The sequence below is a fragment of the Nonomuraea deserti genome (assembly GCF_004348685.1).
Taxonomy (GTDB): Bacteria; Actinomycetota; Actinomycetes; order Streptosporangiales; family Streptosporangiaceae; genus Nonomuraea; species Nonomuraea deserti.
Genome location: NZ_SMKO01000071.1, coordinates 1 through 43567 on the forward strand (window position 1 = coordinate 1; position 43567 = coordinate 43567).

Below are 43567 nucleotides of genomic sequence, written 5' to 3' on the forward strand. Positions count from 1 at the left end.
GGGCGGGTGTACGTCGGGGAGAGGTGGCCGAGGCGGGCGCCGATCGTACGGGCCACCCGCTCGATGGTCTGGACGCCGGCGCCGTGGCCGGGCTGGTGGTCGGTCTGGACCGCCAGCAGCAGGTCGCGGCCCGGGCCCTTGATGCGGCCGTAGCTGGTGACGGCCCACGTGTTGTGGATGAACGGGCGCGGGGTCCAGCCGTTCTTCAGTGCCACCCGGTCTCCGGGGCGGGCCGCGGCGCTGACGCCCCACGCCTGCTCCTTGCGTACCCGTCCCATCAGCCCCAGCAGCAGCCGCCGGTCGGAGGCGCGCAGCCCCTTGCCGCCGTTGACCAGCACGTCCAGCAGGCGTAGGCGGTCGGCGGGGCTGGTGGTGGTGCCGCCCCAGTAGATGCCCGGCCCGGGTGCGGTCTCCCGCATCCCCATTCTCCGGTAGAAGGCGCTCATGGTGCCGCCCCCGCCGACCCGCGACCAGAGCGCGTCCGCCGCCTTGTTGTCACTCTCCGTGATCATGCGTTCCGCCAGGTCGCGGTCCCCCGCGCTGAGGCCGCTCGCGTGGCGGCGCTGGAGCAGCGCGGCGAGGACGTCCACCTTGGCGCCGCTGGCGGTGATGAGGTCGTGCCGGTGCTCCCCCTGGCCGAGGGTGACCCCGCTGACCAGGTCGCGCGCGCCGTACACGATGCGGCCAGGGCGGGTGCGCAGGTAGCGGGAGAGGTCGTGTTCGAGGCGCAGGCGGGCCGCGCGCGCGGCTCCTTTGTCAGGAAATCTCATGACACATCGCGCCACCTTGACCGGCACCTTGGCGGAGGCCCGCACGGCGACGGGCCCGGTCGGCGCCCGCTCGGCGCCGCACGCCGCCACGAGCGCCAGGCCCACCCAGGCCGCCCAGTTTGTACGCATGCGCAACCCCCGTCGAGTTTGCGGGGGTTGCGGGGGTCATGCCCGGCTCGGCGCTCTGACCTTCACATACGGTACTTTCCTGGACAGACCTTCAGCACATCCTTGCCGAGCGGTCAGAGACGCGTCTCCAGGAAGGCGGCTGTCGCGTCCACGGCCCGGGTGACGTACGGCTCCCGGTCATAGAGGTCGGTGTGCTGCTTGGCGTCCACCCAGACGAGCTCCTTCGGCTCGTCGAGCCGCTTGTACACCTCCTCTGCGCCCTCCGGCGAGCAGAACCGGTCGACGATCCCGTGCACGATCAGCGCCGGTTTCGGGGACAGGAAGTCGGCCCCCATCATGTGGTCCGTCGTGATCAGCTCGCGCACGCTCGCCCTGGTCACCTCGTTCGCCCAGTGGGGCGAGGCACCGCGCTCGGAGCCGTAGTAGGCGTACGGCTCGTCGCCCGGCATCGCGGCCTCGGCCCCCTCGGCGACGGCGGGCATGTACGCGACGGCCCCGCCCCGGTCCTGCCGCTCCAGCACCTCCGTGAGCGAGCCCAGCACGGCCTGGTAGTCCATGCCCGTCCGCATGGCGTAGGGGTTGTGGTACGCCCCGGCGATGCCGACAAAAACCCGTACTCGGGGATCAAAAGCAGCAAATTTCAGGGCATATCCGGCGCCCAGGCAGATCCCCACCACCCCGATCCGCTCCCGGTCCACCTCCGGCCGCGCCCGCAGCATCGACACCGCCGCCCGCAGGTCGTACAGCTTGCCCTGCGGGTCCTCGTGCCGGCGCGGCTCCCCGCCCGACTCGCCCCAGTTGCGGTGGTCGAAGGAGAGCGTGACGTAGCCCCGCTCCGCCAGCCGGGCCGCGTACAGCCCGGTGACCTGGTCGCGCACCCCGGTGAACGGCCCCGTGAACACCAGCCCGGGACGCGGCCCCGCGCCGTCCGGCACCCGCAGGTCACCGACCAGCGTGCGGCCGTCCACGACGAACTCTGCTCTCATACGCCCAAGTCTGCGCTATGAGTCGAACCCCAGCCCCATCCGGTCGAGCGCGCGCAGCCACAGGTTGCGCCTGCCCTGCTGCTGGTCGGCCCGCGCGATCGACCACCGGGTGAACTGGATCACGCCCGACCGCACCGGCTCGGGCGGGAACGGGATCGGCTTCTCCTTCACCATCCGCAGCTCGGTGCGCTCGGTGCGCTCGCCCGACAGCAGGTCGAGCATGACGTTCGCGCCGAACCTGGTGGCGCCGACCCCCATGCCGGTGAAGCCGGCCGCGTAGGCCAGCCGGCCGCCGTGCGCCCGCCCGTAGAAGGCGCTGAACCGGCTGCAGGTGTCGATCACACCGCCCCACCGGTGGCTGAACCGCACGTTCGCGAGCTGCGGGAAGGTGGCGTAGAAGTGTTCGGCGAGCTTGACGAACGTCGCGTCGCGCTGGTCGTACTCCTGCTTGACCAGGCCGCCGTTGTAGTAGACGGCGTCGTAGCCGCCCCACAGGATGCGGTTGTCGTCGGTCAGCCGGTAGTAGTGGAACTGGTTGCCCGAGTCGCCGACCCCCTGCCGGTTGCTCCAGCCCACCGCGGCCAGCTGGGCCGCTGTCAGCGGCTCGGTCGTCAGCACGTAGTCGTAGACCGGGACCACGAAGTGCCGCAGCCGCCGCAGCAGCGGCGGGAACACGCCGGTGCCCAGGGCCACGTGGCGCGCGGCGGCCGTGCCGTACGGCGTGCGCAGGGTGATCGTGGTGCCGTCGTCGTGCAGCGTGCGCACCGGGCTGCGCTCGTGGACGCGTACGCCGAGCCGCAGGCACGCGTCCCGCAACCCCCACGCCAGCCGCGCGGGGTCGACCATCGCGCAGCCGCTGCGCTCCCACAGCCCGCCCAGGTAGGTCGGCGAGTCGAGCTCGGCCCGCACCTGATCCCGGTCGAGCGGCACGTAGTCGAGGCCCAGCTCCGAGATCAGTTCGAGGTGCTCGTTCAGCCCGTCGAGCTGCCACGGCTCGGTGGCCACGTGCAGCTCGCCGGTGCGCTCGAACGAGCAGTCGATGCGGTAGCGCCACAGCGTGCGCTCGATCTCGTCGAGGTTGGCCACGCCCATGCGCTCCAGCCGGTCGATCTCCTCCGGCCACCGTTCCAGCCCGTTGGCCAGGCCGTGGGTGAGCGTGGCCATGCAGAACCCGCCGTTGCGGCCTGTGGCCGCCCAGCCGATCCTGCGCCCTTCGAGCAGGACGACGTCCAGCGACGGGTCGCGTTCCTTGGCCAACAGGGCCGTCCACAGGCCGGAGAAGCCGCCGCCGACGACGACCAGGTCGGCGGCGGTGTGGCCGGCGAGCCGCGGGGCCGGCTCGGGCCGGGCCGGGCTGTCCAGCCAGTACGGTCCGCGCTCCGCGTCAGCCAGCGCCTTCAGCGGATCCACACTCCCACATCCCTACGATTCAGCTGTGAGGTCGCAGCACGGCGGTCAGGCGCGCCGCCGGGCCACCACCGCGTTGGCGACGGCGATCAGCACCCCTACGCAGAAGATCAGCGTACCCATGACGTTGACCTGCGGCGGGATGCCGGTTTTCACCGCGCCGACGATCCACAGCGGGAAGGTGACGGTCGAGCCGTTGACGAAGCTGGTCACCACGTAGTCGTCGATCGACAGCGCGAACGACAACATCGCGCCCGCCATCACCGCGGGCATGATCGACGGCAGCGTCACCTGCCGGAACGTCCCCCAGGCCGTGGCGCCCAGGTCTCTGGCGGCCTCCTCCAGCGACGGGTCGAGCGTGACGATCCGCGCCCGCACGGTCACCACCACGAAGGACAGCGAGAACAGCACGTGGGAGACGATGATCGTGTTCGCGTCGCGCGGCACGTTGCCCGAGACGAACAACGACAGCAGCGACGCCCCCATGACCAGCTCGGGCGTGGAGATGGCGGCGAAGACCAGGAAGTTCGTGACGCCCTTGCCGCGGAAACGGTGGCGGCCGAGCGAGAGCCCGAGCATGGTGCCGAGCACGACCGTGATGACGGTGCTGACCAGGGCGATGACCAGGGAGTTGCGCAGCGCCACGGTCAGGTCGGAGATCTCGAACAGCTCGGCGTACCACCTGAGCGTGAAGCCCTGCCAGCTGGTGTTGGACTTGCTCTGCTTGTCGTTGAACCCGAACAGGATCATCACGGCGATCGGCGCCGACAACCACACGATGACCAGCCACGTGTAGGCGTGCAGCAGCCGGTCCCCGAGCCTGCCCCTCTCGCCGCTCGTCATCGTGCCGCCGCCTCCAGCACGTTCTCCGTACCGAGCGCCCTGGCGTAGGCGAAGATCCCCACCAGCAGGACCGCCATCAGCGTGAACGACAGCGCGGAGGCGGTCGGGTAGTTCAGGTTCACCAGGTATTCGGTCTGGATGTTGTTGCCGATCATGGTGTTGCCCGTGCCGCCCAGGATCTGCGCGTTGATCGGGTCGGCCGTGGCCGGCACGAACGTCATGAGCACCCCGGCGAACACCCCGGGCAACGACAGCGGCAGCACCACCCGGCGGAAGGCTCCCGCCCGCGTCGCGTACAGGTCCTGGGCCGCCTCCACCACCCGCGGGTCCACCCGCTCCAGCGCCACGTAGACGGGCAGGATCATGAACGGCAGGAAGTTGTACGTCAGCCCGCCCACCACGGCGAGGGTGGTCGCGAGCACGTGGAAGCTCTCGGGGAGCAGCCCCCAGCCCTTCAGCGTGCCGAAGAGGATGCCGTTGTCGGCCAGCAGGAAGTTCCACGAGATCGTACGCAGCACGAACGACACGAAGAACGGCAACAACAGCAGGAACAGGTACATGGACTTGCGGTCGCCGCCCCTGAAGGCGATCCAGTAGGCCACCGGGTAGCCGATCAGCAGCATGGCCACGGTCGCGAGCCCGCCGTACAGCAGCGAGCGGAGCAGCTGGGTGCTGTACCTGCCGAGCGCCTCCCCGTAGTTGGAGAAGCTGAAGGTCATGGCGTAGCCGTCGTAGGCGTTGCCGGTCTGCAGTGACACCGACGCCATCGCGACCATGGGCACGACGAGGAAGATCGCCAGCCACATCCAGCTCGGCAGCGCGAGGAGGTAGGGGGTGAGCCGCCGCATCGTCACGGTCTCCCGGGTCCGGCGGCGCGCGGCAGGTGACGGGTCATCGCGCCTATGCCTGGGTGATCGACTGGAAGATCGGGTTGAACACCTGCTCCTGCTGGGTGGTCAGGGTGGTGTACGTGCGCAGCTTGGCGTAGTCGGCTTCGCTCGGGAACATGAGCGGGCTGTCGATCATGTCGTTGAGCGCCTTCTTGTCCTTGTCCCCGGCCGTCTTGGCCCGCTCCCTGAACAGGTCCTGGACGGCCGGGACGGGCGTGACGAACTGGATGAACTCATCCAGTTCGGCGGCCACGGCGGGCTGGTAGAGGTAGTCCATCAGCATTAGCGCGTCGAGGGGGTTGGCCGCGCCCTTGGGGATGAGCATGTTGTCGGTCCAGATCGTGCCGCCCTCCTCGGGCACCACGAACGCGACGGGCTCGCCGGCGAGCTGGCGCTGGAAGACGTCGCCCGACCAGGCCATGGTCACCCAGACATCGCCCTTCGCCACGGCATCGATATACCCTTGATCATAATATTTCCGCACGAGTCCGGCATCGCGCTGCGCCTTGAGCTTCTCCCCGGCCTTCTTCCAGTCCGCCTCCGTCGACGTCTCCGGGTCGACGCCCACCGCGAACATGCCGAAGTTGCCGATCTCCTGGGCGTCGTTCATCATGCCGACCCGCCCCTTGTACCGGGGATCGAACAACGCCTCGATGCTGGTGATCTCCTCTTCGACATGGTCGGTGTTGTACGCGATCCCGGTCACGCCCGACGCGTACGGGATCGTGTACTTGTTGCCCGGGTCGTAGGAGCGCTCCTTGAACTTCTGGCCCGCGTTGGCCTGGAAGTTCGGCAGCCGCGTGTGGTCGAGCGGCACCGCGTAGCCGAGCTGGAGCATGTGCTGGAGCTGGACGCCGTTGGTCATGACGACGATGTCGTAGCCCAGCGACTGCCCGGCGCGCAGCACGGGGTCGGCCTTGCCGAAGAAGTCGGCGTTCTCCTGGATGACCTCCTTGTACTCGTACGCGATGCCGGTGTCCTTCTTGAACCGCTCGAGCGGGCCCTTGTCCTCCGGCATGTACTCCGGCCAGTTGGCGAAGACGACCTTGCCGTTCTTGGTCTGCTTCGCCCAGAAGTCCTGGACGGCGTCCGCCTTGGGCGGTGCGACCTTCTGCCCCTGCACGCCGCAGGCGGCGAGGGCGAGCCCGGCGGCCGAGTAGCCGGCGAGCCGGAAGACGTCACGTCTGGTGCGGCCTGTCAGGGGTCCGCGCAGTGGGGGGTTCATGAGGCGCTGTCAACTTCCAATCACGTACGAGTGCTGCGCCTGCCACGACAGCCAGACGGAGTCTCCCCGCTCCGCCGTCGCCACCGAGTCATGCGCGTTCTGCTGGAAAACGGTGATGTCCGTCCCGTCCGCGAGGCTCACGGAATAGCTGGTGTAGGTGCCCAGGTAGACGACCTCGGCGACGGTCCCGCGCACACCGCTCACCTCCGGACCCGGGTCCTCCGCCCCGATGGTGATCTTCTCGGGGCGTACGGTCACCGTCACCTCGCCCTCGCGCCCGGGCACCAGCACCCGGCCGCCGCCGACCTTCACCTCGCCGCCGGTCGCGGTGCCCGCGAGCAGGTTGGAGGTGCCGATGAAGCCCGCGACGAACGCGGTCGAGGGCCGCTCGTAGATCTCGCGCGGCCTGGCGAGCTGCTCGACCAGGCCGTCGTTCATGACCGCGATCCGGTCGCTCATGGTCAGCGCCTCGTTCTGGTCGTGCGTCACGTACACGAACGTGATGCCGACCTCGCGCTGGATGCGCTTGAGCTCGATCTGCATGGCCTGGCGCAGCTTGAGGTCGAGCGCGCCGAGCGGCTCGTCGAGCAGCAGCGCCCGCGGCCGGTTGACCAGGGCCCTGGCCAGCGCCACGCGCTGCTGCTGGCCACCGGACATCTCGCGCGGCCGGCGTTTCTCCCTGCCGGCCAGGTCGACGATCTCCAGCATCTCGCCGACCCGCCGCCTGATCTCCTCCTGCGGCGTCCTGCGCTGTTTCAGGCCGAACGCCACGTTGTCCCAGACGCTCATGTGCGGGAAGAGCGCGTAGGACTGGAAGACCATGTTGACGTCGCGCTTGTTCGGCGGGACGTCCGTGACGTCCTTGCCGTGCAGCTTCACCAGGCCCTTCGTGGGCGCCTCGAACCCGGCGACCATCCTCATGGTCGTGGTCTTGCCGCAACCGGACGGGCCGAGGAGGGAGAAGAACTCCCCCTCGGCGATGTCCAGCGTCACGCCTTTGACCGCCTGGACGACCTCGCCATGCGAGAGGTACTCCTTGACGACGTCCTCTAGCTCGATTGCCGATAGCCCGGTCATGTCCAGGTTTCGCCCCTGCCGCTATTCGCCGATGTAGTGCATGACGTGCTTGACCCTGGTGTAGTCGTGCAGGCCGAACACCGACAGATCCTTGCCGTATCCGGAATGCTTGAAGCCGCCGTGCGGCATCTCCGAGATGAACGGGATGTGCGTGTTCACCCAGACCGTGCCGAAGTCCAGCCGGTTGGACATCCGCATGGCACGGCCGTGGTCGGACGTCCAGACCGAGCCGCTCAGGCCATATTTGACGTCGTTGGCCTTGGCCAGCGCGTCGGCCTCGTCGGTGAACGTCTGCACGGTGATCACGGGGCCGAAGACCTCATTCTGCACGATCTCGTCGTCCTGCCTGAGCCCGTCGACGACCGTGGGGGCGAAGAAGTAACCCTTGTCGCCGACACGCTTGCCGCCGGTGAGGATCGTGGCGTGCGCCGGGAGCCTGTCGATGAAGCCCTGCACCCTGGCCAGCTGGTTCTCGTTGTTGAGCGGCCCGTACAGCGCGTCCTCGGTGTCCAGGCCGCCGGTCACGGTGCCGGCGGCGGCCTCGCTCAGCGCGGCCACGAACTCGTCGTGCACGCTCTCCTGCACCAGCACCCGGCAGGCGGCGGTGCAGTCCTGGCCGGCGTTGTAGAGGCCGGCCTCGGCGATGCCGGCGGCGGCCGTACGCAGGTCCTTCACGTCCTCGAAGACCACGACCGGCGCCTTGCCGCCGAGCTCCAGATGGACCCGCTTGAGGTCGTCCGCGGCGCTCCTGGCCACCGACATGCCCGCGCCGACCGAGCCGGTGATGGCCACCATCGAGGCGGTCGGATGGCTCACCACGAGGGCGCCCGTCTCGCGGTCGCCGGTGACGACGTTGAAGACGCCGGCGGGCAGCACCGAGCCGAGGATCTCGGCGAGCTTGAGCGTGGCGACCGGGGTGGTGTCGGACGGCTTGAGCACGACCGTGTTGCCGGCCGCGATCGCGGGGGCGATCTTCCAGACCGCCATCATGACCGGGTAGTTCCACGGCGTGACCTGGCCGACCACGCCGATCGGCTCGTGCCTGATGATGCTGGTGTGCTCGGCGAGGAACTCCCCCGCCGTGGGGCCCTCCAGCGTGCGGGCCGCGCCCGCGAAGAACCGGAAGTGGTCGGCGGCGACCGGGGTCTCGTCCTCTGCCATGCGGGCGCGCGGCTTGCCGGTGTCGCGGCACTCGGCCTCGTTGATCTCGTCGGCCCGCGCCTCGATCGCGTCGGCGACCTTCAGCAGCAGGTTGGCCCGGTCACCCGGGGTGGTCCTGCCCCATGACTCGAACGCGGCGGCCGCGGCGGCGAAGGCCGCGTCGACGTCCTCCGGCCCGGAGACCGGGGCCTGGACGTAGGCCTCGCCCGTGCACGGGTCGATGATGTCGGAGAACCGGCCGCTCTTCGCGTCCACGAGCTCGCCGTTGACATAGTTCTGCAGACGGGTCGTCATGCGCCCTCCTTCGTCGGTCGCCTGACCCAGGTGCTCTGTCTATGGGTGACCTCGGCAAGCTCGGTCATGAATGACCTCCTCGTGAGGTGGCTGAGATGCCCGCGACTCTTACAGAGCGGTCGCAGCGAAACAAGGGATTTCGTGGTGAATATATCAAATTGCTACGAATTCGCTTGACAGTCGCCCGGGAACTGACACCATGTCGCACCAGGACGGCATCCCAGCGGGAACGCCCCCGCCATGCCGGACCGCTAGGAGGAACCACATCCGATGACCACGCCGCCGCGCGTACGCCGCTCCGCTTCCCGTTCAGGGCCCGTGGTGCTCGACGACCTGTCCAAGCAGATCATCGAGCAGCTGCAGGCCGACGGGCGCATGCCGTACGCGGCGATCGGGAAGGCGGTCGGGCTCTCGGAGGCCGCGGTACGCCAGCGCGTCCAGCGGCTGCAGGACGCCGGCGTCATGCAGATCGTCGCCGTCACCGACCCCCTCACCCTGGGCTTCCCCCGCCAGGCGATGATCGGCGTCACCTGCGAGGGTGACCTGGAATCGGTGGCCGACGAGCTGGCGGCGATCGAGGAGATCGACTACGTGGTGCTCACGGCCGGTTCCTTCGACGTGATCGTGGAGGTCGTGTGCGAGGGGGACGGGCACCTGCTGGAGATCCTCAGCAAGATCCGCGCCATCCCCGCCGTCCGCGCCACCGAGTCGTTCGTCTACCTCAAACTACGCAAGCAGACCTACTCCTGGGGCACCCGCTGACCGGCTCGGCAGCGGGCAACACCAAGCTTCGTCCAGCTTCAGCAGCAGCTTCGCCTCGCCCTCGGCCGGCAGGCTCTCAGCGAACTCCCCTTGGTACGGACGAGTCCGCACAGCCATGCCGAATCACTCGGAGCCGGTGAGCTGGATCGTCGCGATCTCCCAGGGTTTCATGGGCAGGCGGAGGGTGCCGTCCGTGACCGGTAGTTCGGCACCGGGGCGGCCGCGCAGGTCGGCGTGCCTGGCCCGGGTGAAGGCGCCCTCGACGACCGCCTCCGTGTCGCCGGGGGTGAGGGCGACCACGCGGAGTTCGTGCCGGCCGTCGCGGTCGCGTAGCGAGGTCATCGTCACACCGTTGCCGGTCACCGACAGGCCCGCCGCCGGAGCGGGCATGGGGAGGTCCTGCGCGCCCTGACCGGGCACCGCCAGCAGGTCGTGGCGGAAGGCCTCCGCGTGGGGCACGACCTCTTCCCACGACTCCTGGTACGGCATCAGCGCCAGGCTCACCTTGCGCACCCCGCGCGACTGCGCCGCGGGGGTCGGGAGCTGCGGTCCCGCCGGTTCGGGGCGGAGCGGGTTGCGGTTGCGGGACAGGTAGCCGACCGAGCGCAGCAGGGTGAGGGCCAGCTCGGCGCCGTCCACCACTTCGTACTCCGTCACGTGCTCCAGCAGCGCAGCCACGCCCCCCGCCGCCACCCAGGAGGAGGCGGGGAAGGTGGGCAGCGGGGTCTCGCCGCAGCCGCCCTCCGAGGTCAGCCCGCGGGTCGTCACCGCGAACTGCCCCTCGGCGTACGACTGCGTGGCCCCGTCGGGCAGCGGCACGTGCAGGCGCACCCGGTGGTCGGCGCAGCGGTTGTCGAACTCGACGTCGAGCCGGACGAAGGGCTCGCCCGCGCGCAGCTCGACGCGGGTGGTGACGACGACGTTCTCGGTCGTGGGCGTCCGGGCGATGGCGGGGAGTTCCGGGGCGCCCTCGATGTCGCCGCCGGCGGCCGGCCACCGGTACGTGCGGCGCACGTCCACCATGGCCACCAGAGGGCCTGAGGCGATCAGCTCGGTCTCGACCGACACAGGCTCGTCCACGATCAGGTCGGCCGGCGGGGGCGCGTAATTGTAGGTGTCGCCGACGTCCCCGCCGTCCACGATGCGGCCGGCGCCCGTGACGGTCGTGCCGTCCTGGCCGACCAGCGTGAGCGTGCCGTCGCGGGCGATCGTGACGCGCAGCAGGCCGTTGTCCAGCACCTCCTCGTCGCCGCGCACCGGCAGGGTGGCCGAGTCGGAGCTGAGCCAGCAGGACGGGTCGTGCTCGGAGGGCAGGCTGGTCTCCCGCTCGGGCGGGCCGTACACCTGCTCGTGCGGCGCGGGCCGGACGCTCGTGTGGCCCAGCGGCGGGACCTCGACGAGGGCCGCGACCGTGCGCCGGGGCTCGGCGACGATGCGGACCCGGGTCACGCCGTCCAGTTGGCCGCGCAGGTCGTCGACGTCGAAGACCACCTGCGTCTCGTGGGCCACCGTGAACGTCAGCGTGCCGTCCTCGACCGACCAGGACGTGATGTGCTGGCCGTACAGCTCGGTGCCGTGGACGAAGCTCAGCGCGGTGGCCGGGTCCATCTCGTCGTCCAGCAGCAGCGTGGCCGCGTATTCCAGCGGCTGGATGGGCACGGGCGCACCCGAGGCGTCCACCAGCGGGTGGTGGCCGGCCACCTCCACGACGACCACGCCGCGCCTGGGGGCGGGCGTCGGGTTGACGACGAGCACGCCGTCGGACGGCACCGCGCCGGCCAGCCGGGCGGTCACCATGTCGCGCACGGCCTGCCCGAGGTGCTCGGCCTCGGCGATGCGCGCGGCGACCTGCTGGGCGGTGTCGTCGACGCCGCAACCGGTCACCGAGTCGTGGCCGCTCGCGTCCACCAGCCGCCACCAGGCCATGTCGAGGAAACGTCCGGGCCACTCGTCGCCCCAGAGCGTGGCCAGCGGCTCGGCGTAGCGCTCCACCATGCGCTCGGCGCGGCCCATGGCCTGCTTGACGTGGGCGCGGACGGAGATGACGCCGGGAAGGATGTTGGCGCGCGCGTGGGAGCGGAGCTCGCCGCGGACCTCGGGCAGGCCGTCTACCTCGCCCGAATAGGCCCCGATATATCCGGACAAGGTGTCCATGCGGGCGCCGATCTCCGCCACCATCTCCGGCAATCCTCGTACGGGCGCCGAGTGGTCGGTGCCGTACATCGCCAGCAACGAGCCCTCGGGCCCGTGCCACTCGCGCATCGTCCTGGTGAACGCGTCCGCCCGTTCCTTCAGCCCTGCCGAGTCGTGGAACAGATGGGCCCCGTTGCCGTAGCCGCCGGCGGGCAGGTACTGCGTGCGCAGCGCCGTGCCGTCGGGCGCGACCCAGGCGAAGGCGTCGGTGGTCACCGAGGACGGCACTCCTCGGTAGACGCAGGCGTGCAGCAGCCCCGCCCGGCGCAGGATCTGCGGCATCTGCGCCGCGTGCCCGAACATGTCGGGCAGGTAGCCGACCGGCATGGCCCCGCCGAGCTTGTCGGCCCTGGCCATGCCGAGTTCGAGGTTGCGGACGATGTTCTCACCCGAGCAGAGGAACTCGTCGAGCAGGATCTGCCACGGCCCCACCGCCAGGCGCCCCGACTCGACCAGCGCGGCCACCCGGTCGCGGTTCTCCGGCCGCACCTCCAGGTAGTCGTCCACGCAGGCGAGCTGCCCGTCGAGGGTGAAGTGGTAGGCGGGCTCGCGCTCCATCGTGTCGAGCACCTCGTCGAGCAGCGCCACGAGGCGCAGCCTGAAGCGCTGGAACGGTTCGTACCACTCCCGGTCCCAGTGCGTGTGCGGTACGACCACGATCTCCGTGCTCACGCTGCTTCCCCTCCCACGGGCAGTCCATGTTGTACGGCGTAACGGGCGGCGATCCGCTGGGCCGTCACGATGTCTTCGAGCCCCCCGCCCGCGTCGGTGAGCGGCGGCTCGCCATCGTTCACGAAAGCATGGAAGGCGGCCAGTTGTACTTCGAACGCCTCGGTCACATCGCGCCGATGCGTGCGGCTCTCGCCGCCCTCGCCGCTCACGTCGCCGGAGACGACGGTGAGCGTGGTGGGGGCGTTCATCAGGTAGGGCGCGGGGAAGACCAGTTCCAGCGAGCCCTTGTCGTGGTGGATGGCCACGGTCTCGCGGTAGGCGGGGTAGTCCTCCAGGTAGTGCCAGCGGATCCCGAACCGGCCGCGGACGGGCAGCGGCCCGGAGATCTCGATGGACCCGGGCGCGGGCCCCCACGTCTCGACGTGTGCAATTTCGGCTGGCGACCCGGTGAAGCGTCTCAAGAGCGACAAGTCGTGGCATATGGAGCCGAGCGCCACTCCGTACAGGTTCCGCACCGGATCCGGCGCCGACTCGCCCAGCGCCCGCGAGACGAGCTCGCGCTCGGCGGCCCGCAGCGAGGCGAGCAGCCCGGGATCCACGTCACGGGCCTGCGTCAGGTTGGCGAACGCGAGCTGCGACTCCCCGCTCGGATGCAGCACGACCACCTCGACCGACCTGATCGCCTCGGGCCCGCCCAGCTCCGCCAGCAGCTTCTCGGCCCTGCGCACCGCCGGGTCGTACTGCTTCATGTAGCCGACCATCAGCCGCCCCTCGGGCAGCGCCGCCACCTCGGCCCTGGTCAGGGCGAGCGGCTTCTCGCACAACACCGCGTAACCGGCGCTCAGCGCCTGCCGCACGGCCTCGCCGTGCGAGCCGGAGGCCAGCATGACGACGGCGTCGAAGCCGCCGTCGGCCAGCATCTCCTCCAGCGCGGTGTACCGCCTGGCGGCACCCAGCCGGTCGCCGACCGCGTCGGCCAGCGTCCGTGACAGGTCGCAGACGGCGCTCACCTCGAACAGGTCACGCCGCCTCGACAACAACGGCACGTAGACCGCCTGGGTGACGGCCCCGCACCCCACCAGGGCGATTCTCACCTGTGTCAAAGTCCCAGTTCCCTCAGTCGCTCGCGGTTGGCGGCCTGGTCGGCGATGTTCTGGGCGACCGAGCGGCGGCCCGGCAGCGTGTCCTGCTCGACGATGACCCAGCCCTCGTAGCCGATCTCGTCGAGCGCCGCCACCACGCCGGGCAGGTCAAGCTCGCCCTCGCCGAGGGAGGCGAACCCGCCGCGGCCCATGAGCTCGCGCAGGTCGACGCCGTCATCCAGGGCCTGGGCGAGGATCTTGGTGTCGCCGTCCTTGATGTGCACGTGGCCGACCCGGCCGGCCCACTCGCGCAGCTTCGTCACCGGGTCTCCCCCGCCCAGCAGCAGGTGGCCGGTGTCGAGGCAGAGCTCGACGTCGGTCAGCTCCAGCAGCCGCTCCACGTCGTCGGGGGTCTCGACGTAGGTCCCGAGGTGCGGGTGGAAGGCGGGCTCGAAGCCACGCTCGCGGCACCGTCCGACCGCCTCCTGCACGCGGGCGGCGTACCCGGGCCATTCGGAAGGCGCCAGCCCTGGAACGCTCCCACCCGGGCGGGCGAACCTCTCCGGCGAGCCGGAGCAGCCCAGCGTGGGCCGCGGCGCCAGATGCTCGGGCGCGGGCGGCGCGGCGGCGAACACGTCGAGCGTCTTCTCCAGCACGATCAGGCTCCTGCGGAACGCCTCGGCGTCGTTGTAACGCAGGTCGGCCCAGCCGCCGGCGAGCAGCATGCCGTCGAGCCGTTCCGCCAGGTCTCGGGTGGTGCCCAGGTAGCCGACCGGGCCCAGGTCGATGCCCTCGTAGCCGGCCTCGGACAGCGCGCCGACCATCTCGTCGGCGCCCAGCGGCGGCGGCGCGTCGCTCAGCTCGAACACACCGAAGCTCACCGGCGCGTTGGCGACCTTCCGCACTCGCGTGCTCATGACCTCACTCCGTTCGTCGGCACGTTCACTCGCATAGAGCGATCACCTCGTTCTCGTACGTTTCCAGCCGGTGGCGGCCGCCGGACGCGGGCAGGAGCGTACGGTCGCCGCGGACGACCCGCCGCCGTCCGTCGGGGGCCACCAGCACCAGGCCGTCGGCGTCCAGCGCGAGCAACTCGTCGCCCAGCCTGAGCAGCAGCGGCCCGTCGGGATCCGCGGAGACGGCGGTGCGCCCGGCGCGCACGCCGTCGAGCACCGTGCTCGTGTCCTCGGCCAGCACCCACGTCGTCGGCGCGCCGGGCAGGCCGTCGGAGCCGTGGCGGTGGAAGTCGCTGCCGCCGATCACGGTCAGGTCGTCGCGCCAGGCGTCGGCCCAGGCCAGCGGCGCGCCCCAGCGGCGGTCCCACCAGCCGGAGTGCCACACTTCGGCGATCGCGGGCCGGCGCTCGATCGGCAACAACCAGGCGCAGTCGCCGCCGAGCGGATGGTTGATGGACATCAGCCCGCCCGCGCGCTCGGCGTGCTCGGCCCAGGAGTCCGCGGGCCGCCGGAAGTCCACCCAGCCGACGTCGCCGAACACGTTGGCGTGGCCCCGGTCGGTGGTGACCTCCTGGCCGGGGATGAGCGTGATCTCCCGGTCGATCTTGTCCAGCCAGGGGTGGTGGCTGACGGTGTTGTGGTCGGTGACGGCCAGGAAGTCGAGCCCTCTGCCGTGGGCGAGCTCGGCCAGCTCGGGAATGCTGAGCCCGCCGTCGCTGTGCAGGGTGTGGGCGTGGAAGTCGCCCGCGAACCAGCGCAGCCCGCCGGCGTCGGGGATGTCGCGCCGCGCCGGGCGCTCGCCGTGCGGCGGCTCCGCCATGTCCGGCTCCGGTGGCGCGACGGTCGCGGTGGTGATCTCCAGCGTGTAGTCGAGGCCCTGCGGCGGGATCCGGTGCAGCCGCAGCCACACCTGCCACGTGCCCGCTTCCGGCTCGCCCGGCAGGTAGCCGGGGGTCGCCCAGTCCCCGCTGATCGTGTATGTGTCACGCGCGCCGCCCGACCAGCCGCGGAACCCGGCGGACGAGCCGCACCCGAGGTCGATGACGCCCTGCGACCTGTCGTACGCCAGCCGCACCGTCACGGCGGCCGTGCCCGCGCTCACCTCGAAGGGCACCTCGCGCAGGATCTGCTCCAGCCTGTCGTCCAGGCTCCAGTGACCTGTGATGATCACACCAGCTCACCGTCCCGGTAGACGAGGGCCCGGTCGCGGCGGGGCAGCGCGTGGCCGTCGTCGCCGACGGCGGGCTCGCTGCCCTCGGGCACGACGGCCTGCACCAGCACGTCGTTGACGTCCAGGGTCACCAGGTGGGACGCGCCCAGGTTCTCCACGATGGCCACCTTCCCGCTCAGCACGCCCTCCGCGGGCCCGGCCGAGTAGGCCATGTACTCCGGCCGCACGCCGTAGACGATCTTCTCCCCGTCGGTCAGCCGCCCCTCGGCGGCGATCGGGACCGCCACCTTGCAGCCCGCGACCTCCAGCGTGTCACCTCGTACGGCGCCATCCAGCAGGTTCATCGGCGTCGAGCCGATGAACCCGGCCACGAACGTGTTGGCCGGCCGCTGGAACACCTCGACCGGGGTGCCGATCTGCCGGATGTGCCCGGCCTCCATGACGGCCATCCGGTCGGCCATGGCCAGCGCCTCGGCCTGGTCGTGGGTGACGAAGACGGTGGTGACGCCCAGCTCGCGCTGGAGTTTCTTGAGAAACGTACGGGCTTCGAGCCGGAGCCGGGCGTCCAGGTTGGACAGCGGCTCGTCGAACAGGAACGCCTGCGCCTGCGTGGCCATCACCCTGGCCAGCGCGACCCGCTGCTGCTGGCCGCCCGACAACTGCCCGGGCCGCCGGTCCATGAGGTGGTCGAGGCCGAGCCGCGCGCCGACCTCCTCCGCCTTCTCGCGGCGGGCGCCCTTGGCGACCTTCTTGATCCGCAGCGGGTAGGCGATGTTGTCCGTGACGTCCATGTGCGGGAACAGCGCGTAGTCCTGGAAGACCATCGCGACGTCGCGGCCGCCCGGCTGCACCCCGGTCACGTCGCGCTCGCCGATGACCACGGCGCCGCCGGTGGCCGTCTCCAGCCCGGCGATCGTGCGCAGCAGGGTGGTCTTGCCGCAGCCGGAAGGGCCGAGCAGGGCGAAGAACTCGCCGTCGGGGATGTCGAGGTCGAGCGAGTCGAGCGCTTTCACCCCGCCGGGATAGACCTTGGTCAGCCCGCGTAGTTCGATGGCGGCCATTAACGCTTGATCCCTCCGTGGAAGCGGAAGCCGTACTTTTTGCTGACGAACAGGTACATGAGCACCACGGGAATCGAGTAGAGCAGGCCGAACGTGGACAACATGCTGAGGTTGGCCTGGCCTCCCTCGGTGTACAGCGTGTACGTGATCACCGCGGCCGGCTGCTTCTCGACGTCGCTCAGCAGCAGGTACGGCATCAGGAAGTTCCCCCACACGTTGGCCAGCGCCCACACCCCGATCGTGGCCAGCCCCGGCCGCACCAGCGGTACCACCACGTGCCGGACGATCTGCAGCGGCGAGGCCCCGAAGACCCGCGCCGACTCCTCGTAGGACTTCGGCGTGGAGTCCATGAAGTCCTTCAGCATGAAGATCGCCGCGGGCAGCAGCCCGCCGGTCAGGATGAGGATCAGCCCGAGGTGCGAGTCGATCAGGTTCAGCTCGACCGCGAGCTGGAACAGCGGCACCATGGCCGCCGTGCCCGTGATGATCGACGACAGCAGCAGCAGCGCGTAAAGCAGGGCGTCCCGGCCGGGCAGGCGCACCCGGCTCAGCGCGTACGCGGCCAGCGCCGCGAGCAGCACGACCAGCACGGCGGTGCCGACCGACAACACCAGCGAGTTGTAGAGCGACGGCAGCGCGTACGGGTGCTCCACGACCGCCTGGAAGTTGTCCCAGGTGAAGTCGGGCACCTTGACCTCGTACGACGGGTCGGAGGTGAACGGCGCCGTCACCAGCCACAGCAGCGGGATCGTGAAGAAGGCCAGCAGCACCGCGATGAGCGTGCAGAAGCCGATCCGGCCCAGGACGAAGCGCGTCATTTCTTGCTCCGGAGCAGCCGCAGGTAGAAGACCGCGACGACCAGGTTGATCAGCAGGATGATCGTGGACACGGCGGCGCCGTAACCCAGCTCGCCGCTCTGCAGCGCGACCTTGTACACGTGCACGGCCAGCACCTCGGACCTGCCGTCGGGACCGCCCGCGGTGAGCAGGAACGGGGAGAAGTCGTTGAACGTCCACAGGCTGATGAGCAGCAGGTTGGTCAGGATGTGCCCCCGGATATGCGGGAAGACCACGTCCCTGAGCTGCTGCCAGCCGGAGGCGCCGGCCAGGCGGGCGCTCTCCAGGTGGGAGGGCGGCACGTTGCCGAGCGCGGCGCCGTACAACATCATCGAGAACGCGGTGCCGCGCCAGGTGTTGAAGACGATGATCGACAACATCGGGTGGTCGAGCAGCCACGGGAAGCCGGGGATGCCGAGCAGCGCGTTGAGCGTGCCGCCGTCGCGGTCGAGCAGCGCCACCCACAGGAACGACACCACGGCGCTCGGCAGGATCCAGGCCAGGATGACCAGGCCCTCGACCAGCCGCTTGAGCGGTCCGGCGCGGTCGCGCAACAGCCAGGCGATCGTGAAGCCGAGCACCACCTGGCCGATGACGGCCGAGCCGAGCACGAACTGCACGGTCAGCCACGTCGAGTTCCAGAACGTGGGGTTGAAGACCGCGTCGAGGAGGTTGGCGAGCCCGACGAACTCCGGCTCGGCCGCGGCCGCGCCGGTCAGGCGGTAGTTGGTGAGCCCCAGGTAGAGCACCCACAGCGCGGGGAACACGAGGAAGGCGGCGATGAGCAGCAGGGCGGGGGCGACGAACGCCCCGGCCCGCAGGCTGCCCAGGCCCGCCGCGTCAGAGCTGTAGCCGCGGCGGGTCCGCGCGTCTTCCTTGACGACCTCAGGAGGCGATGTTGCCTGCGCCACCGACGATTCCTTCGAGCTTCTTCTGGTAGTCGGCCGCCGCCTGGTCGGGCGCTGTGCCGCCGACCACCGCGGCGGTGGCCTCCTGCAGCGCCACCGACACCTGCGGATAGACGGCGACGGGCGGCCGGTAGGCGGTCACCGGCAGCACCTTCTCCGAGATGAAGGTCAGCAGCGGCTCGCCGGCGAGGATCTCCTTGTTGACGTCGGTGCGCGGGGTGACGCGTACGTTGCCGTCCTTGGTCTCCTCCTTCAGCGCCTCGGGCGAGAGCGTGAAGGTCAGCAGCTCGAAGGCCTCCTTCGGGTGCTCGCTGTTGGGGTTGACCGTGCGCAGGGCGCCGCCTGACATGCTGACGAAGTCCTGGCCGCGCACGCCCTTGCCGGGCTCCATCGCGGGGATCATGGCGTAGCCGACGACCTGGTCGCGGTCGGCCATCTTCGCCACGCCGTCCTTGGGGTTGACGACGCCGCGCCAGAAGTAGTCGCCCTCCATCAGGATGCCGACCTTGCCGTCGGCGAACTGCTGGAACGACTTGTCGCGGCCCTTGGCCTCCTGCTGGAGCTTGGGATCGCCGAGGCCGCCGCCGTAGATCTTCTGGTAGAGGCCGAGCGCGTCCTTCAGCGGCTGGGAGGCGCCGGTCCACTTGCCGTCCTGCTGCACCTCGCCGCCCGCGCCGGCGAGCAGCGGCAGCACGCCCTGCATCGAGGTGGCCTCGCCCATGGCGGTGCCGGCGTTGATCTGGATCGGCACGGGCACGCCCGCGGACTTCAGCTTCGTGCCCGCGTCGAGGATCTCCTGCCAGCTCTTCGGCTGCCAGTCGGCGGGGAGCCCGGCCTTCTGGAAGAGCGTCTTGTTGAAGTAGAGCACCCGGCCGTCGGTGCCGACCGGCAGTGCGTACTTCTTGCCGTTGAACTCGGCCATGCCCTGGACGGCCTCGGGGATCTGCGACCAGCCGTCCCAGCTGTCGGCCTCGGGGCCGATCAGCTCCGACAGCGGCTTGATGTAGCCCGCTTCGGCGAACTCGCCGGCCCAGATGCCGTCGATGTCCATGACGTCCGCGCCCTTGCCTGACTTGAGGTCGAGGGAGAGCTTGGTCTTGTACTGTTCGTCGTCGACTCCGCTGGGGACGAACTTGACCGTGACGTCCTTTCCCTTCGCCTTCTGGGCGGCCTCGAACTTGGGGATGACCCAGTCCTCGATGAAGGTCGCTCCGGCGGCGTTCTTGCCGCCCTTGATGGCGTTCTGGGTGATCGTCAGCTCGATGGCCTCACCCTCGCCTCCGCCGGACGACTGGCCGCACGCGGCGAGCCCCAGCCCGGCCGCGGCGAGGACCGCGACCACTCCCAGCGACCGTTTCCGCACTGCCATGCAAACCCTCCGACATGTCCATAGGGGAGGAAGCCATGGGCCAATATGTCATGACATGCATATGACGTAAAGGCCCGCCCAAATGACCGGGTCATACTTCCGGACTGTGCCCGTACGCTGTGTCTTTGCCTGAAGGAGAGGGATCAGCCGCAGGTGCGTCGCGCTCGTTTCGAGGTGGGCACGTAAGGCAACATAGCGGACATCCGAATGTCATGACAATATGCCATAGTGTCGAGAGAAGCCTCACCCTGGAGGTGCGTCAGGTGCAGACCCCGCTCCCCGCGACAGGCCGTCCGTCCGGGCCCGCCGTGCACGACCTGATCACGATCGGCCGCTGCGGCGTCGACGTCTACCCGTTGCAGACCGGCGTCGGGCTGGCCGACGTCGAGACCTTCGGCAAGTTCCTCGGCGGCAGCCCGACGAACGTCGCCGTGGCCGCGGCGCGCCACGGGCTGCGCCCGGCCGTGATCACCGCCGTGGGAGCCGATCCCTTCGGGGACTTCGTCCGGCGGGCGATCCGCGGCTTCGGCGTCGACGACGCCTACGTGAGCACCATCGAGGGCCCGCCCACACCCGTCACGTTCTGCGAGATCTTCCCTCCCGACCACTTCCCGATCTACTTCTACCGCGGCGACCATCCTCCCGACCTGCGCATCTCCCCCGACCTCCTCGACCTCGACGCCATCGCGGCCACGAGCCTGTTCTGGTTCTCGCTGACCGGCCTGAGCAAGGAGCCCAGCGCGGCGGCCCACGCCGCCGCCCTGTCGGCGCGCACCACGGGCTGGACGGTGTTCGACCTGGACTACCGGCCCAGCCTGTGGGAGTCGCGGGAGGCGGCGTACGAGGCGGCGAACCGGGCGCTGCCGCACGCGAACGTCGCGGTCGGCAACCTCGACGAGGTCGAGACCGCGGTCGGCGTACGCGATCCGGAGGCCGCCGCGCAGGCGCTGCTGGACGCCGGGGTGAAGGTCGCCATCGTCAAGATGGGCCCAGAAGGGGTTTTCGCCCGCACCGCCGAGGAGAGCGCCTTGGTGGAACCCGTGGAGGTGAAGGTGGTCAACGGCATCGGAGCGGGCGACGCGTTCGGCGGCGCCGTCTGCCTCGGCCTGCTGCGCGGCTGGCCGCTGGAGCGTACGATCCGCTTCGCCAACGCCGCGGGCGCCTTCGTGGCCGCCCGCCTGGCCTGCGCCGACGCCATGCCGGCGACGGCGGACGTGGAGGACCTGCTGAACGGCACCGAGAACGGGGATCGCTCTTGAGCGACATCACGCTGCCCAGGGCCGCCGGATACGCGCGGCTCACCCACATCCGCGCCACCAAGCCGGAGGAGATCGCCGAGGCGGCGGCCCGGCGGCAGCGACGCGGCCTGCCCGGCGAGGGCGAGCGGCTGCTCATCATCGCCGCCGACCACCCCGCCAGGGGAGCGCTGGCCGTACGCGACCGCCCGCTGGCCATGGCCAGCCGCGCCGACCTGCTCGGCCGCCTCCAGACCGCGCTGGCCAGACCGGGCGTCGACGGCATCCTGGCCGCCCCCGACGTGCTGGAGGACCTGCTCCTGCTGGGCGCGCTGGAGGGCAAGCTGGCCTTCGGCTCCATGAACAGGGGCGGCCTGCAGGGCTCGGTGTTCGAGCTGGACGACCGCTTCACCGGCTTCGACGCCGCGGCGATCGACACGATGCGCCTCGACGGCGGCAAGATGCTCTGCCGCATCGACCCCGGTGACCACGCGACCGTGGCGACGCTGGAATCGTGCGCCCGCGCGGTCACCGACCTGGCCCGCAGACGCCTGGTCGCCATGGTGGAGCCGTTCTGGTCGCTGCGCTCGGAGACGGGCGCCGTCCGCAACGACCTGTCGCCCGACGCGGTGATCCGCGCGATCAGCGTCGCCCAGGCGCTCGGCGTGACCTCGGCCTACACCTGGCTCAAGATCCCCGCCGTGGCGGAGATGGAGCGGGTGATGGCGGCCACCACGCTGCCCGCCCTGCTGCTCGGCGGCGACCCGCCGGACATCGACGCCGCCTACGCCGACTGGGACCGCGCGCTCGGGCTGCCGGGCGTGCGGGGACTCGTCGTCGGGCGCGCTCTGCTCTACCCTCCGGACGACGACGTAGCAACCGCCGTGGACGGCGCCGCCGCCCTGGTTCGAGAGGTCCGCGCATGACATACCTTCCGTACGGCAAGTCCGCCAACGGCCCCTGGGCGGTGGAGATCACCCCGTCCCTGGCCGGATGGACCTATTCGGGCCTGCGCGTCGCGAACCTGGCCGACGCCACGGTCTCGTTCGACACGGGCGAGGAGGAGATGCTCGTGCTCCCCCTGTCGGGCTCGTGCACGGTCGCCATCACCCCATCCGCCTCCCCGCCGCCCGGCACGCTCGGGGCCGGTGCGGTGACGTTCGAGCTGGCCGGGCGGTCCTCGGTGTTCGACGGCCCGTCCGACTTCGTCTACCTCCCGATCGGCGCCCACGTGACGCTCAGGGGCGACGGGCGCATCGCGCTGCCCTCGGCCCGCGCCACCCGCGCGCTGGAGCCCCGCCACGTGCCCGCCGCCGACGTCGCCGTGGAGATCAGGGGCGCGGGCCAGGCCAGCCGCCAGGTGAACAACTTCTGCGCCCCCGACGCCTTCGACTGCGACAAGCTCGTGGCCGTCGAAGTGCTGACCCCCGGCGGAAACTGGTCGTCCTACCCGCCGCACAAGCACGACACCCCCAACCCGGGCGAGGCCGTGCTGGAGGAGATCTACTACTTCGAGGTCGCCGGCCGGGGCCTCGGCTACCAGCGCGTCTACTCCTCCGAACGCGGCCAGATCGACACCCTGGCCGAGGTCTCGTCCGGCGACGTCGTGCTGGTCCCGTACGGCTACCACGGGCCGTCCATGGCCGCGCCCGGCTACGACCTCTACTATCTGAACGTCCTGGCCGGCCCGGCCGAGCAGCGCTCGATGGCGTTCTGCGACGACCCCGGCCACGCCTGGATCCGCTCCTCGTGGGACTCCCAGCCCATCGACCCGAGACTGCCGTTCGGGAGGACACATGACTGAGCTCGTCGAGGTCATCAATGGACACAGCTCCTTCGTCATGAGGCCGGCGAAGGAGGTCTCATGACGACTCGGCTGACCGTGGCGCAGGCCGTCGTGCGGTTCCTGGCCCAGCAGTGGAGCGAGCGCGACGGCGTGGAGCGGCGGTTCTTCGGCGGCTGCGCCGGCATCTTCGGCCACGGCAACGTCGCCGGCCTCGGCCAGGCGCTGGCCACCTCCGCCGGCGACCTGCCCTACCACCTGACCCGCAACGAGCAGGCGATGGTGCACACCGCCGCCGCCTACGCCCGCGCCGGCAACCGGCTGACGACCCTGGCCTGCACCACCTCGATCGGCCCCGGCGCGACCAACATGGTCACCGGCGCGGCCGGCGCGACGATCAACCGGCTGCCCGTGCTGCTGCTGCCCGGCGACATCTTCTCCACCCGCGTGGCGAGCCCGGTGCTGCAGGAGCTGGAGGACACCCGCTCCTACGACATCTCGGTCAACGACTGCTTCAAGCCGGTCTCCCGCTTCTGGGACCGGATCAACCGCCCCGAGCAGCTCCCGTCCGCGCTGCTGGCCGCCATGCGGGTGCTCACCGACCCCGCCGAGACCGGCGCGGTGACGCTGGCGCTGCCGCAGGACGTCCAGGCGGAGGCGTTCGACTGGCCGGACGAGCTGTTCGCCCGCCGCGTGTGGCACATTGCCCGGCCGCGCCCCGAGCGCGCCGCCCTGGCCAGGGCCGCCGAACTGATCGCCTCGGCCGAGCGCCCGCTGATCGTCGCCGGCGGCGGGGCGATCTACAGCGAGGCCACGGACGAGCTGCGCGCCTTCGCCGAGGCGCACGGCATCCCGGTCGCCGAGACCCAGGCGGGCAAGGGCGCGCTCCCCCACGGCCATCCGCTCGCGATGGGCGCCATCGGCGCCACCGGCACCACGGCCGCCAACACGCTGGCCCGCGAGGCCGACGTGATCATCGGCGTGGGCACCCGCTACAGCGACTTCACCACCGCCTCCCGGACGATCTTCGCCCCCGGCGCGCGGTTCGTGAACGTCAACATCACCGGCTTCGACGCCGCCAAGCTGTCCGGCCTGCAACTGGTCGCCGACGCCCGCGAGGCGCTGGCCGACCTGGGCCAGGCGTGCGCAAGATGGACCACGCCACCCGCCTACCGCGCCCGGGCCGCCGAGCTCACCCGTGCCTGGGACGCCGCCGTCGACGCGGCGTACGCGCTGGAGGGCTCGCCGCTGCCGCAGTCGGCGGTGATCGGCGCGGTCAACGCGGCGGCCGGCGACGACGGCGTGGTGGTGTGCGCGGCCGGGTCGATGCCCGGCGACCTGCACAAACTCTGGCGGCCCAGCGGCCCCGGCAGCTACCACGTCGAGTACGGCTACTCCTGCATGGGCTACGAGATCGCAGGCGGCCTGGGCGTCAAGATGGCGGCGCCGGAGCGCGAGGTGTTCGTGCTCGTGGGCGACGGCTCCTACCTCATGATGGCGCAGGAGCTCGTCACGGCCGTCTCCGAGGGCATCAAGCTGATCGTCGTCCTGGTCGACAACTCCGGATTCGCCTCCATCGGCCGCCTGTCGGAGAGCGTCGGCGCCGAGCGGCTCGGCACCTCCTACGCCCGTCGCGACGGCAGCCCGCTCCCCGTCGACCTGGCCGCCAACGCGGCCAGCCTCGGCGCCTCGGTGCTGCGCCCCGAGTCGGTCGCCGACCTGCGCAAGGCGCTCGACGCGGCCCGGTCGGCGACGGAGACCACCGTGATCCACGTACGCACCGACCGGCTGGCGGACGACGTACCCTCGTCGGAGGCCTGGTGGGACGTGCCCGTCGCGCAGGTGGCGACGACGAGCGCCACCTACGCCGCGCGGGAGGAGTACGAGTCCAACAAGCGCTCCCAGCGCCCGCACCTCGCCCCGCCGACCTGACCTGGGTTGCCCCCGATCTTCCGAGGGAAGGCCTGTGACCAGGCGCGATCGGGGGGTTGGGCATGGGGCCGTGGCGGTTGCTCGGGTGGTTCGCGGTCATCGCGGTGGCGTTGTTCTGCCTGCACCACGTGCGTACGGTGGCCATCTCCATCGTCATCGGCGTGTTCCTGACCGCGCTGCTGCTGCCGCCGGCCCGCTGGCTCAGGTCACGGGGGTGCAACAGGGCGGCGGCCACCGCGGTCACGTTCGTCGGCGGGCTGGTGCTGGCGGGCGCGCTCATCGCGCTGCTGGTGCCGCCCACCGTCGCCAGCGTGTCGGAGCTGCGCACGAGCGTCGACCAGGTGCTGCGCGACCTGCACCGCCTGGTCGCCGCCGTCGGGCTGGACGACCAGCGGCTGCTCACCCAGGCCAGGGACTACCTGTCGGGGCAGGGCAGGCAGATCACCACGGGGGCGCTGGCCGGGGTCAGGACGGTCGGCGAGATCGTCGTCGGCGCCGTGCTGGCCGTCATCCTGTCGGTCTACTTCGTGCACGGCGGCGACCGGCTCTTCCGCTGGCTCGTGGACCTCGCACCCGCCTCCGCCAGGAACCGCCTGACCAGGACCGGCGACCTGATCTTCTCCGTGATCGGCCGCTACATCCGCGGGGTGGCGATCGTGGGCGCCGTCGACGGGTTCTTCATCGGCCTCGCGCTGTGGATCCTCGGGGTGCCGCTCGCGCTGCCGCTCGCGGTGCTGACGTTCGTGGGGGCGTTCCTGCCGGTGGTGGGGGCGTTCATGGCGGGGCTGCTGGCCGCGGTGGTAGCGCTCGTGGCCAAGGGCTGGCTGGTGGCGCTGATCGTGGTCGCGGTGACGGTGGCCGTGCAGCAGATGGAGGGGCACGTACTGGCGCCGCAGATCTACGGCAAGGCCCTTGACCTGCCCGGCGCGGTCATCCTGGTCGCCATCACGGTGGGCAGCGTGATCGCGGGCATCACCGGCGCGTTCCTGGCCGCTCCTGTGACCTCCGTGATCGTCGCCCTGCTGCAGAGCAGGAGGAGGCGGGCCGAGCAGCCGGCGGCGGCGGCACGTCCGGCACAACCCCCGCCGGCCCCGGCCACCGGCTGAGCTCCCACGCCCCGGCCGGCCGCCCCAGCTCCCACGCGCCCGCGCCGGCGCCGGCCCCTGCCGGCGGTCAGAGAGCCAGCTCCAGCTCCAGGTAGTGCCGGATCGGGATGCCGTCGGACTCCGCGGGGATGGCGGGTTTGAGCTCGCGTGCCTCGTCCGCCGCGTTGCGGTGCAGGGCGACGAGGTCGAAGCCGTAACGCTGGTAGAAACGCAGGGCATGAGTGTTGTCGTTGGTAGTGATCAGCGTGAGCCGCGCCATCCCGCGTTCGGACGCGAGGGCGCGTACGGCGTCGAGCAGGGCCCGGCCGACCCCCTGCCCGGACAACACCGCGTCGACCGTCACGATCTCGACGGACCCGTCACGGTCGAGGTAGGTGAGCACGCCCGCCACCTCGCCGCCGCTCTCCGCGACGAAGCCGGGCAACTCGACCGCGTCCACCAGCTCGCCGCGACCCAGCGCGATCACGGTGGTGCCACCCCAGCTCTCGCTGAGCACGCGGGCCACCGCCTCGGTGTCGTCAGGCCCGATGGGGCGCACCGATATCGACATAGACCTCATTATGGGTCATCGGGTACGGCCTGCCCGGCACGCTGGAGGACGTCTAGGTGCGCTGGTCGAGAACTTCGGCGATGTCGGCCAGGAAGGAGTCGACGTCCGCGATCAGGTAGCCGGACCGGAACATCACGGTGGAGAACGTGGCCTCCCGCACCTCCTTCGCCGTGACCGGGTAGTCGGTCGTGCCGCGCAGGGTGGCCACGATCCGGTCGAGGAAGGCGTCGATCTCGTCCTCGTTGTAGCCGGTGCCCATACGTCCTGGACGGAAGGCCACCCGCTCGACGCGGGCGGCCTGGGTCTCGAACCACTCCTCCCGCAGCATCTCGCCGGTGGGCTCGGCCATGGCCAGTCGTACGGGCCGCTTGGCCTGCGTCTCCAGCGCCACCACGAACGCCTCGAGCGCGAAGTCGACGGCGGTCTCCTGGTAGCCGCCGCGTTTGGCGCGGAACGTCGCGCCGCGCACCTCGTCGGCAGTGACGGGCTCCATGGTGTGCGAGCCCCTGCCGAGGGTCGACTCGATCCGCCCGATCAGGGCGTCGACTTCGGCGGGGTCATAGCCTGAACGCATGCCCATGACCCGCGGAAAGCGGTTCAAGCCTTGCTCCTCTTGAGATGACGCCGGGACCTCTATTTTGACATTTCGAGCGTGTTACCCGATGCGGTCTTTTATCACGACGATGCGGCCCCGCCTATACCGTTACAGCACCATGCGTCTCTCCCACGTATCCTTCCGCTACCGGTGGCGCGATCCACTGATCATCGAAGACGCCGACGCCGAGCTCTCCCCCGGCGACGTGATCGAGCTGACCGGGGCGAACGGAGCGGGCAAGTCGACCCTGCTCCGCCTCCTCGCGGGGCTCGCCCGGCCGACCGCGGGCACGATCACCGGCCGCCCGGCGGTCGTCGGCTTCGCCCCCGACCGCTTTCCCGCGGGCCAGCCTTTCACGGTGACGCAGTACCTGCGGCACATGTCACGGGTGCGCGGCGGCGCCCCCTGGGAGCCGTGGGCGGAGCGCCTGGCCCTGAGCCACCTGCTCGGACTCCCGCTGGGTGAGCTGTCGAAGGGCAGCGCCCACAAGGTGGGGCTGGTCCAGGCGCTGATGGCCGAGCCGGGACTGCTGATCCTCGACGAGCCATTCGCCGGGCTCGACGCCGACACGCGCGAGGCGCTGCCCGCGATCGCGACCGAGGTGGCGGCCGGGGGCGGCATCGTCATCGCCAGCGACCACCAGGCCGGTCTGCGTGCCCTGCACGGTGTCCGCCACTGGTCGATGATCGCCGGCCGGCTGAAGGAGAGCACGTCGGACACCCCCGCGCCGGAAGCCGAGCCCGCCGCAACCGGGGCCGCCACCACCGCGCGGGACGCCCCGTCCGCCGCGGCCGCGCGGCGCTCAGGCCCTCCGGGCGGGCCGTCCGAGCGCCGGCACGCGACCGTGGCCGTGACGCTGCCGGCCGGCGACGTCCAGCGGTTTCTGGCCAGGATGCACGGCGAGGGTTTCCAGGCCCGCGAGATCGAGGAGAGCGGATGATCGCCCTGGTCGCCTTCCGCCTGGCCGCCTACGTCCGGTCCCACCGCGTCTACCAGGCGCTCCTGCTCGCCCTGGCCCTGCTCGCGATCCTCTACGGCAGCCGAGCCCCGAAGGGCGAGGAGACGTCCGTGCTCACGGACGGCGCCGTGCTGATCGTTCCGGTGCTGGCCTGGGCAGCCAGGAGCCTGCTCGACACCGAGCCGGACCGGCAGCGCGAGATGTCGGCGATCCAGGCGGGCAGCCGGGGCAAGGAGGTGGCCGCGGGGCTGGTCGCGGCCTTCGCGACGTGTGCCGGGCTCGCCGCGATCGCCTTGGGCTGGGCCCTGCTGCTCGGAGTGAGCGCCACCCCGCCGCCCGGCGTGCTGGTCGCCGTGATCGCCCTGCATGCCCTGGCCGCCCTGGCCGGGACGGCGCTGGGCGCCCTCACCAGCCGCGCGATCATGCGCTCCCCCGCCGTCTCGATCACCGCGCTGCTGCTCGGCTTCCTCGCGACGCTGCTGCTCAGCACCTCGCCCCTCTACTGGCTGACCGTGCCGCTGATCCCCTGGATGCGGGCCGCGAACGCCGGCGACCTGCTCGGCCGCTTTCCCGAGCTGGCCGCCCTCTCCCTGGTCTGGTGCCTGATCGGCCTGGCCGGCTATGTCTGGCGCCGCCTCAGGACGAGCTAGTGCCGCATCACCGGGTGAGCGCGCGAAGCTCGTCAACGAGGCCGGCCCTGCCGGACCTCGCCGCTGTCCGCGCCTGCTGGATCCTGACTGTCGCGGTCGTGACCTCTCTGACCGGCCGACGGGATTCGCGCCAGGCTCTCGTCGTGGTCATGTTCACCTGCAGCCGGTGCGGTACGGCGGTAACCCTCGACGTGTGATCAGGTCGAACGGCCCACGCGGAACGATCGTGGTGAACGTCGACGATCTCATCGCTCTGGCTCCTCATCCCGATCGCGAGAGCATGGGCGGGTGTTGCGGCTTCGACCCGGATCATGGCCGCAGCCTGGTCTGCGAAGCGTGTGGTCAGGAGGTCGCCACCGAGGCGAACGACTGCGGCATGCGGTGGCACTGGGTGAGGCTCTTTCCCGGCGCGGTGCTCGGCGCGCCTCCCGCTCCCGCTCCTGTGCCGGGCGCTGTCCGCCGCAGACACGACGGACGTCGTAGCCGCCGGTAGCCCGGACGGCTCAGGGCTGCCCTTCGCTCACTCCGCGGCGGCCAGCTGCCCGCACGCGCCGTCGATCTCGCGCCCGCGGGTGTCGCGGACCGTCACGGCCACCCCGTGGAACTGCAGCCGTCGAACGAAGGCCCGCTCGTCCTCGGGCCGCGACGCCGTCCACTTGGAGCCCGGCGTGGGGTTGAGCGGGATCAGATTGACGTGCACCAGTTTGTTCTTCACCAGCTTGCCGAGCAGATCGGCCCGCCACTCCTGGTCGTTGATGTCCTTGATCAGGGCGTATTCGATCGAGACCCGCCGCTTGGTCCTGGCCGCGTACGCCCAGGCCGCGTCGAGGACCTCGGCCACCTTCCACCGCGTGTTGATCGGCACGAGGGTGTCGCGCAGCTCGTCGTCGGGCGCGTGCAGCGACAGCGCCAGCGTGACCGGCAGCCCCTCGTCGGCGAGCTTGCCGATGGCGGGCACCAGCCCCACCGTGGAGACGGTGACGCCGCGCGCGGAGATGCCGAGGCCCTGCGGCGCGGGCTCCACCAGCCGCCGCACCGCGCCGATCACCTGCTTGTAGTTGGCCAGCGGCTCGCCCATGCCCATGAACACGACGTTGCTCACCCGGCCGGGGCCGCCCGGCACCTCACCGGCGGCCAGCGCGCGAGCGCCGGAGACCACCTGCTCGACGATCTCGGCGGTCGACATGTTGCGGGTCAGACCCGCCTGGCCGGTGGCGCAGAACGGGCAGTTCATGCCGCAGCCGGCCTGCGACGACACGCACATCGTCACCCGGTCGGGATAGCGCATCAGCACCGACTCGACCAGCGCCCCGTCGAACAGCCGCCACAACGTCTTGCGGGTCGTGCCGCCGTCGGTGGCCATCTCCCTGACCGGCGTGAGCAGCTCGGGCAGCAGCGCGGACAGCGTCTCGCGGGACGCGGCCGGCAGATCGGTCATCGAGCCGACGTCGCTGGTCAGGCGCTCGAAATAGTGGCGTGAGAGCTGGTCGGCACGGAACGCCTTCTCGCCCAGCTCGGTGACCGCGGCCCGACGATCGGCCATCGACAGGTCGGCCAGGTGCCGTGCGGGCTTGGCCCGCCGGGGCGCGACGAAGGTGAGCTGGCCTGGGGGCTGGGACACGTTGCCGCCTTTGCTTGAGGGGTTGTCGGCCAGGGTAATGAACGTTGGGATCGGAGGTGGCATTCCTGGTGTTGGTTGGGCTCGCGTCACGGTTGCCGGCCGATCTACAGTCATCTCGTATGGCGATTTTCCGGGCGGCATCTGGCGAGGGTGGCGCCGAGGTCGTCCTCGCCGCGGGCAACCCGTACGGCAGCCGGACGCTCGTGGTCGAGCGTGATGAGGACTCCTCGGTAGCTTACCTGTGCTCGCCCGACGGCACGGTGCACGGCGCCGTGTGGCTGGCCAACCACCGCCCCGCCCCGCCGGTGGTCGACCTGGCCAGGATCAACGCCGGCCTGCCGCCGCTGATGCCGAGGGCCGGCACGCTGCACCCCGAGGGCCGCCGGCCGCTCGGGCAGCTCGGCACGCTGTGGTTCGAGGAGGGCGACGGCGTGGCGCTCTACGAGGACGACGACCTGCTGGCGGTCATCCCCGGCTGGGCCGACATGAACAGGGGCATGCCCGGTTACGCGCGCGACGCGGTGGGCGAGTCACCGTTCGCGTGGGCGCTGTCGGAGGCGCTCGAAGGGCTGCGTCCGCGCATCTCCAACGCCCAGTCCTACTGGCGCTGGCGGCACGGCGAGGGTTCGTGGCCGTCGTTCCAGCAGTTCGTGATGGGTCATCTGGACCGCGCGCTCGGCCCGGCGGGCAGGTACTGGGACGCCGGCGGCGAGCGGCTGCCGACCGTCGGCATCACCGAGCGTCCGCCTCACCGGGATCGCGACTTCACCGTGCTGTCGACGGTGGGGATGAGCTGCCAGCGCATGCCCACGGTGGAGCAGTGGATCGACAAGCCGGGCGCGTACGCCAGGATCGAGCTGGCCGTGGCCACCCGGGAGGACCCGAAGGACGCGGCGCTGCTGCTGGTGTGGTTGTCGCAATATCCGTGGCATTCGGTCACGTGGCTCGGCCACGGGCACACGGCGAAGTGGTATCACGAGCCTGCGACGTTCCCGCTCGGGCCGCAGTATTCGGGGGTGCTGATGGTGCACAGCCCACCCCACATGCCTGACATGTCGGGGTTCGCGTTCGGGGGCGAGGCCGTACGGTGGCTCTGGCTGACCCCCGTCACAGCGGAGGCGCTGGAGACACACCGGTAGAAGGCGCTAGAAGAACACCGTCATCAGCAGCCAGGCCGGCACCAGCACCGTCACGAGCGAGTCGAGCCGGTCCATCAGGCCGCCGTGCCCGGGCAGGATCGTGCCCAGGTCCTTGATGCCGAGGTCCCGCTTGATCATCGACTCGATGAGATCACCCGCGGTCGCCAGCACCGCCGCGAGCCCACCGATCAGCGCCCCCTGCCAGAGCTCGCCTCCGAGCAGCCACGTCACCAGCCAGCCGCCGACCGCCACACACGCGACGAGCGACCCGGCGAAGCCCTCCCAGGTCTTCTTCGGGCTGATCACCGTCATCTGGTGGCGGCCGAACAGCACCCCGGCGACGTAACCGCCGATGTCGCTGGCGATGGTCACCGCGATGAAGATCAGCACCCGGTGGTCGCCGTCGTCCGGCTTGAGGAGCAGCGCCACGAACGCGGCCAGCATGCAGGGGTAGAAGAGCGTGAACACCGACGCGGACGCGTCGCGCACGTAGCCGTCGGTGCCGTCGCTGAACATCCGCCAGATCAGCAGGACGAGCGCGAACCCGGCGAACGCGGCCAGTAACCAGACCGAACCGCCCCAGTAGGCCGCCACCTGCATCGCCACCAGCCCGGCGAGCACGGGCGCGACCGGCACCTTGATGTCACGGGTCGCGAACGCCCTGATCAGCTCCACCGTGCCGACGCCCACGGCCCCCGCGACCACCAGGAGGAACAGCTCCTTGATCGTGTAGAGGGTGCCGAGGACCAACGCGCCCAGCACGACGCCCACCGCGATCGCGGCGGGCAGGTTCCTGCCGGTACGGCTGCCGCCGCTCGAGCTGGTGCCAGCCGTACTTTTTTCCACAGAGTTCTCCAAAGCCGCGGCCCCCGCCGTCTGGGCGAGGGCCGCAGAGTGCATGCCCGCTGCCTTCGCCCCAGGTGGCAGGGGCCCCACCGGAGGCGGCCCGCCGCCGGGCGCGCCGCTCAGACTTCGAGCAGTTCGGCTTCCTTGACCTTGAGCAGCTCGTCGATCTTCGCGACGTGCTTCTGGGTGAGGTCGTCGAGCTCCTTCTCGGCCCGCCTGACCTCGTCCTCGCCCGCGTCGCCGTCCTTCATCATCTTGTCGAGGACCTCCTTGGCGGACCGGCGGATGTTGCGCACCGACACCTTGGCGTGCTCGCCCTTGTTCCTGGCGACCTTGATGTATTCCTTGCGGCGCTCCTCGGACAGCTCCGGGAACGTCACGCGGATCACCTGGCCGTCGTCGGTCGGGTTGACGCCGAGGTCGGAGTCGCGGATGGCCCTCTCGATCGCGGACATGGAGCTCTTGTCGTAGGGCTGGATGAGCACCATGCGCGCCTCGGGCACGTGGAACGACGCCAGCTGCTGGATCGGCGTCGGCGTGCCGTAATATTCGGCGTTGATCTTGTTGAACATCGAGGGGGTGACCCGGCCCGTACGGATGCTCGCGAAGTCCTCCTTCGCGACAGACACGGCCTTGTCCATTTTGTCCTCGGCTTCGAGGAGGGTTTCGTCGATCACAGCGGCTCCCTGTCTACTAGCTGGCGGTGTCGGGCTCGCTCGCTCATTTGCCTGCGGGACTGACCAGCGTGCCGATTTTCTCACCGCGGACGGCGCGCAGGATGTTGCCCTCGCCCATGAGGTCGAAGACCACGATCGGCAGATCGTTGTCCTTGCACAGGCTGATCGCGGTGGCGTCCATGACCGCGAGGTCGCGGAGCAGCACCTCGCCGTAGTCAAGGTGGTCAAATCTGACCGCATCCGGATTTTTGCGGGGATCGGAATCGTAGATCCCGTCCACCTGTGTGCCCTTGAGCAGCGCCTCGGCGCCGATCTCGAGAGCCCGCTGGGACGCCGCGGTGTCGGTGGAGAAGAAGGGCGACCCGAGCCCGGCGCCGAAGATGACCACGCGCCCCTTCTCGAGATGCCTGATCGCGCGGCGCGGCAGGAACGGCTCGGCCACCTGCTGCATGGTGATGGCCGTCTGCACGCGTGTCTCCACGCCCCGCCGTTCGAGGAAGTCCTGCAGGGCCAGGCAGTTGATGACCGTGCCGAGCATGCCCATGTAGTCGGCCCTGGCCCGGTCGATGCCCCCTTGCGAGAGGGTGGCGCCGCGGAACATGTTGCCGCCGCCGACCACGACCGCGACCTGCACGCCCTCCTGGACCGCCTCGGCGATCGAGTCGGCCAGGTGGTCGACGATCACCGGGTCGATGCCCAGCGGCTCGCTGCCGGCGAACGCCTCGCCCGACAGCTTCAGCATCACCCGTTTCCACCGCAGCGGGCTTGACGGGTGTGGGGACGAGGAAGCCGCCGTCCGTGGGGATTCGTGGGCTGGCTCCCGGTGTTCCTGCACGGCGGCGGCCTCCTTCGTTCGGCGGTTCGTTGAGCTGGCGGCTTGCCTAAGCCTAAGCCTGACCGACCTTGAAACGGACAAAGCCCAGGACCTCGACGCCGTTCTCCTCGGCGTACTTGCCCACGCTCTTCTTGCCGTCCTTGACGAAGGTCTGCTGGAGGAGGGTGAAGTCTTTGTACCAGCCGTTGACGCGGCCCTCGACGATCTTGCCGATCGCGGCCTCGGGCTTGCCCTCCTCGCGGGTCATCTCCTCGAAGAGCTTGCGCTCCTTCTCGACGACCTCGGCGGGCACGGAGGCCGCCTTGAGGTATTGCGGGGCCATCGCCGCGGCGTGCTGCGCGACGTCCTTGGCGACCTCGGCGTTGGGCTTGTCGAGCTGGACCAGCACGCCGACCGCGGGCGGCAGCGCCGGGTCGGTGCGGTGCATGTAGGCGCCGACGTAGCCGCCGTCCAGCACCGCGAACCGGCGGATCTCGATCTTCTCGCCGAGCGCGGCGTTGGCGGTGTCGAGGTGCTCCTTGACGGTCTTGCCGTCGAACGAGGACTCCAGCAGCGCCGCCACGTCGGCGGGCCTGGTCTCGAGGATGTGCGCCACGACCTGGGCGGCCAGTTCCTGGAAGCGCTCGCCCTTCGCCACGAAGTCGGTCTCGCAGTTGAGCTCCAGGAGCGCGGCGGCGGAGTCGCCGTCCTGCTTGAGCGCGACGAGGCCGTTGGAGGCGGTGCGGGCCTCGCGCTTGCCCACGTCCTTGGCGCCCTTGAGGCGCAGCAGCTCGATGGCGCGGTCGAAGTCGCCGTCGGACTCCTCGAGCGCCTTCTTGCAGGCCATCATGCCGGCAGCGGTGATCTCGCGAAGCCGCTTGACGTCGGCCATGTTCACGGAAGCCATTGCTCTTATTCCTTGTGGGATTTCGTCGTCGTGGATCGGGCGGGCGCCGTGATCGGCGGCCCACCCTGGGGTCGGCACGGCGGGCGCGTGCCGTACAGGAACTCTGCCTCGCCCGGGGGCGCGCACCGGCTCGGCCCTACTGCGGCCTCGCCCGGCATACTGCCCAGCCTCGCCGCGGCCTATCACCTGTGCGGTCCCGGCTTCGCCAGGCCGGGACGCGTCCCCGTCGGTGGGGACGCGTCCCTCGATCAGCCGTCAGGACTGCTGCTCGGGCTTGTCCTCGGCGCTGGCCTCGGCCTCGGCCTCGGCCGCGGGAGCGGTCTCAGCCGGAGCCTCGGCCGCGGCGGCCGGCTCGGCGGGAGCGGGCTCGGCCGGGGCGGCCTCGGCCGGAGCCTCGGGAGCGGCGGCGGCGTCGGCCTCACCCGCCGGACGCTCGCCGGTGCCCTGCTCGATGAGCTCGCGCTCCCACTCGGCCAGCGGCTCGGCGGCGGCCGGCTTCTCGTCACCGCGGGCGGCGCCGGAGCGGGCCATCAGACCGGCGGCGACACCGTCGGCGACGACCCGGGTCAGCAGCCCGACGGCGCGGATGGCGTCGTCGTTGCCCGGGATCGGGTAGTCGACCTCGTCGGGGTCGCAGTTGGTGTCGAGGATCGCGACGACAGGGATGCCGAGCTTCTTGGCCTCGCTGATCGCGATGTGCTCCTTCTTGGTGTCGACGACCCACACCGCGCTGGGCACGCGGCCCATGTCACGGATGCCGCCGAGCGTGCGCTCGAGCTTGTCCTTCTCGCGCCGGCGCATGAGGAGCTCCTTCTTGGTGAGCCCCGAGGCGGCGACGTTGTCGAAGTCGAGCTCCTCGAGCTCCTTCAGGCGCTGCAGCCTCTTGTGCACGGTGGAGAAGTTGGTGAGCATGCCGCCCAGCCAGCGCTGGTTGACGTAGGGCATGCCGACCCTGGCCGCCTGCTCGGAGATAGCCTCCTGAGCCTGCTTCTTCGTGCCGATGAACAGGATCGTGCCGCCGTGGGCGACGGTCTCCTTCACGAAGTCGTAGGCGCGGTCGATGTAGGACAGCGACTTCTGCAGGTCGATGATGTAGATGCCGTTGCGCTCGGTGAAGATGAAGCGCTTCATCTTCGGGTTCCAGCGCCGGGTCTGGTGACCGAAGTGAACGCCGCTCTCGAGCAGCTGTCGCATGGTGACGACGGGGGCCATGTGCTGGTCCTCCAGGTCTGGGCGCCCTGCGGATGGGCGCGATTCTCGGTTGTGACGCGACAGCGCGTGTCTGCCGCCCTGATGCCCCGAAACCGCTCCAGCCGGGCGCCTGGCCCGGACCGATGGCGCGGTCCGCAATGAGGCATGCGAAGTCGGCCTGTGCCACAGGCCACCGGAAAGTCTACCTCCCACGCCGCCTCAGGCTGACCGCATGTGGTCAAACGGCACGGGTCAGCCCGGTTCCGCCTTCAAGTAGGCCAGTACCGCCACGACCCGGCGGTTGTGATCGTCGCTCGGCGGCAGGCCGAGCTTGGCGAAGATGTTGTTGGTGTGCTTGGCGATGGCCTTGTCCGTGACGAGCAGGCGGGCGGCGATCGCGGCGTTCGACAGGCCCTCGGCCATGAGCGCGAGCACCTCGTGCTCCCTGGGGGTCAGCCGGCCCAGCGGTTCGTCGCGCTCCCTGCGGGTGAGCAGCTGGCCGATCACCTCGGAGTCCATCGCCGTGCCTCCGGCCGCCACCCTGCGCACCGCCTCGACGAACTGCTCGACGTCGCCGATCCGGTCCTTCAGCAGGTAGCCGACCGCACCCGCCTGGTCGGACAGCAGCTCACGGGCGTAGAGCTGCTCCACGTACTGCGAAAGGATCAGCACCGGCAGCCCCGGCCGGCGCCTGCGTGCCTCCAGCGCGACGCGCAGCCCCTCGTCGGTCAGGGTCGGTGGCAGCCGTACGTCGATCACGGCGACGTCCGGCCGGTGGCGGGTCAGCGCGCTGAGCAGCATCGGCCCGTTGTCGACCGCCTCGACCACCTCGAACCCGGACGCCGACAGCAGGCGGACGAGCCCGTCCCTTAGGAGGGCGAGATCTTCTGCGATGACAACGCGCACGGTATCTCCACGATGAACTCGGTCGGCCCGCCGGCCGGGCTGCGGACGTCGAGCGTCCCGTCGAACGCCGACAACCGGCGCCTGATGCCGTCGATGCCGGTGCCGCCCGGGTCGGCGCCGCCCCGCCCGTCGTCGCCCACCACCAGCCGCAGGACGCCGCCCGAGTGGCCCAGCCGCACCCACGCGCGGTGGGCGCCGCTGTGCTTGGCCGCGTTCGTCAGGGCCTCGGCGGCGGCGAAGTAGACCGCGGACTCGACGGGCGCCTCCGGCCGGGCGGGCAGGTCGATGTCGACGTCCACCGTGATCGGGACGTGCAGCGCGGCGGCCTCGACGGCGCCCGCCAGCCCCCGGTCCGCCAGCACGGGAGGGTGGATGCCGTTGACCAGGTCACGCAGGTCGGCCAGGGCCTGCCCGGCCGACTCCCACGCCTCCCCCAGCAACGCGCGAACCTGCGCGGGATCGCTCGCGCTCCTGGCCAGGCCGAGGTTCATGCGGACCGAGACCAGCCTGGCCTGCGCGCCGTCGTGCAGGTCGCGCTCGATCCTGCGCAGCTCGGCCGCCTGCGCGCTCACCGCCGCGGCCCGCGACTCGGTCAGCTGCCTGACCCGGTCTGTGTCACCGGGCCGCAGGATCAGCTCCGCCAGCCAAGCCTGCGCCCTGTCCAGGAGCGGGACGGCGGCCACCGCCACGGCGACGATGGCGACGACCGCCAGCGACAGGGCGAGCGTGAGCGGGCTGTTGGGCCGCACCGCCTGCAGATCCCACAGGACGGCGTCGGCCGACAGCACCCCGCCGACGAGCAGCACGCCGCCGGGGCCGGTCACGGCCTGCACCGCCAGCCAGGCGGTCTCGCGCCCTTCAGCGCGCTCCGGCCCCGCCGGCTCGTGGCCGAGCACGCGGGCCGCCCTGGCCAGCTGGAACGTCGCCAGGCTGTGCACCATCGAGCGCACCCGGACCAGTGGCCGCACGCCCGGCCCGCCGATCGGGACCAGCACCGCGCACCCGGCCAGCAGCACGAGCAGCACCCAGGCCGCCACGCCGGCGGCGGCGTTCAGCAGCAGCCCGGACACGGGCTCGGCCATGCGGCGCGTCATGCTCACCCGAGCAGTCTGCCCGGTTCCCACGACCGGCGCGGTAGGCCTGGCCCCACCATCATGGGTGGCGAAATCCCACCGTCGCGGGGGACGCAGGGCGATGGAGGACGCGGCCCCGCACGCGGAGGCTGGGTGCCCATGATTGCAGTAACGGACCTGACGATGCGGTACGGCGACGCGCTCGCGGTCGACGACCTGACCTTCGAGGTGCGGCCCGGCCTGGTGACCGGCTTCCTCGGCCCCAACGGCGCGGGCAAGTCCACCACGATGCGGGTGATCCTCGGCCTGGAGACGCCCGACGCCGGCACGGCGCTCGTGGGCGGACGGCCGTACGTGTCCTTCCGCCGTCCCATGCGCGAGGTCGGCGCGCTCCTGGACGCGGGCGCGGTGCACGGCGGGCGCACCGCCGCCATGCACCTGCGCTGCCTGGCACGCAGCAACGACATCGGACGCGAGCGCGTCGGCGAGGTGCTGGAGCAGGTGGGGCTGGCAGAGGTCGCCGGCCGGCGGATCGCCGGGTTCTCGCTGGGCATGCGGCAGCGGCTCGGCATCGCGGCCGCGCTGCTGGGAGATCCCGGCGTGCTGATGTTCGACGAGCCGGTCAACGGGCTCGACCCCGAGGGGATCCGCTGGATCAGGGAGCTGATGCGCCGGCTGGCGGGCGAAGGTCGCACCGTCCTCGTCTCCAGCCACCTCATGAGCGAGATGGCGCTGACCGCCGACCACCTCGTGGTCATCGGGCGGGGGCGGCTGGTCGCCGACACCGCCATGGCGGAGCTGGCGGCGCGGTTCGAGGGGGACGTGCTGGTCCGGGCGGCCGGTCAGGAGGCTTTCGCCCACGTGCTGCGGGCCTCCGGGGCGAGCGTGCGCGAGGAGCCAGGCGGGCTGTCGGTGACCGGCCTGGACGCCTCGCGGATCGGCGAGCTGGCCCTGCGCCACGGGGTCGCGCTGCGCGAGCTGACGCCGCGCGGCGCCTCGCTGGAGGAGGCGTTCATGGAACTGACCGAGGACAGCCTGGAGTTCGCCGCGGAAGGGAGCACCCGATGATGGCCGCCGTCGCCGCCGAATGGCTGAAGTTGCGCTCGCTGCGGTCGAACCTCGGCCTGCTGGCCCTCTCGGCGCTGCCCGTGCTGCTGTGCGCGGGCATCGCCTACATGGTCGTGCGAGGGTTCGACCGGCAGACGGGGGACGACCTGCTGCGTTTCGAGAGCCTCGGCACCGGGCTGGGGACGGGGCTGCCCGTCGCGTACTTCCTCATGGCCGCGGCGGGGACCCTGTCGATCACGTCGGAACACGCCACCGGCATGATCGGGACGAGCCTCGTGGCCGTGCCACGGCGGCAGGTGTTCCTGTTCGCCAAGATCCCCGCCCTGGCTGCCGTCACGCTGGTGATCGGGCAGCTGCTCGTGTTCTGCATGCACGTCGCCACCATGGCCGTGGTCGGCGAGCGCGCCGGGCACGTGCTCATCGACGGCCGGACGCTGGGCCTCTCCCTGGCGGACCCGGGGGTGACGGCGGAACTCCTGGTCGCCGGGGCGGCCATGCCGCTGGCCGCGATGACAGGGCTCGGGCTCGGCGCGGCCATCCGTTCCGCCGCCGGAACCCTGGTCACGCTGATCGTGCTCATGTTCGTCCTGCCCATCGTGGCCCAGGCGCTGCCGAGCCCGATGGGGCCGCGGATCGCCTCGTACATGTTCGAGAACCTGCCCGCCCAGATCGCCTCTGGAGACGGCGTCCTGGCGCCGCCGGTGGCGGGCGCCCTGCTGCTCGCCCACCCCGTCGCGGCGCTCACCGCGGGAGCGGTCGCCATCGCTGCCCGCGGCCGCGGCGTCAGGCCCCTGCTCGCGGGAGGCCTGCCGGCCGCGCTCCTGGCGGGCACGGCCGTCGTCGCGCCGGGCGCCGCGGCGTCCTCCGCGCTGTCGTGGCGGCCGTGCGGCGAGAGCCTGGAGTGCGCCTCCGTCCAGGTGCCGGTCGACTGGTCGAAGCAGGACGGGCGGACCGTCACCATCCAGGTCGCCCGGCTGCCCGCCACCGGCGCGCACCGCGTCATGGGCACGGTTCTCGCCGTTCCCGGCGGGCCGGGCGGGGACGGCGTCGAGGACCTCAGGGACAAGGGCGGGGCCTTCGCGACGCTCCGGCAGCGTTTCCACGTGGTGAGCCTCGCGCCGCGCAACACCACCGACCTGGGCGTCATCCCGTTCGACTGCCTCGCCACCGGGCCGTGGATCACCCTTCCCGCCGACCGCGCCGCTTACGACCGGGTGGGGGCGCGGAACCGGAAGTACGCCGAGGAGTGCCGAGCGGCCGACCCCGAGTACTTCGACCACCTCGACTCCGCCTCCGTCGCCAGGGACATCGACGCGATCCGGGCCGCGCTGGGCGAGCCGCGGCTCAGTCTCGTCGCCACGTCGTACGGCGGGGTGGTCGCCACCACGTACGCGCGCCTGTTCCCCGACCGCGTCCGCGCGCTGTACATCGACGGCAGCATCGATCACCAGGCCGACCAGGAGACCCGGCTGAGGCACAGAACCGCGGCCGTCGAGCAGCAGTTCGCCCGCTTCGTCGAATGGTGCAAGACCGCCACCGCGTGTGCCCTCAACGGCCGCGACGCCGGCGCCGCCTGGCGCGGGCTCGTCGCCGCCGCGGACCGCTCGCCCGTCCCCGTGCGCGGGAGTGACACCGCTTACAGCGGTTTCGACTTCAAGGTCGCCGCGGCGCCCGACGTGATCAGCCCGGGTCCGGCCCCCGACTTCCCCAACTGGCAGCGCTTCGCCAGGTCCATCGACCGCGCCACGGCGGGCGACGCCTCCGGCTTCGCCGATCTCGTCGAGCAGGTCACGAAGAGCCTGAAGGTGCCGTCCTTCCGCGGCCAGAACGTCACCCAGTGCGCGGACGGGCTGATGTTCGCGGACTACGGGGAGTTCCGGCGGCTCAAGGCGCTCGGGGAACGACTGTCGCCGAACTTCGCGGGCAACGAGCTCTGGCATCGGCTGGGGTGCGTCGGCTGGCCCACGCCGGTCGGCAACCCTCCGGCCCCGATGCCCGCCGACCGGCTGCCGCCGATCCTCGGCGCGGGCACCTGGACCGACCACGGGGACGTCGCCACCGCCGCGGCCAGAGTGCCCGGCTCGGCCACGATCCGGTACGAGGGGCCGGGACACGCGCTCTACCTGTCGGGCAACCAGTGCGTCATCGCCCACGCCAACCGGTATCTCACGTATCTGCGCCTGCCCCCTGCCGGCGCCGCGTGCGAGCCCCTTCAGCCGTAGGGTCGGGGGCTGCCGGAGGCGTCAGGGCGCGTCGTGGTCCTCCGTGGGCAGGCCGGGGGCCACCCGCTTCGCGACCGGGAACAGTTTGATCTGCGCCTCGGCGATCCTGGCGCCGCTCGGGGCCTCGTCCTGGCTGCGGAAGCGGGCGACGTACGGCTCGAGCAGCTTTTTGATCTCCTCGTTGAGCTGGGCGAGTTCCTGGGCGTCGACCCTGATCCTGGTGCGGCTGAAACTGCGCGCGTCGCGCCACTCCTCCGTGTCGTTGTCGAGGCTGGTCCAACTACGTTCCGCCTCCTCGTTGGCCTCTTTGGTGAACAGCGCTATCAACGACTTCTTCGCCTCGCGCACGTCCGGCGAGTCGCCGGGATGGGTGCCCACGCCGATCGGCGTGTCCGAGACCTTCCACAAGCGTTCCCTGCCGTCTCCGCGGGGCGGCGCGTCCTCGACCAGACCGTATTTGGCGAGCATGCGCAGGTGATAGCTGGCGGCGCTGGGCGTGATGCCCGCGTTCTCGGCCACCTCGGTGGCGGTGGCGCTGCCCTCGTCGGCCAGTCGGACGAGGATCGCCAGCCGCGCCGAATGGGCCAGCGCCCGCATCGCCTTCGGATCGCTGAGCCAATCAGGTTCCCGCGTCATGTGCCCACGGTACTCCTGCCCGCCGAACACCTGAAAGGTTGCCTTCACAACTCTGAAGGATTACCTTCACATCTATGAAGGGAACCTTTCAGACCTGGCGTGGCCGTCGTGACGCCGAACGCCCGGCCGTCGGGCCGCCAGTCGGGCCGCCCGCCGGGCCGCCCGGCGCGAACAGCCCGGCCACCGGACCCGGATCTCCTCCTCCGTCCGGGACCTCCCCCCACCTCGGAGCCGCCCCCGCTCCTCTGCGCAAGCAGCGCGACTACCGCCTGCTCTGGACCGCCAGGACGGTCTCGATCACCGGGTCGGAAGTGTCCAAGCTGGCCATCCCCCTGACCGCGGTGACCCTGCTGACCGCATCGCCCTCACAGATGGGCCTGCTGACCGCGGCCGCTTCGGTGCCCGCCCTGCTGTTCGGCCTGCAGTCAGGGGCGATCGCCGACCGGCTCACGCGGCACCGACCCCTGATGATCGCCTGCGAGCTCGTCTCCTGCGCGGCCGCCGCCACCGTACCCGTGGCCTGGTTACTGGGCATGCTGAACGTCAGCTGGCTGATCATCGTGGCCCTCGTGATCGGCACGGCCGGAGTGCTGTTCAGAGCCGCGAACTTCCCCCATCTGGCGGCCGTCGTCCCCTCCGGGCAGCGCACCGAGGCGATGGCCGGCCTTCAGGCGTCCTACTCGGTGGCCTCCGTGAGCGGACCAGGGCTGGCCGGGCTCCTGGTGCAGGTGCTCACGGCACCGCTGGCCGTACTGGCGGAGGCGCTGTCGTTCCTGGCCTCCGCCCTGCTGCTGCGCTCCATCCGTACCCCGGAGCGGAACGAGCCGGCCGCCTCCCGGGGGATGTGGCGCGACGTCATGGAAGGGTTGAAGGTCAGCGTCACCCATCCGGTCCTGCGCGCGCTCCTCGGCGCGGGCGTCACGATCAACTTCTTCGCGATGGCGTTCACGGCCGTCTACATGCTGTACATGGTGAACACCCTCGGCATCCCCAAGGGTCTGATCGGCGTACTCATCGCGTTGGGCGGAGCGGGTGGCCTGCTGGGCGCCTGGCTCTCGGCCCGCCTGTCCAAGCGCTACGGCGAGAACCGCGTCCTGCTCGCCGCGGTGCTCTTCTTCCCCTCGGAGATCCTCGCGGTGGGGCTGCTGACCGGCCCGCTGTGGTGGAAACTGTCGGTCCTGGCCGTGACGGGCACGCTCACGGGCGGCATCGTGGTGGCCTTCGCCACCTGCATGGGCGCTATCACCCTGCGCGACACCACCGCCGAGCTGCGCGGCCGGGTCAACGCCACCATGACGTTCGCGGTGCAGGGCGTCCTCGCCCTCGGCGGTCTCGTCGGAGGCCTTCTCGCGGAGGCGATCGGGCTGCGTCCGGTCATCCTGGTCTGCGCCGCGGGCATCGCCCTGAGCACCCTCTGGATCTGGGCGTCTCCGCTGCGTCCGCGCCGTACCAGGTTCAGGGCCTCGGGCGAGGCAGGCGCCGACCCGGCACTCTCCTCGTCGCTGAACGACCTGCTCAACTCCAAGTCCTGGATCTGACGCCCGCGCCGCTGCCCTCCGTGGCCCCCACGATCCCCGCCACGCCGCACGCCGGAGCACGCTCGGCTCGTACTGGGCCGATCGCCGGGCTCACTCGCGGGCCGACCGGTGTGCAGCACGGCCGCCGGACCCCAGTCGATGCCCTGCCTGTGGACAACCCAGCGTCCTCCACAGAACAGCGTTCACCGACCCACCGCCGAGGCGCCTTATCCAAAACTCGCGCCATGAACCCCCACCCGCCAACACACCTGTCACTTATACACATCTGACACTGCCGACGGCTAGACGAGGGTAGATCTCGGTGGTGGCCGGCTCATTAAAAAAAAAA

40 protein-coding genes are annotated in these 43567 nt (G+C 70.9%); 12 read left to right on the forward strand and 28 right to left on the reverse strand.

What is annotated here, in order from left to right; genetic code table 11:
* From E1292_RS24705 to E1292_RS24740, 8 genes are all read right to left on the reverse strand, one after another.
* A partial coding sequence (locus tag E1292_RS24705) for a serine hydrolase (protein WP_132597594.1) occupies positions 1-899 on the reverse strand: 899 nt, incomplete at its 3' end.
* A gap of 113 nt (positions 900-1012) precedes the next feature.
* The gene (locus E1292_RS24710; RefSeq protein ID WP_132597595.1) at positions 1013-1885 is read right to left on the reverse strand and encodes an alpha/beta hydrolase; all 873 of its coding nucleotides are present in this window, start codon (positions 1883-1885) and stop codon (positions 1013-1015) included.
* A gap of 15 nt (positions 1886-1900) precedes the next feature.
* Positions 1901-3295, reverse strand: coding sequence for an NAD(P)/FAD-dependent oxidoreductase (locus E1292_RS24715; RefSeq protein ID WP_132597596.1), 1395 nt, complete (start codon positions 3293-3295; stop codon positions 1901-1903).
* A 45-nt stretch (positions 3296-3340) separates the two neighbouring features.
* The gene (locus E1292_RS24720) at positions 3341-4135 is read right to left on the reverse strand and encodes an ABC transporter permease (protein ID WP_132597597.1); all 795 of its coding nucleotides are present in this window, start codon (positions 4133-4135) and stop codon (positions 3341-3343) included.
* Positions 4132-4983 (reverse strand): ABC transporter permease, encoded by an 852-nt coding sequence (locus E1292_RS24725; RefSeq protein ID WP_132597625.1) that lies wholly within the window; start codon positions 4981-4983, stop codon positions 4132-4134. Before E1292_RS24725 ends, E1292_RS24720 begins: the two co-directional genes overlap by 4 nt.
* A gap of 52 nt (positions 4984-5035) precedes the next feature.
* Positions 5036-6250, reverse strand: a complete 1215-nt coding sequence (locus E1292_RS24730; protein ID WP_132597598.1) for a polyamine ABC transporter substrate-binding protein — start codon at positions 6248-6250, stop codon at positions 5036-5038.
* Positions 6251-6259: 9 nt separating this feature from the next.
* Positions 6260-7327, reverse strand: coding sequence for an ABC transporter ATP-binding protein (locus tag E1292_RS24735; protein WP_132597599.1), 1068 nt, complete (start codon positions 7325-7327; stop codon positions 6260-6262).
* Between the two features lie 21 nt (positions 7328-7348).
* Positions 7349-8782, reverse strand: a complete 1434-nt coding sequence (locus E1292_RS24740) for a gamma-aminobutyraldehyde dehydrogenase (RefSeq protein WP_132597600.1) — start codon at positions 8780-8782, stop codon at positions 7349-7351.
* A 270-nt stretch (positions 8783-9052) separates the two neighbouring features.
* Between E1292_RS24740 and E1292_RS24745 the strand changes: the two genes are divergently transcribed.
* Entirely contained in the window at positions 9053-9544 is a 492-nt protein-coding gene (locus tag E1292_RS24745; protein ID WP_132597601.1) for an Lrp/AsnC family transcriptional regulator, read from the forward strand.
* 123 nt (positions 9545-9667) lie between these two features.
* On the opposite strand, the gene E1292_RS24750 is transcribed toward E1292_RS24745, so the two are convergent.
* The 8 genes from E1292_RS24750 to E1292_RS24785 are packed head-to-tail and all read right to left on the reverse strand — an operon-like array spanning position 9668 to position 19792.
* Positions 9668-12409 carry a glycoside hydrolase family 38 N-terminal domain-containing protein gene (locus tag E1292_RS24750; RefSeq protein ID WP_132597602.1) on the reverse strand — a complete coding sequence of 914 codons (2742 nt, stop codon included), beginning with the start codon at positions 12407-12409 and terminating at the stop codon, positions 9668-9670.
* Positions 12406-13503 carry a Gfo/Idh/MocA family protein gene (locus E1292_RS24755; RefSeq protein WP_132597603.1) on the reverse strand — a complete coding sequence of 366 codons (1098 nt, stop codon included), beginning with the start codon at positions 13501-13503 and terminating at the stop codon, positions 12406-12408. The genes E1292_RS24750 and E1292_RS24755 overlap by 4 nt, the downstream gene beginning before the upstream one ends.
* A gap of 5 nt (positions 13504-13508) precedes the next feature.
* Positions 13509-14408 carry a TIM barrel protein gene (locus E1292_RS24760; RefSeq protein WP_132597604.1) on the reverse strand — a complete coding sequence of 300 codons (900 nt, stop codon included), beginning with the start codon at positions 14406-14408 and terminating at the stop codon, positions 13509-13511.
* Positions 14409-14433: 25 nt separating this feature from the next.
* Positions 14434-15618 carry a CehA/McbA family metallohydrolase gene (locus tag E1292_RS24765; RefSeq protein ID WP_246090304.1) on the reverse strand — a complete coding sequence of 395 codons (1185 nt, stop codon included), beginning with the start codon at positions 15616-15618 and terminating at the stop codon, positions 14434-14436.
* Positions 15615-16679: an ABC transporter ATP-binding protein gene (locus tag E1292_RS24770; protein ID WP_132597605.1), complete on the reverse strand. Its 1065-nt coding sequence runs from the start codon at positions 16677-16679 to the stop codon at positions 15615-15617. The genes E1292_RS24765 and E1292_RS24770 overlap by 4 nt, the downstream gene beginning before the upstream one ends.
* Positions 16679-17497, reverse strand: coding sequence for a carbohydrate ABC transporter permease (locus tag E1292_RS24775; protein WP_132597606.1), 819 nt, complete (start codon positions 17495-17497; stop codon positions 16679-16681). The genes E1292_RS24770 and E1292_RS24775 overlap by 1 nt, the downstream gene beginning before the upstream one ends.
* A complete protein-coding gene (locus E1292_RS24780; RefSeq protein WP_132597607.1) occupies positions 17494-18426 on the reverse strand; it encodes a carbohydrate ABC transporter permease in 933 nt (310 codons plus the stop codon). The genes E1292_RS24775 and E1292_RS24780 overlap by 4 nt, the downstream gene beginning before the upstream one ends.
* Entirely contained in the window at positions 18401-19792 is a 1392-nt protein-coding gene (locus tag E1292_RS24785; RefSeq protein WP_246090305.1) for an extracellular solute-binding protein, read from the reverse strand. Before E1292_RS24785 ends, E1292_RS24780 begins: the two co-directional genes overlap by 26 nt.
* A 308-nt stretch (positions 19793-20100) precedes the next feature.
* Between E1292_RS24785 and iolC the strand changes: the two genes are divergently transcribed.
* The 5 genes from iolC to E1292_RS24810 all read left to right on the forward strand — a co-directional run bounded on the left by iolC (position 20101) and on the right by E1292_RS24810 (position 25848).
* Positions 20101-21051 carry a 5-dehydro-2-deoxygluconokinase gene (iolC, locus tag E1292_RS24790; RefSeq protein WP_439331903.1) on the forward strand — a complete coding sequence of 317 codons (951 nt, stop codon included), beginning with the start codon at positions 20101-20103 and terminating at the stop codon, positions 21049-21051.
* Entirely contained in the window at positions 21048-21953 is a 906-nt protein-coding gene (locus E1292_RS24795; RefSeq protein WP_439331902.1) for a Cgl0159 family (beta/alpha)8-fold protein, read from the forward strand. Before iolC ends, E1292_RS24795 begins: the two co-directional genes overlap by 4 nt.
* On the forward strand, positions 21950-22831 hold the full coding sequence (gene iolB / locus E1292_RS24800) for a 5-deoxy-glucuronate isomerase (protein WP_132597609.1): 882 nt from the start codon (positions 21950-21952) through the stop codon (positions 22829-22831). Before E1292_RS24795 ends, iolB begins: the two co-directional genes overlap by 4 nt.
* Before the next feature lie 60 nt (positions 22832-22891).
* Positions 22892-24742, forward strand: a complete 1851-nt coding sequence (iolD, locus tag E1292_RS24805) for a 3D-(3,5/4)-trihydroxycyclohexane-1,2-dione acylhydrolase (decyclizing) (RefSeq protein ID WP_132597610.1) — start codon at positions 22892-22894, stop codon at positions 24740-24742.
* Between the two features lie 62 nt (positions 24743-24804).
* Positions 24805-25848 (forward strand): AI-2E family transporter, encoded by a 1044-nt coding sequence (locus E1292_RS24810; protein WP_246090307.1) that lies wholly within the window; start codon positions 24805-24807, stop codon positions 25846-25848.
* Between the two features lie 67 nt (positions 25849-25915).
* Here the strand turns inward: E1292_RS24810 and E1292_RS24815 are convergent, their stop codons facing one another.
* Both E1292_RS24815 and E1292_RS24820 read right to left on the reverse strand, forming a co-directional pair.
* Entirely contained in the window at positions 25916-26398 is a 483-nt protein-coding gene (locus E1292_RS24815; RefSeq protein WP_165974724.1) for a GNAT family N-acetyltransferase, read from the reverse strand.
* A gap of 52 nt (positions 26399-26450) precedes the next feature.
* Positions 26451-26999, reverse strand: a complete 549-nt coding sequence (locus E1292_RS24820; RefSeq protein WP_132597612.1) for a DivIVA domain-containing protein — start codon at positions 26997-26999, stop codon at positions 26451-26453.
* A gap of 112 nt (positions 27000-27111) precedes the next feature.
* On the opposite strand from E1292_RS24820, the gene E1292_RS24825 reads away from it, so the two are divergent.
* Positions 27112-27933: an ABC transporter ATP-binding protein gene (locus E1292_RS24825; protein ID WP_132597613.1), complete on the forward strand. Its 822-nt coding sequence runs from the start codon at positions 27112-27114 to the stop codon at positions 27931-27933.
* The gene (locus E1292_RS24830) at positions 27930-28601 is read left to right on the forward strand and encodes a hypothetical protein (protein WP_132597614.1); all 672 of its coding nucleotides are present in this window, start codon (positions 27930-27932) and stop codon (positions 28599-28601) included. The genes E1292_RS24825 and E1292_RS24830 overlap by 4 nt, the downstream gene beginning before the upstream one ends.
* A gap of 7 nt (positions 28602-28608) precedes the next feature.
* Here the strand turns inward: E1292_RS24830 and E1292_RS24835 are convergent, their stop codons facing one another.
* Together E1292_RS24835 and rlmN are read right to left on the reverse strand one after the other, a co-directional pair.
* On the reverse strand, positions 28609-28914 hold the full coding sequence (locus tag E1292_RS24835) for a hypothetical protein (RefSeq protein WP_132597615.1): 306 nt from the start codon (positions 28912-28914) through the stop codon (positions 28609-28611).
* 207 nt (positions 28915-29121) lie between these two features.
* Positions 29122-30222, reverse strand: coding sequence for a dual-specificity RNA methyltransferase RlmN (gene rlmN, locus E1292_RS24840; RefSeq protein ID WP_132597616.1), 1101 nt, complete (start codon positions 30220-30222; stop codon positions 29122-29124).
* 119 nt (positions 30223-30341) lie between these two features.
* Here rlmN and E1292_RS24845 point away from each other — a divergent pair, with 119 nt between their 5' ends.
* Positions 30342-31361, forward strand: a complete 1020-nt coding sequence (locus E1292_RS24845; protein ID WP_132597617.1) for a suppressor of fused domain protein — start codon at positions 30342-30344, stop codon at positions 31359-31361.
* Between the two features lie 6 nt (positions 31362-31367).
* Here E1292_RS24845 and E1292_RS24850 read toward each other — a convergent pair whose 3' ends face one another.
* From E1292_RS24850 to E1292_RS24880, 7 genes are all read right to left on the reverse strand, one after another.
* Positions 31368-32207: a phosphatidate cytidylyltransferase gene (locus tag E1292_RS24850; protein WP_246090308.1), complete on the reverse strand. Its 840-nt coding sequence runs from the start codon at positions 32205-32207 to the stop codon at positions 31368-31370.
* A gap of 119 nt (positions 32208-32326) precedes the next feature.
* Positions 32327-32884, reverse strand: coding sequence for a ribosome recycling factor (gene frr, locus E1292_RS24855; RefSeq protein WP_132597618.1), 558 nt, complete (start codon positions 32882-32884; stop codon positions 32327-32329).
* 43 nt (positions 32885-32927) lie between these two features.
* Positions 32928-33626, reverse strand: coding sequence for a UMP kinase (gene pyrH / locus E1292_RS24860; RefSeq protein WP_220447049.1), 699 nt, complete (start codon positions 33624-33626; stop codon positions 32928-32930).
* A gap of 145 nt (positions 33627-33771) precedes the next feature.
* Positions 33772-34605 carry a translation elongation factor Ts gene (tsf, locus tag E1292_RS24865; protein ID WP_132597619.1) on the reverse strand — a complete coding sequence of 278 codons (834 nt, stop codon included), beginning with the start codon at positions 34603-34605 and terminating at the stop codon, positions 33772-33774.
* Between the two features lie 255 nt (positions 34606-34860).
* Positions 34861-35817 (reverse strand): 30S ribosomal protein S2, encoded by a 957-nt coding sequence (gene rpsB / locus E1292_RS24870; RefSeq protein WP_132597620.1) that lies wholly within the window; start codon positions 35815-35817, stop codon positions 34861-34863.
* Between the two features lie 231 nt (positions 35818-36048).
* Positions 36049-36702 carry a response regulator gene (locus E1292_RS24875; protein WP_132597621.1) on the reverse strand — a complete coding sequence of 218 codons (654 nt, stop codon included), beginning with the start codon at positions 36700-36702 and terminating at the stop codon, positions 36049-36051.
* Positions 36666-37796, reverse strand: coding sequence for a sensor histidine kinase (locus E1292_RS24880; RefSeq protein ID WP_132597631.1), 1131 nt, complete (start codon positions 37794-37796; stop codon positions 36666-36668). The genes E1292_RS24875 and E1292_RS24880 overlap by 37 nt, the downstream gene beginning before the upstream one ends.
* Positions 37797-37934: 138 nt before the next feature.
* Between E1292_RS24880 and E1292_RS24885 the strand changes: the two genes are divergently transcribed.
* Together E1292_RS24885 and E1292_RS24890 are read left to right on the forward strand one after the other, a co-directional pair.
* A complete protein-coding gene (locus E1292_RS24885) occupies positions 37935-38843 on the forward strand; it encodes an ABC transporter ATP-binding protein (RefSeq protein WP_132597622.1) in 909 nt (302 codons plus the stop codon).
* A complete protein-coding gene (locus tag E1292_RS24890; RefSeq protein WP_132597623.1) occupies positions 38840-41065 on the forward strand; it encodes an alpha/beta fold hydrolase in 2226 nt (741 codons plus the stop codon). Before E1292_RS24885 ends, E1292_RS24890 begins: the two co-directional genes overlap by 4 nt.
* 21 nt (positions 41066-41086) lie before the next feature.
* On the opposite strand, the gene E1292_RS24895 is transcribed toward E1292_RS24890, so the two are convergent.
* Complete coding sequence (locus E1292_RS24895) at positions 41087-41701, reverse strand: ArsR/SmtB family transcription factor (RefSeq protein ID WP_132597624.1); 615 nt, start codon at positions 41699-41701, stop codon at positions 41087-41089.
* Positions 41702-41775: 74 nt separating this feature from the next.
* Between E1292_RS24895 and E1292_RS24900 the strand changes: the two genes are divergently transcribed.
* On the forward strand, positions 41776-43239 hold the full coding sequence (locus E1292_RS24900) for an MFS transporter (RefSeq protein WP_220447050.1): 1464 nt from the start codon (positions 41776-41778) through the stop codon (positions 43237-43239).
* The last annotated feature ends 328 nt before the right edge of the window (positions 43240-43567 follow it).

Excerpts from the sequence above, each read along its gene's own strand:
- rpsB (WP_132597620.1), bottom strand. The coding sequence starts at position 35,817 with ATGGCCCCCGTCGTCACCATGCGACAGCTGCTCGAGAGCGGCGTTCAC.
- E1292_RS24880 (WP_132597631.1), bottom strand. The coding sequence starts at position 37,796 with ATGACGCGCCGCATGGCCGAGCCCGTGTCCGGGCTGCTGCTGAACGCC.
- E1292_RS24735 (WP_132597599.1), bottom strand. The coding sequence starts at position 7,327 with ATGACCGGGCTATCGGCAATCGAGCTAGAGGACGTCGTCAAGGAGTAC.
- E1292_RS24730 (WP_132597598.1), bottom strand. The coding sequence starts at position 6,250 with ATGAACCCCCCACTGCGCGGACCCCTGACAGGCCGCACCAGACGTGAC.
- iolD (WP_132597610.1), top strand. The coding sequence starts at position 22,892 with ATGACGACTCGGCTGACCGTGGCGCAGGCCGTCGTGCGGTTCCTGGCC.
- E1292_RS24745 (WP_132597601.1), top strand. The coding sequence starts at position 9,053 with ATGACCACGCCGCCGCGCGTACGCCGCTCCGCTTCCCGTTCAGGGCCC.
- E1292_RS24710 (WP_132597595.1), bottom strand. The coding sequence starts at position 1,885 with ATGAGAGCAGAGTTCGTCGTGGACGGCCGCACGCTGGTCGGTGACCTG.
- E1292_RS24810 (WP_246090307.1), top strand. The coding sequence starts at position 24,805 with ATGGGGCCGTGGCGGTTGCTCGGGTGGTTCGCGGTCATCGCGGTGGCG.
- E1292_RS24830 (WP_132597614.1), top strand. The coding sequence starts at position 27,930 with ATGATCGCCCTGGTCGCCTTCCGCCTGGCCGCCTACGTCCGGTCCCAC.
- E1292_RS24815 (WP_165974724.1), bottom strand. The coding sequence starts at position 26,398 with ATGTCGATATCGGTGCGCCCCATCGGGCCTGACGACACCGAGGCGGTG.
- E1292_RS24785 (WP_246090305.1), bottom strand. The coding sequence starts at position 19,792 with ATGGCAGTGCGGAAACGGTCGCTGGGAGTGGTCGCGGTCCTCGCCGCG.
- tsf (WP_132597619.1), bottom strand. The coding sequence starts at position 34,605 with ATGGCTTCCGTGAACATGGCCGACGTCAAGCGGCTTCGCGAGATCACC.
- E1292_RS24740 (WP_132597600.1), bottom strand. The coding sequence starts at position 8,782 with ATGACGACCCGTCTGCAGAACTATGTCAACGGCGAGCTCGTGGACGCG.
- iolB (WP_132597609.1), top strand. The coding sequence starts at position 21,950 with ATGACATACCTTCCGTACGGCAAGTCCGCCAACGGCCCCTGGGCGGTG.
- E1292_RS24895 (WP_132597624.1), bottom strand. The coding sequence starts at position 41,701 with ATGACGCGGGAACCTGATTGGCTCAGCGATCCGAAGGCGATGCGGGCG.
- E1292_RS24720 (WP_132597597.1), bottom strand. The coding sequence starts at position 4,135 with ATGACGAGCGGCGAGAGGGGCAGGCTCGGGGACCGGCTGCTGCACGCC.
- E1292_RS24725 (WP_132597625.1), bottom strand. The coding sequence starts at position 4,983 with ATGCGGCGGCTCACCCCCTACCTCCTCGCGCTGCCGAGCTGGATGTGG.
- E1292_RS24760 (WP_132597604.1), bottom strand. The coding sequence starts at position 14,408 with ATGAGCACGCGAGTGCGGAAGGTCGCCAACGCGCCGGTGAGCTTCGGT.
- E1292_RS24775 (WP_132597606.1), bottom strand. The coding sequence starts at position 17,497 with ATGACGCGCTTCGTCCTGGGCCGGATCGGCTTCTGCACGCTCATCGCG.
- E1292_RS24825 (WP_132597613.1), top strand. The coding sequence starts at position 27,112 with ATGCGTCTCTCCCACGTATCCTTCCGCTACCGGTGGCGCGATCCACTG.
- E1292_RS24845 (WP_132597617.1), top strand. The coding sequence starts at position 30,342 with ATGGCGATTTTCCGGGCGGCATCTGGCGAGGGTGGCGCCGAGGTCGTC.
- E1292_RS24885 (WP_132597622.1), top strand. The coding sequence starts at position 37,935 with ATGATTGCAGTAACGGACCTGACGATGCGGTACGGCGACGCGCTCGCG.
- E1292_RS24770 (WP_132597605.1), bottom strand. The coding sequence starts at position 16,679 with ATGGCCGCCATCGAACTACGCGGGCTGACCAAGGTCTATCCCGGCGGG.
- E1292_RS24835 (WP_132597615.1), bottom strand. The coding sequence starts at position 28,914 with ATGATCCGGGTCGAAGCCGCAACACCCGCCCATGCTCTCGCGATCGGG.
- E1292_RS24890 (WP_132597623.1), top strand. The coding sequence starts at position 38,840 with ATGATGGCCGCCGTCGCCGCCGAATGGCTGAAGTTGCGCTCGCTGCGG.
- E1292_RS24900 (WP_220447050.1), top strand. The coding sequence starts at position 41,776 with ATGAAGGGAACCTTTCAGACCTGGCGTGGCCGTCGTGACGCCGAACGC.
- pyrH (WP_220447049.1), bottom strand. The coding sequence starts at position 33,626 with ATGCTGAAGCTGTCGGGCGAGGCGTTCGCCGGCAGCGAGCCGCTGGGC.